Origin of the sequence: Nocardioides turkmenicus (genome assembly GCF_011045035.1) — a bacterium.
Taxonomy (GTDB): Bacteria; Actinomycetota; Actinomycetes; order Propionibacteriales; family Nocardioidaceae; genus Nocardioides; species Nocardioides turkmenicus.
Window position 1 is genome coordinate 284418 of the sequence record NZ_JAALAA010000003.1, and the last position, 57278, is coordinate 341695.

The 57278-nt window shown below is 69.9% G+C and carries 53 protein-coding genes (1 of these 53 only partly in view); 29 read left to right on the top strand and 24 right to left on the bottom strand.

Annotation, left to right across the window (positions count from 1 at the left end; genetic code table 11):
- The 3 genes in view from G5C66_RS05200 to G5C66_RS05210 are tightly spaced (at most 33 nt apart) and all read right to left on the bottom strand, a layout consistent with a single transcriptional unit that may run on beyond the window.
- On the bottom strand, positions 1-105 hold the start of the coding sequence (locus G5C66_RS05200) for an ABC transporter substrate-binding protein (protein WP_165109888.1). 1224 nt of this gene lie to the left of the window's left edge; only the first 105 of its 1329 coding nucleotides appear in the window; it begins with the start codon at positions 103-105; the stop codon falls past the left edge of the window.
- A 33-nt stretch (positions 106-138) separates the two neighbouring features.
- Positions 139-1005 carry a carbohydrate ABC transporter permease gene (locus G5C66_RS05205; protein ID WP_241248239.1) on the bottom strand — a complete coding sequence of 289 codons (867 nt, stop codon included), beginning with the start codon at positions 1003-1005 and terminating at the stop codon, positions 139-141.
- Positions 1002-1910: a carbohydrate ABC transporter permease gene (locus G5C66_RS05210; RefSeq protein ID WP_165109889.1), complete on the bottom strand. Its 909-nt coding sequence runs from the start codon at positions 1908-1910 to the stop codon at positions 1002-1004. The genes G5C66_RS05205 and G5C66_RS05210 overlap by 4 nt, the downstream gene beginning before the upstream one ends.
- Positions 1911-2158: 248 nt before the next feature.
- On the opposite strand from G5C66_RS05210, the gene G5C66_RS05215 reads away from it, so the two are divergent.
- Entirely contained in the window at positions 2159-3247 is a 1089-nt protein-coding gene (locus G5C66_RS05215; RefSeq protein ID WP_165109890.1) for a LacI family DNA-binding transcriptional regulator, read from the top strand.
- On the opposite strand, the gene G5C66_RS05220 is transcribed toward G5C66_RS05215, so the two are convergent.
- Genes G5C66_RS05220 through G5C66_RS05240 form a run of 5 tightly spaced genes read right to left on the bottom strand, consistent with a single transcriptional unit; the run spans position 3237 to position 8138 of the window.
- The gene (locus tag G5C66_RS05220; RefSeq protein WP_165109891.1) at positions 3237-4106 is read right to left on the bottom strand and encodes a fumarylacetoacetate hydrolase family protein; all 870 of its coding nucleotides are present in this window, start codon (positions 4104-4106) and stop codon (positions 3237-3239) included. The two genes, G5C66_RS05215 and G5C66_RS05220, sit on opposite strands and share 11 nt — an antisense overlap.
- Positions 4107-4135: 29 nt before the next feature.
- Positions 4136-5917, bottom strand: coding sequence for an IlvD/Edd family dehydratase (locus G5C66_RS05225; RefSeq protein WP_338144071.1), 1782 nt, complete (start codon positions 5915-5917; stop codon positions 4136-4138).
- Between the two features lie 47 nt (positions 5918-5964).
- On the bottom strand, positions 5965-6603 hold the full coding sequence (locus G5C66_RS05230) for an alpha/beta hydrolase family protein (RefSeq protein WP_165109893.1): 639 nt from the start codon (positions 6601-6603) through the stop codon (positions 5965-5967).
- 1 nt (position 6604) lies between these two features.
- Positions 6605-7363: an SOS response-associated peptidase gene (locus G5C66_RS05235; protein ID WP_165109894.1), complete on the bottom strand. Its 759-nt coding sequence runs from the start codon at positions 7361-7363 to the stop codon at positions 6605-6607.
- Positions 7364-7418: 55 nt separating this feature from the next.
- A complete protein-coding gene (locus tag G5C66_RS05240; protein ID WP_165109895.1) occupies positions 7419-8138 on the bottom strand; it encodes a hypothetical protein in 720 nt (239 codons plus the stop codon).
- Positions 8139-8429: 291 nt separating this feature from the next.
- Here G5C66_RS05240 and G5C66_RS05245 point away from each other — a divergent pair, with 291 nt between their 5' ends.
- From G5C66_RS05245 to G5C66_RS05280, 8 genes are all read left to right on the top strand, one after another.
- Positions 8430-11009, top strand: coding sequence for a sigma-70 family RNA polymerase sigma factor (locus G5C66_RS05245; protein ID WP_165109896.1), 2580 nt, complete (start codon positions 8430-8432; stop codon positions 11007-11009).
- A gap of 30 nt (positions 11010-11039) precedes the next feature.
- Positions 11040-12335: a 3-phosphoshikimate 1-carboxyvinyltransferase gene (gene aroA / locus G5C66_RS05250; protein ID WP_165109897.1), complete on the top strand. Its 1296-nt coding sequence runs from the start codon at positions 11040-11042 to the stop codon at positions 12333-12335.
- A 4-nt stretch (positions 12336-12339) separates the two neighbouring features.
- On the top strand, positions 12340-13353 hold the full coding sequence (gene rsgA / locus G5C66_RS05255; protein ID WP_165109898.1) for a ribosome small subunit-dependent GTPase A: 1014 nt from the start codon (positions 12340-12342) through the stop codon (positions 13351-13353).
- 97 nt (positions 13354-13450) lie between these two features.
- Entirely contained in the window at positions 13451-14323 is an 873-nt protein-coding gene (locus G5C66_RS05260; RefSeq protein ID WP_165109899.1) for an inositol monophosphatase family protein, read from the top strand.
- A 54-nt stretch (positions 14324-14377) separates the two neighbouring features.
- Positions 14378-14809 (top strand): CBS domain-containing protein, encoded by a 432-nt coding sequence (locus tag G5C66_RS05265; RefSeq protein ID WP_165109900.1) that lies wholly within the window; start codon positions 14378-14380, stop codon positions 14807-14809.
- 76 nt (positions 14810-14885) lie between these two features.
- The gene (locus G5C66_RS05270; RefSeq protein ID WP_338144072.1) at positions 14886-15587 is read left to right on the top strand and encodes a response regulator; all 702 of its coding nucleotides are present in this window, start codon (positions 14886-14888) and stop codon (positions 15585-15587) included.
- The gene (locus tag G5C66_RS05275; RefSeq protein ID WP_165109901.1) at positions 15584-18211 is read left to right on the top strand and encodes a DUF4153 domain-containing protein; all 2628 of its coding nucleotides are present in this window, start codon (positions 15584-15586) and stop codon (positions 18209-18211) included. The genes G5C66_RS05270 and G5C66_RS05275 overlap by 4 nt, the downstream gene beginning before the upstream one ends.
- Before the next feature lie 6 nt (positions 18212-18217).
- Positions 18218-18592, top strand: coding sequence for an FKBP-type peptidyl-prolyl cis-trans isomerase (locus G5C66_RS05280; protein WP_165109902.1), 375 nt, complete (start codon positions 18218-18220; stop codon positions 18590-18592).
- Positions 18593-18750: 158 nt separating this feature from the next.
- Here G5C66_RS05280 and G5C66_RS05285 read toward each other — a convergent pair whose 3' ends face one another.
- On the bottom strand, positions 18751-18993 hold the full coding sequence (locus G5C66_RS05285) for an RNA-binding S4 domain-containing protein (RefSeq protein ID WP_165109903.1): 243 nt from the start codon (positions 18991-18993) through the stop codon (positions 18751-18753).
- Positions 18994-19129: 136 nt separating this feature from the next.
- The gene (locus G5C66_RS05290) at positions 19130-20407 is read right to left on the bottom strand and encodes a DUF445 domain-containing protein (protein ID WP_165109904.1); all 1278 of its coding nucleotides are present in this window, start codon (positions 20405-20407) and stop codon (positions 19130-19132) included.
- 249 nt (positions 20408-20656) lie between these two features.
- Here G5C66_RS05290 and G5C66_RS05295 point away from each other — a divergent pair, with 249 nt between their 5' ends.
- From G5C66_RS05295 to G5C66_RS05320, 6 genes are all read left to right on the top strand, one after another.
- The gene (locus G5C66_RS05295) at positions 20657-20956 is read left to right on the top strand and encodes a hypothetical protein (protein WP_165109905.1); all 300 of its coding nucleotides are present in this window, start codon (positions 20657-20659) and stop codon (positions 20954-20956) included.
- A 99-nt stretch (positions 20957-21055) separates the two neighbouring features.
- The gene (locus G5C66_RS05300; protein WP_165109906.1) at positions 21056-21904 is read left to right on the top strand and encodes a nitrilase-related carbon-nitrogen hydrolase; all 849 of its coding nucleotides are present in this window, start codon (positions 21056-21058) and stop codon (positions 21902-21904) included.
- 10 nt (positions 21905-21914) lie between these two features.
- Entirely contained in the window at positions 21915-23348 is a 1434-nt protein-coding gene (gene hydA / locus G5C66_RS05305; RefSeq protein ID WP_165109907.1) for a dihydropyrimidinase, read from the top strand.
- Positions 23349-23352: 4 nt separating this feature from the next.
- Positions 23353-24378 carry a TIGR03842 family LLM class F420-dependent oxidoreductase gene (locus tag G5C66_RS05310; RefSeq protein WP_165109908.1) on the top strand — a complete coding sequence of 342 codons (1026 nt, stop codon included), beginning with the start codon at positions 23353-23355 and terminating at the stop codon, positions 24376-24378.
- Positions 24379-24541: 163 nt separating this feature from the next.
- Positions 24542-25843, top strand: a complete 1302-nt coding sequence (locus G5C66_RS05315) for an aspartate aminotransferase family protein (protein WP_206443732.1) — start codon at positions 24542-24544, stop codon at positions 25841-25843.
- Between the two features lie 12 nt (positions 25844-25855).
- Positions 25856-27355, top strand: a complete 1500-nt coding sequence (locus tag G5C66_RS05320; RefSeq protein ID WP_165109910.1) for a CoA-acylating methylmalonate-semialdehyde dehydrogenase — start codon at positions 25856-25858, stop codon at positions 27353-27355.
- Positions 27356-27366: 11 nt separating this feature from the next.
- Here the strand turns inward: G5C66_RS05320 and G5C66_RS05325 are convergent, their stop codons facing one another.
- Together G5C66_RS05325 and G5C66_RS05330 are read right to left on the bottom strand one after the other, a co-directional pair.
- Complete coding sequence (locus G5C66_RS05325) at positions 27367-27555, bottom strand: hypothetical protein (protein WP_165109911.1); 189 nt, start codon at positions 27553-27555, stop codon at positions 27367-27369.
- 101 nt (positions 27556-27656) lie between these two features.
- Positions 27657-28805 carry an endo-1,4-beta-xylanase gene (locus G5C66_RS05330; protein WP_165109912.1) on the bottom strand — a complete coding sequence of 383 codons (1149 nt, stop codon included), beginning with the start codon at positions 28803-28805 and terminating at the stop codon, positions 27657-27659.
- A gap of 127 nt (positions 28806-28932) precedes the next feature.
- On the opposite strand from G5C66_RS05330, the gene G5C66_RS05335 reads away from it, so the two are divergent.
- Positions 28933-30183 carry an FAD-binding protein gene (locus G5C66_RS05335; RefSeq protein ID WP_165109913.1) on the top strand — a complete coding sequence of 417 codons (1251 nt, stop codon included), beginning with the start codon at positions 28933-28935 and terminating at the stop codon, positions 30181-30183.
- Between the two features lie 4 nt (positions 30184-30187).
- Here the strand turns inward: G5C66_RS05335 and G5C66_RS05340 are convergent, their stop codons facing one another.
- The 7 genes from G5C66_RS05340 to G5C66_RS05370 form a co-directional block, all read right to left on the bottom strand.
- A complete protein-coding gene (locus G5C66_RS05340) occupies positions 30188-30487 on the bottom strand; it encodes a chorismate mutase (protein ID WP_165109914.1) in 300 nt (99 codons plus the stop codon).
- Between the two features lie 43 nt (positions 30488-30530).
- On the bottom strand, positions 30531-30899 hold the full coding sequence (gene trxA, locus G5C66_RS05345; RefSeq protein WP_165109915.1) for a thioredoxin: 369 nt from the start codon (positions 30897-30899) through the stop codon (positions 30531-30533).
- 110 nt (positions 30900-31009) lie between these two features.
- Positions 31010-31150, bottom strand: coding sequence for a hypothetical protein (locus G5C66_RS05350; protein ID WP_165109916.1), 141 nt, complete (start codon positions 31148-31150; stop codon positions 31010-31012).
- A gap of 83 nt (positions 31151-31233) precedes the next feature.
- Complete coding sequence (locus G5C66_RS05355; RefSeq protein ID WP_165109917.1) at positions 31234-33441, bottom strand: DEAD/DEAH box helicase; 2208 nt, start codon at positions 33439-33441, stop codon at positions 31234-31236.
- A 284-nt stretch (positions 33442-33725) separates the two neighbouring features.
- Complete coding sequence (locus G5C66_RS05360) at positions 33726-34415, bottom strand: EcsC family protein (protein WP_165109918.1); 690 nt, start codon at positions 34413-34415, stop codon at positions 33726-33728.
- Positions 34416-34458: 43 nt separating this feature from the next.
- Positions 34459-35217, bottom strand: a complete 759-nt coding sequence (locus tag G5C66_RS05365; RefSeq protein WP_165109919.1) for an alpha/beta fold hydrolase — start codon at positions 35215-35217, stop codon at positions 34459-34461.
- Positions 35218-35260: 43 nt separating this feature from the next.
- Positions 35261-36643, bottom strand: coding sequence for an NAD-dependent succinate-semialdehyde dehydrogenase (locus tag G5C66_RS05370; protein WP_165109920.1), 1383 nt, complete (start codon positions 36641-36643; stop codon positions 35261-35263).
- Between the two features lie 134 nt (positions 36644-36777).
- Here G5C66_RS05370 and G5C66_RS05375 point away from each other — a divergent pair, with 134 nt between their 5' ends.
- Positions 36778-37626: an acyl-CoA thioesterase domain-containing protein gene (locus tag G5C66_RS05375; RefSeq protein ID WP_165109921.1), complete on the top strand. Its 849-nt coding sequence runs from the start codon at positions 36778-36780 to the stop codon at positions 37624-37626.
- A 55-nt stretch (positions 37627-37681) separates the two neighbouring features.
- Here the strand turns inward: G5C66_RS05375 and G5C66_RS05380 are convergent, their stop codons facing one another.
- A complete protein-coding gene (locus tag G5C66_RS05380) occupies positions 37682-39892 on the bottom strand; it encodes an Eco57I restriction-modification methylase domain-containing protein (RefSeq protein ID WP_165109922.1) in 2211 nt (736 codons plus the stop codon).
- A gap of 114 nt (positions 39893-40006) precedes the next feature.
- On the opposite strand from G5C66_RS05380, the gene G5C66_RS05385 reads away from it, so the two are divergent.
- Entirely contained in the window at positions 40007-41122 is a 1116-nt protein-coding gene (locus G5C66_RS05385) for an MGDG synthase family glycosyltransferase (RefSeq protein ID WP_206443734.1), read from the top strand.
- Here the strand turns inward: G5C66_RS05385 and G5C66_RS05390 are convergent.
- Together G5C66_RS05390 and G5C66_RS05395 are read right to left on the bottom strand one after the other, a co-directional pair.
- Complete coding sequence (locus G5C66_RS05390) at positions 41119-42039, bottom strand: amidohydrolase family protein (protein WP_338144073.1); 921 nt, start codon at positions 42037-42039, stop codon at positions 41119-41121. The genes G5C66_RS05385 and G5C66_RS05390 overlap by 4 nt on opposite strands.
- Before the next feature lie 11 nt (positions 42040-42050).
- On the bottom strand, positions 42051-42923 hold the full coding sequence (locus G5C66_RS05395) for an RNase H family protein (protein ID WP_165109924.1): 873 nt from the start codon (positions 42921-42923) through the stop codon (positions 42051-42053).
- A gap of 155 nt (positions 42924-43078) precedes the next feature.
- Between G5C66_RS05395 and G5C66_RS05400 the strand changes: the two genes are divergently transcribed.
- Complete coding sequence (locus G5C66_RS05400) at positions 43079-43552, top strand: DUF4383 domain-containing protein (protein ID WP_165109925.1); 474 nt, start codon at positions 43079-43081, stop codon at positions 43550-43552.
- A gap of 20 nt (positions 43553-43572) precedes the next feature.
- On the opposite strand, the gene G5C66_RS05405 is transcribed toward G5C66_RS05400, so the two are convergent.
- Positions 43573-45426: an AMP-dependent synthetase/ligase gene (locus G5C66_RS05405; RefSeq protein WP_165109926.1), complete on the bottom strand. Its 1854-nt coding sequence runs from the start codon at positions 45424-45426 to the stop codon at positions 43573-43575.
- A 180-nt stretch (positions 45427-45606) separates the two neighbouring features.
- Here G5C66_RS05405 and G5C66_RS05410 point away from each other — a divergent pair, with 180 nt between their 5' ends.
- The 3 genes from G5C66_RS05410 (at position 45607) to G5C66_RS05420 (ending at position 48675) form a co-directional block, all read left to right on the top strand.
- On the top strand, positions 45607-46806 hold the full coding sequence (locus tag G5C66_RS05410; protein ID WP_165109927.1) for a 4-hydroxybenzoate 3-monooxygenase: 1200 nt from the start codon (positions 45607-45609) through the stop codon (positions 46804-46806).
- 62 nt (positions 46807-46868) lie between these two features.
- Positions 46869-47534 (top strand): DUF2470 domain-containing protein, encoded by a 666-nt coding sequence (locus tag G5C66_RS05415; RefSeq protein ID WP_165109928.1) that lies wholly within the window; start codon positions 46869-46871, stop codon positions 47532-47534.
- An 85-nt stretch (positions 47535-47619) separates the two neighbouring features.
- Entirely contained in the window at positions 47620-48675 is a 1056-nt protein-coding gene (locus G5C66_RS05420; RefSeq protein WP_165109929.1) for an AurF N-oxygenase family protein, read from the top strand.
- A gap of 2 nt (positions 48676-48677) precedes the next feature.
- Here the strand turns inward: G5C66_RS05420 and G5C66_RS05425 are convergent, their stop codons facing one another.
- Entirely contained in the window at positions 48678-49832 is a 1155-nt protein-coding gene (locus tag G5C66_RS05425) for an acyl-CoA dehydrogenase family protein (RefSeq protein WP_420901728.1), read from the bottom strand.
- A gap of 113 nt (positions 49833-49945) precedes the next feature.
- Between G5C66_RS05425 and G5C66_RS05430 the strand changes: the two genes are divergently transcribed.
- From G5C66_RS05430 to G5C66_RS05460, 7 genes are all read left to right on the top strand, one after another.
- Positions 49946-50623, top strand: a complete 678-nt coding sequence (locus tag G5C66_RS05430) for a TetR family transcriptional regulator (RefSeq protein ID WP_165109930.1) — start codon at positions 49946-49948, stop codon at positions 50621-50623.
- Positions 50624-50682: 59 nt separating this feature from the next.
- On the top strand, positions 50683-52140 hold the full coding sequence (gene gndA, locus G5C66_RS05435) for an NADP-dependent phosphogluconate dehydrogenase (protein ID WP_165109931.1): 1458 nt from the start codon (positions 50683-50685) through the stop codon (positions 52138-52140).
- Positions 52141-52191: 51 nt separating this feature from the next.
- The gene (locus tag G5C66_RS05440; RefSeq protein WP_165109932.1) at positions 52192-52947 is read left to right on the top strand and encodes a class I SAM-dependent methyltransferase; all 756 of its coding nucleotides are present in this window, start codon (positions 52192-52194) and stop codon (positions 52945-52947) included.
- 99 nt (positions 52948-53046) lie between these two features.
- A complete protein-coding gene (locus G5C66_RS05445; RefSeq protein WP_165109933.1) occupies positions 53047-53499 on the top strand; it encodes a MarR family winged helix-turn-helix transcriptional regulator in 453 nt (150 codons plus the stop codon).
- Between the two features lie 11 nt (positions 53500-53510).
- The gene (locus G5C66_RS05450) at positions 53511-55949 is read left to right on the top strand and encodes an MFS transporter (protein WP_165109934.1); all 2439 of its coding nucleotides are present in this window, start codon (positions 53511-53513) and stop codon (positions 55947-55949) included.
- A gap of 5 nt (positions 55950-55954) precedes the next feature.
- Complete coding sequence (locus G5C66_RS05455; RefSeq protein ID WP_165109935.1) at positions 55955-56773, top strand: YceI family protein; 819 nt, start codon at positions 55955-55957, stop codon at positions 56771-56773.
- A 59-nt stretch (positions 56774-56832) separates the two neighbouring features.
- Positions 56833-57278, top strand: a 446-nt coding sequence (locus tag G5C66_RS05460) for a LysR family transcriptional regulator (RefSeq protein ID WP_165109936.1), incomplete at its 3' end; no start/stop codon positions are given.

The window sequence follows — 57278 nt, forward strand, 5'->3', positions numbered from 1 at the left end:
TGCGTCAGGCCCGCCTTCCTCCTCGGAGCCGCCGCAGGCGCTCAGCATGAGCGTCGCGGCGAGTCCCGCGGCGAGTAAGGAGGTGATTCTCCGCCTTGTTGTCATGGCTCTCTCCATCTGTGAGGTTTGTGCAAGGGGTCACCCCTTGAGCGCCCCGGCCGTCATGCCAGCGACGAAGAACCGCTGGAACAGCAGGAAGAGCACCAGGACGGGAAGGAGCGAGAACATGGACCCGATGATGAGCAGCTCGTAGTTGTTCTCATGCGGGGTGAGCAGGGTGTTGAGCCCGATCGGGAGGGTGAACTTCGACTCCGATCGCAGCACCAGCAGCGGCCAGAGGAAGTTGTTCCAGATGATCATCCCGTTGAGGATGGCCATCGCCGCGAACGCCGGTTTCGCCACCGGCACCACGATCTTGAAGAAGATGCCGAACTCCGTGGCACCGTCCATCCGGCCTGCCTCGAGCAGGTCCTTCGGGATGCCGAGGAAGTACTGCCGGAAGTAGAAGATGGTCACCGCTGCAGCCAGGAACGGCAGCACGATCACCGAGTAGGAATCGTCCAGGCCGACGTCGTTCACCAGCACGTACAGCGGGAGCATCATGATCTCGAACGGCACCGCCATGAGCAGCAGGACGGCGATGAACAGCGCGGTCTTGCCCTTGAACTCGTAGACCGCGAAGCCGTACGCCACGAACGAGCTGACCAGCAGCGTCCCCGCCACCTGCACGACGGTGAGCAGGATCGAGTTGGCGAACCACCGGAAGTACGGCCCGGAGTCGGTGAAGAGCATCACGTAGTTGTCCAGCGACAGCGAGCTGCGATCGACGTCGAGGGAGAGTCCCCGCCGGATGACGTCGTTGCCGTCCTGGAACGTCGCCACGAACATGATCAGCAGCGGCGCGAGCACGACCAGGGTCAGCACCAGCAGCAGCGCGGTCTGGACCGACCCGTGGAGCCAGTACGGCAGCTGGATCCTGGTGCGGGTGGCTGGCTCGGCGCTCATCGCGCGCTCTCCTTCTTGAAGGTCCCGCTGAGCGTGAGGAACGTGAGGTTGATGGCCATGATGACCACGACGAGCACGACCCCGACCGCGGAGGCGAAACCGAGGTCGTTCTGCTCGATCCCGCGCCGGTAGAGGTAGCCGATCACGGTGAGGCCCTGGTCGTTGGGCGAGGAGTTGCCGCGGTAGAGCATGAAGCTCTCCAGGAACATCGCCAGACCGCCGTAGATGCTGATGGTGGTGACGTAGACGATGGTCGGCTTCAGGTTGGGCAGGGTGATGTGGAAGAACTGCTGCAGCCTGCTGGCGCCGTCGATGGTCGCGGCCTCGTAGTACTCCTCCGGGATGGACTGCATGCCGGCGAGGAAGTAGAGGATGTTGACGCCGGTCCAGCGCCACATCGCGAGCGCGAGCAGGGCGATCAGCCCGCCGGTGTCGATACGCAGCCAGCGGACCGGGTCGAGGCCGAAGACCCCGACGATCTGGTTCATCAGCCCCGTGCCGGTCTCGGCGAACATCAGCCGGAAGATGATGCCCGCGACGACGACGGAGGTCAGCGCCGGCACGAACATCGAGGCCTTGAAGACCGCCTTGACGCGGTCGCTGCCGATCTTGGAGTTGATGAGCGCGGCCAGCACCAGCGGGATCGGGATCAGGAGCGCGATGGTCAGCACCATGTAGCGGGCGCTGTTGAACATCGCTTTCCAGAAGAGGCGGTCCTCCCAGAGCCGCTGGTAGTTGTCCAGCCCGATGAAGGCGGCCTGCCCGAACACCACCTCCTGGGTGCTCAGCAGGAAGGTGCGCGCGAGCGGGAGGAGCCAGAAGGCGAGCAGCGTGATCACGAACGGCGCGATGAAGAGGTAGGGCGCCGCCTTCTGCGAGTACAGCAGCCGCCGGACAACGACCATCAAGGACTCCTCTTCGCTGAGGCATCACACACGGGCGGGGGAACCACCGGTTTACGACGATGTACGTCTCTCACCAGCGGATTTACTACGTGGTAATCAGCGCTTATCCTTGTCCTGCACTCAGATCCCTGTCAAGACCCGAACGTGACATTCGCCACACGGAGTGTCCGAAAGGGCAAGCGGGGCAGACGAAAAACACCGATGTAGGCTGCCTCCGAACCGGGGGCACGAGGGAACACGAGGCGACGATGGCTGTGACGATGCGCGACGTCGCGATCCTTGCCCGCGTCTCGCCCAAGACGGTGTCCAACGTGGTGAACGACCACCCGAACGTGCACCCGGACACCCGCGCCCGCGTTCAGCAGGCGATCGCCGAGCTGGGCTACCGGCCGAACCACTCCGCGCGCGGACTGCGCTCCGGGCGCACCGGCGTCATCGGTCTGGCGGTGCCGGAGCTGAAGCAGGCCTACTTCGCCGAGCTCGCCGACGCGGTCATCGCGGCGGCCGCCAAGCGCGGACTGAGCGTGATCGTCGGACAGCTGGGAGGCGACCGCGAGCACGAGATCGAGCTCCTCACGCACGGCCTCCCCCAGACCGACGGCCTGCTCTTCAGCCCGGAGCGACTCGGCACCGAGGACCGCGACCTGCTGGCGTACGTCGACTTCCCGCTGGTCATGCTCGGCGAGTGGATCTTCGGCGGACCCACCGACCACGTGACGATGCACAACGTCAGCGCGGCCCGCGCGGCCGTCGAGCACCTGATCTCGCTGGGGCGCCGGCGGATCGCCGTCATCGGCGCCCATCCCGACGACGAGACCCGGCAGCTCGGGCCGTCGAACCTGAGGATCCAGGGCTACCGGGAGGCACTGGCCGCTGCTGGCATCGAGCACGATCCCCGGCTCGAGCGGGTCGTCGCGCCCTGGCATCCGGAGGACGGCGCCGACGCGGCCCGGCGGCTGATCGACTCCGGGTTGGAGTTCGACGCCATCTTCACGCTGACCGACGCGCTCGCGCTGGGAGCGCTCCGGGCTCTCGGAGAAGCCGGGCGCGTCGTGCCCGACGACGTGGCCGTGATCGGCTTCGACAACATCGCCATCAGCCACCTCACCGTGCCCTCGCTCTCCAGCGTCGACCCCGGTCGAGCGGAGATCGCGGAGACGGCGGTCGGCATGCTGGCCGAGCGCATCGAGTGGGGCGCAGGATCGTCTCGACCGGCCCGGCTGCACAAGGCCGCCTTCGACGTCATCGTGCGGGAGTCCTCCGGCGGCACCGGCTCCGGGACGCTCGGGAGCTCTGGGCGCCAGTCCGGCGCGGCGGCTCAGACGCTCAACGGCTGAGCCACCGGAAGGGCTCCTTGCCCGTCTCCACCCGGTTCACGAGCCGTCCGACACCGGCGATCTCGATCTCCACCACGTCGTCGGGCTGAAGGCTGAAGTCGAGGTCGGGGACGATCCCGGTGCCGGTGGCGAGCGCCGCTCCGTCAGGGAAGTCGTTGCCGGCGAACAGGTAGTCGACGAGCTGCTGGATCGGTCGTACGAGCTGGCTGGACGACGTCTCCGCGGCGACCACCTCGTGCTCGCCCCGGCGGATCACCAGGGCGATGGCCAGACCGGTGGCGTCCGGAACCTCCCAGGCGGGCCTGATCCCCGCCGCGAGCGCTGCGGCGCCTGCGTACACCTTGGCCTGGGAGAGGTAGAGCGGGTTCTCGCCCTCGATCGAGCGGGAGCTCATGTCGTTGCAGACGGTGTAGCCGACGATCTCGCCGTGGGCGTTGACCACGACGGCGAGCTCCGGCTCGGGCACGTCATGACCGGAGTCGGCCCGGATGCCGACCGGCTCGCCGTCGGTGACCAGGCGCCAGGCCGGAGCCTTCAGGAACAGCTCGGGCCGCTGCGCGGAGTAGACCTTGTCGTAGACCGACCGCTCGGCGCTCTCCTCCATCCGGGCGCTGCGCGAACGGGCGTAGGTGACGCCCGCACACCACAGCTCGGCTCGCCCGTCCAGCGGGGCGAGGAGACGGACGGACGCGACCGGGACCGGTGGTGCGGTGGCGGACTCGACGGCGGCCCGGATCTCGTCATACGGCATGGCGAGGAGGTCAGCCATGGCATCGACTCCGCTCAGCGGGATGATCGAGTCGTCCCTGCGTACGCCGACCCGGGGGCCGTTCCCGGGGTCGTGTCGGACAAGGTGCATCGGCTGCTCCTACCTCAGTGGTTGTCGCCTCAGTGGTTGTCGCGCGGGGTGCCCTTGGTCTGAGCCACGCGCTGATACGTCACGGCGGGCTCGAGGACCATCCCGTCGGCGAGCTGGCCCACCATGGAACGCTGGATCTCCTGCCACGGCGTCTGCGACTCCGGCACCGGGAACTCCCCGAGCTCGTCACGCCGCTCGGCGAGCTCCTCGTCGGAGACCAGCATGTCCGCCCGTCCCGCGTTGAGATCGACCCGCACACGATCGCCCGTACGCAGCAGCGCGAGGCCCCCTCCGGCGGCCGCTTCGGGCGAGGCGTTGAGGATCGAGGGTGACCCGGACGTACCGGACTGGCGCCCGTCGCCCACGCAGGGCAGCGAGTGCACACCACGCTCGATGAGCGCGGCGGGCGGCTGCATGTTCACGACCTCGGCAGAGCCGGGATAGCCGATCGGGCCGACGCCCCGGATGAACAGGATGCACCCCTCGTCGACCTCGAGCGCGGGGTCGTCGATGTGGGCGTGGTAGTCCTCGGGCCCGTCGAAGACGATCGCACGGCCCTCGAACACGTTCGGGTGCTCGGGATCGGAGAGGTAGCGTTCACGGAACTCCGCCGAGATCACGCTGGTCTTCATGATCGCGCTGTCGAACAGGTTCCCGGTCAGCACGATGAAGCCGGCAGCCTCCACGAGCGGGTTGTCGAAGCCGCGGATCACCTCGGCGTCCTCGCTCACGGTGTCGCGGCAGTTCTCACCGATGGTCCGTCCGTTCACGGTGAGCGCGTCCTCGTGGATCAGCCCGTGACGCATCAGCTCGTGGACGACGGCCGGCACCCCGCCCGCGCGATGGAACTCCTCGCCGAGGAACCTGCCGGCGGGCTGCATGTCGACCAGAAGCGGGATCCGGTGGCCGATCGTCTCCCACTCCTCGATGCCGAGGTCGACGCCGACGTGCCGGGCGATCGCGTTGATGTGGACCGGAGCGTTGGTGGAGCCGCCGATCGCCGAGTTGACGACGATCGCGTTCTCGAACGCTTCCCGGGTCAGGATGTCGGAGGGCTTCAGGTCCTCGTGCACCATCTCGACGATGCGCCTGCCCGTCAGGTAGGCCACCCGGCCGCGATCACGGTGCGGTGCCGGGATCGCGGCCGAGCCGGGCAGGCTCATCCCGAGGGTCTCGGCAAGGCTGTTCATCGTGGCGGCGGTGCCCATGGTGTTGCAGTGGCCGGGCGACGGCGCTGAGGACGCGATCAGCTCGGTGAACTCCGCGACGTCGATATCGCCCGCCGCGAGCATCTCGCGCGCCTTCCAGATGATCGTGCCCGAGCCGATGCGCTCTCCCTTGAGCCAGCCGTTGAGCATCGGCCCGCCCGAGAGCACGATCGCCGGGATGTTCACCGTGGCCGCCGCCATCACGCACGCCGGCGTGGTCTTGTCGCACCCCGTCGTCAGCACGACCCCGTCGAGGGGATAGCCGTAGAGGATCTCCACCAGACCGAGGTAGGCGAGGTTGCGGTCCAGCGCCGCCGTCGGCCGCTTCCCCATCTCATGGATCGGGTGCACCGGGAACTCGAACGCGATCCCGCCCATCTCCCGGATCCCGTCGCGTACGCGCTGGGCCAGCCCGAGGTGGTGCCGGTTGCAGGGCGCCAGGTCCGAGCCGGTCTGCGCGATGCCGATCACGGGCTTGCCCGACTGGAGTTCCTCGCGGGTCACACCCCAGTTCATGTAGCGCTCGATGTAGAGCGCCGTCATCGCGGGATTGGCCGGGTTGTCGAACCAGTCCTGGCTGCGCAGGCGAGGGGCGTTTACCACGTGGTAAACACTAGCGCCGCTGATCATGTCCCCGCTCGGGAACCTGACTAGGCGATGACCTCGCGGACCAGCCACTCCAGCGTGGACTCGACCAGGATGGCGTCGGCGTCGGCCTGGGTGACCGGGCCGCGCTTGCCGACGACGAGGGAGTGGTCCGCCCCCGGGATCGGGGTGACCTCGACGCTCTCGGGGAACTCCTCGGGCCTGCCGAACCGGTCGCGGGTGCCCTGCAGCACCAGCGTCGGCACCCTCGCCTCCAGCAGCTCGTGGGCACGCGAGACCTGCGGCTTGCCGACCGGGTGCAGCGGGAACGCCAGGCAGAGCGCCCCCGCAGCGCCGAACCCGCGCGCCGTGCGGACCGCCGAGCGGGCGCCGGCGGAGCGGCCTCCGACCACCAGCGGCGTACGCACCCGCATCCAGTTGGCGGCCAGCGTGAGCGCCGCGTCGAGGGACTTGGGCGGCGTGGCCACCGGCTTCCCCTTGACCCGCCACGGCTGCTCGAAGCGGACCACGGTGATCCCCTGGGCAGGGAGCGCGTCGTTGAGCGCCATCAGGTCATGGGTGTCGATGCCGTTGCCGGCGCCGTGGGAGAGCAGCAGGGTCGCCTGTGGTCGCCGCGCCCGGCGGGTGTAGAGCCGCCCTTCCCCATAGGGCGTGTCGATCATCTGCGTCGTGGTTCCACCCATGTCATCCCCAGGCTTCCTCGAGCGGCAGCGGCTCGATCAGCTCACGGCCGTTGTTGCGTACGTTGCTCACCAGCGTCGAGACCGGGTAGGCCTCCAGCTGTCCGGGCGCCGCCGGGGTCAGCAGGGTCACGTCGCCCGGACGGGTCGGGTCGAGCCACTCGTCCCAGCGTCCCCGCTCCACCATGAGCGGCATCCGGTCGTGGATCCGCCCGAGGGAGTCCTCCGCCTCGGTGGTGATCACCGTGCAGCTCCACAGCCACCGGGTCGGGTCGTCCTCGGCCTTGGCGGGGTCGGGCCAGAGCTCGTAGAGACCGGCCATCGCCAGCACTCCCCCGTCCTTCGGGGTGATGAAGTAGGGCTGCTTGCGGGCCCGTCCTTTTCCACTCAGCCCCTTGGCGTCCTTCGCGTCGGTGGCGTACCACTCGAAGTAGCCGTCGGCCGGGAGCAGGCAGCGGCGCTTGGCGAAGGCCCGGCGGTAGGCAGGCTTCTCCCCCACCGTCTCCATCCGGGCGTTGATCATCCGGTTGCCGATCTTGACGTCCTTGGCCCAGGACGGGACCAAGCCCCAACGTACGGACCGGAGCTGGCGCTCGGTCGACTCGTTCTCCTCGTGCGGCGGACGCTCGAGAACGGCGTAGACCTCGTCGGTCGGCGCGACGTTGTAGCTCTCGGTGAGCGGCTCCTGGAGGCGCAGCTCATCGATCTCGAACTCCTCGGCCAGCTCATCCGGTTGGCGGCTGGACGCGTAACGACCGCACATACGTTCACCTTAGCGCCGCGTGCGAGTCGTGTTTCCCAGTATTTCCAGGCTCTTCCTAGGCCCCGCGGGCGAGCTCGTCGAGCAGGAAGCCGGCCGATCTGTCGTTCTCCGGGAGCCCCTCGATCCAGATCCGGTCGGCGCTGTGCTCGACCATCTGCTTGAGCAGGCCGAGTCGTTTGACCAGCGTCTCGTCGCGCGGTGCGACCACGACCATCCGGTGGTGGGCGACCTGTCCGACGGCTGCGGCGCCGGCGAACACGGTGCGGGCCGTCTGGCCCAGCAGCGACATCCGGCGGGCGGTGGCGATGCTGTCGTCGCTGCCCGGGCTGCCGGGGATGTGGGCGTCGGTGACGACCAGCGCGTGGCTGCACGCCTTGGCCTCGCGGTAGAGATCCGAGATGCGCTCACGCACGTGGGCGAGGGTGGACAGTCCGGTGAGCGGGTCGGCGCAGGAGATGGTGTGCAGGTAGCCGAGCGTCGCCTCGCTCCAGGCGACGGAGAGCGCATGCACCTCGGCGAAGGCAGGGTCGCGGCTCTCGACCGTCTGCGTCGTCGTACGGAGGTCCTCGAGGCTCTCTCCGAGCGACACCCCGGTCTCGGCGAGGTCGTGCCCGACCACCCAGCAGGCCTCGGCGACGTAGCTGCTCCGCTCCGCCAGCGCCTCGGCGACTGCCTCGAACCGCGGCGGGAGCGCCGCTCGCTGCCTCTCGGAGAGCTCTGTGGTCTCAGGCGGGGTGGGTGCAGGCGTACGCCGGCCACGCAAGAACAGCCGCACGACTCACCCCTTTCTCGATGTTTCCTGGCGTTGGTGTCGTTCCTCGTCCGAAGTCGTCCGGTCACAGATACAGTGGTGCGCGCGCTGATCTACTGCGTGCTCACATGGACTTGACGCGCGAAATCAGCAAGCATGACGCGATAGGGACCCGCGATTTTCGGGTTTCTCGGAACTTGTTGTCAGATCCCGGAGGGGGCGTGACGTGCGGGCCACCGCTGTCGTTAGCACAACGCATGTCTCCTCGTGGCGCAACCTGCGTCATACCTCCGTCCTTCTAACGTCTCTGGTGCTGTGAGCGAAACGACCCCCACCTCTCTACCTACCCTCGACGCCCCCGGCGACGCCGAGCTGATCACCGCCGTCCGTGGCGGTGACCTGGATGCGTACGGGACGCTGTTCGAGCGCCATGTCGAGTCCGCCCGCCGGCTCGCTCGTCAGCTGGTGTCCTCGGGCGACGTCGACGACCTCGTCTCCGAGGCGTTCGCGAAGGTGCTCAACGTGCTGCAGAAGGGCGGCGGCCCGGACCTGGCGTTCCGCGCCTACCTGCTGACGTCGCTGCGCCGGCTCCACGTGGACAAGATCCGCGCCGCCTCGAAGCTGACCACCACCGACGACCTGACGCCGTTCGACCCGGGCGTGCCCTTCGAGGACACCGCGGTGTCCGGCTTCGACAACCAGGCCGCCGCCAAGGCGTTCCAGCAGCTCCCCGAGCGCTGGCAGCAGGTGCTGTGGCACACCGAGGTCGAGGGCCAGAAGCCGGCCGAGATCGCGCCGATGCTCGGCATGTCCGCGAACTCGGTCTCCGCGCTCGCCTACCGGGCTCGCGAGGGCCTCAAGCAGGCCTTCATCTCGATGCACGCGCAGGACGCCGGCGAGGAGGCCTGCGCCACCACGCGCGCCAACCTGGGCGCCTACATCCGCAACGGTCTCTCCAAGCGCGACTCGAAGAAGGTCGACGACCACCTGCAGGACTGCCGGCCGTGCACCGCGATCTACCTCGAGCTCACCGAGGTCAACTCCGGGATGGGCGCTTGGCTCGCCCCGGCCCTGCTCGGCGCCGCAGGCGCGGGTTACCTCGCCGTCGGTGGCGGTGTCGCCGCCAAGGGTGGCGTGGTGCTCTTCTTCGGACGGGTCAAGGACTGGGTGCTGGGCGACCCCGTGGGACGTACCGTCGCGGGTGGTGCGGGCGTCGCGGCCGCCGCGGCCGTGGTCGCCGGGTTCGCGCTCACCGGCGGCGACCCGGCCCCGAAGACTCCGGCCGCGAACGAGCCCGCCGCGGAGGCGCCTGCCGACCCGGCTCCGGCCGCTCCGCCTGCGGCACCTCCCGCTGCCCCGCCCGCCGACCAGCCCGCTGCTCCGCCTGCGGCACCTCCGGCTGCCCCGCCGGCGGACCAGCCCGCAGACCAGCCCGCCGACCAGCCTGCTGACACCGCCCCGGCACAGACGCAGCAGGCGCCGGTCATCACCAAGCCTCTGCCTGCCGTCGAGGCCACCCCCGGCGGCAAGACCGTCATCGACCTGACCCGAGGTGCCAGCGACGCCAACGGCGACCCGCTCTCGGTCAAGGAGGCCACCGTCGCCTCCCCCGCCCACGGCACCGTCACCAAGGGCGGCTCCACGACCTCCGGCGGCAAGGGCGGCGGCGTCAGCGGCGCGATCTTCGGCGGCCTGCGGATGGCCGACAAGCGGGTCACGACCGTGACGTACGTCCCCGAGAAGGGGTGGCGCGGCACCGACACGATCGAGTACGTCCTCACCGACGGCAACGGCGGCGAGGTCGCCGGCACGGTCGACGTCACCACGCCCAACGCCGACCCGAAAGCCGTCCGCGACACTGCGACCCTGACCAAGACCCCCGGGTCGAACGGCAACGGCCAGGGCAACAACGGCAACGGGAACGGCAACCAGCCCTCGACCGCGCAGGGGACCATCGACGTCCTGGCCAACGACACCGACGACAACGGCGACGCGCTGAGGCTGGTCGAGATCGTCGACCAGCCCGCGCACGGCAAGGCCGAGATCGTCGACGGCAAGGTCGTCTACACGATGACCCCCGGCTACGAGGGCGCCAGCGACACCTTCACCTACCGAATCTCGGATGGCCACGGCGGCAAGGACGTCGGTGCTGTGGTGGTGACCTTCGAGCAAGCTCCGAAGCACGACCCAAAAGTCGAGGTTGACGCCACCCCGCAGGACGGTGGCTTCGGTGCCGCGTTCTTCGGTTTTCCTGGCTCGCGGGGCTACGTCGACGCGACCGCGGACGTCACCGGCCTGCCCGAGGCCGCGGACGGTCGGTCGACCAAGCTGGTGATCACCGTGACCGGCCTGGAGCCCGCCTACCTCGGCTGGCAGGCGTGCGGCACCGTCGCTCCTCCGCCGACCGGCAACACCTACTCCTACGAGTGCGAGCTGACCGGTGACGGTCGAGCAGCGCAGATCAGTTTCGTCCCGAAGGCGGGCGAGACGTGGACCTTCGAGGCCCGCATCGTCCCGAGCGGCTACGAGGACGCCGACGCGGACAACAACCGCGACAGCGTCTCGGGTTCCGCGGCCCCGGAGCCCACGCCGACACCGACGCCAACACCCACACCCACGCCGACCCCAACTCCGGAGCCCACGCCCACCGAGCCGCCGGACGTGCCCCAGGTGCCCACGCCGCCCACCACCCCGGACGTGCCGCAGCTGCCCACGCCGCCGACGGACTCTCCCAGCGACACCGAGAGCCCGAGCCCCTCGACCTCGGCTAGCCCGGAAGAGCCCGACCCCGGGACCGGCAAGGGCCCTGACGACCAGCCCAGCCAGGCGGCGAGCAGCGCAGACTCCAGCGCCCTGACCTGGAAGGGCTTTCTCAAGGCGATCGGCCTCGCCTGACCCAGCTCGCGAAACGTCTAAGGTTGGGGTGTGACTACGACGACGGACCGCGCTGCTGACCCTGCGAACGGACCGGCCGACCCCTGGCCGGCACCACGAGCGCGCGGTCCGGTGACCGCGACGGTGTCGCTGCCCGGGAGCAAGTCGCTGACCAACCGGGCGCTGCTGCTGGCCTCGATCGCCGACGGGCCCGGCGTCGTACGTCGGGCGCTGCGGTCCCGCGACACGCTGCTGATGGCGGCGGCGCTGACGTCGCTGGGGTCGCGGGTGGACACCGACGGCGACGACTGGGTCGTGACGCCCGGGACGTTCGGCGCCGACGCCGAGGTCGACTGCGGGCTGGCGGGGACGGTGATGCGGTTCGTACCTCCGGTGGCCGCGCTCTCCACCGGCACGATCGCCTTCGACGGCGACCCGCACATGCGCAAGCGGCCGGTCGGCGAGGTGCTGCGTGCGCTGCGCGACCTCGGCGTGGACATCGAGGGCGACGGGCTGCCGTTCACCATCCGGGGCGCCGGAGCGGTGCCCGGCGGGACCGTGGTGGTCGACGCCTCCGCGTCGAGCCAGTTCATCAGCGCGCTGCTGCTGGCCGGGGCACGCTACGAGAAGGGCGTGGACGTACGCCACGACGGCAAGCCGGTGCCCTCGCTCCCCCACATCGACATGACGGTCGCGATGCTGCGCGAGCACGGCGTCGCGGTCGACGACTCAGATGCCAACCGCTGGACCGTGGCACCGGGGCCGATCAAGGCCCTGGACCGCACCATCGAGCCCGACCTGTCCAACGCGGCCCCCTTCCTGGCGCTGGCGGCGGTCTCCGGCGGCACCGTGACCGTGCGCGACTGGCCGCAGGCCACCGACCAGCCCGGCGACCAGCTGCGCGAGGTGCTCTCCCTGATGGGCTGCGAGGTGCGGGTGGGCGACGACGGGCTCACCGTGACCGGACCGGAACGGCTCACCGGGATCGACCTGGACATGCACGACATCGGCGAGCTCACCCCCGCCGTCGCGGCACTCTGCGCCCTCGCCGAGACGCCCTCCCACCTGACCGGTATCGGCCACATCCGCGGTCACGAGACCGACCGGCTCGCCGCGCTCGCCCGGGAGCTGGGCGCGCTCGGCGCCGACGTCACCGAGCACCCCGACGGTCTGACGATCCGGCCCGCGACCCTGCACGGCGGGGTCTTCCACACCTACGCCGACCACCGGATGGCCCACGCCGGTGTGATCATCGGCGCAGTGGTCGAGGACGTCCTGGTCGAGAACATCACCACCACGTCCAAGACCTTCACCGACTTCGCGCCCTTCTGGGCCGGCTTGTTCTGACGACATGGCGAAGGCACAGCGGCGCTACGGGACCGAGGACGTCGAGCACTACGACCGCCCGCGGCGCCGCACCCGACCACGTACGAAGGACCGGCCCAGCTACGACGACGCCGACCTCGGCCGGGTGATCACGGTCGACCGGGGCCGGTTCACGCTGGTCATGGACGACGCCCCCGAGGTCGAGGTGTGGGCGGTCAAGGCCCGCCCGCTCGGCCGCAAGGGTGTGGTCGTGGGCGACCGGGTGAAGGTCGTCGGCGACACCTCGGGTGCGGAGGGCGCACTGGCCAGGATCGTCGAGGTCGAGCCGCGGGAGACGGTGCTGCGGCGTACGGCCGATGACGACGACCCCGTCGAGCGGGTCGTGGTCGCCAACGCCGACCAGCTGGTCATCGTCACCGCGATCGCCGATCCGGAGCCGCGCACGGGGTTCATCGACCGCGCGCTGGTGGCCGCCTACGAGGCGGGCATCGACCCGCTGCTGTGCATCACCAAGGCCGACCTGGCCGACCCGGAGTCGCTGGTCTCGATCTACCGGTCGCTGGGCGTACCGTGGGTCGTGACGCAGCGCGGCGGCGACATGAGCGCACTGCGCGCGGAGCTCGACGGGCGTACGTCGGTGCTGCTCGGCCACAGCGGCGTGGGCAAGTCGACGCTGGTCAACGCCATCGTCCCCGACGCCGGGCGGGAGGTCGGTCACGTCAACGCGGTCACCGGGCGAGGTCGGCACACCTCCACCTCGGCGCTGATGCTGCGGCTTCCCGAGGAGGCCGGGTGGATCGTGGACACCCCGGGGATCCGCACGTTCGGCCTGGCCCATGTCGAGCCCGAACGGCTCATCGTCTCCTTCCCGGATCTGGAGGAGGCGACGGCCGAGTGCCCGCGCGGGTGCACGCACTCCGCGGACGAGCCCGAGTGCGGCCTGGACGCCGCGATCGAGGCCGGCGGGCTCGATCCCGAGCGGGTCGCGTCGTTCCGTCGGCTGCTCGAGGCGCGGTCGGTGCCGGCGTACGCGCTCTGACCTGGGTGATCTTGGATGCCCCGGGCGGTGTTTTCGTGGCGAACCGGTTACCAGGGGAGGCTTCGCTCCGCGGTCCTAGCCACTAGAGTGAACCCTCGTGGCGAGCACTCCTGACTACAACGACGACCTGCGGCTGGCGCACCTGCTGGCCGACGACGCCGACTCCCTGTCGACGTCGCGGTTCAAGGCGCTCGACCTGCACGTCATGACCAAGCCCGACCTCACTCCCGTCTCGGACGCGGACAAGGCCGTGGAGGAGTCGATCCGGCGTACGCTCTCCCGTGCCCGCACCCGCGATGCGATCACCGGCGAGGAGTCGGGGTCCTCGGGCTCATCCAGCCGACGCTGGATCGTCGACCCGATCGACGGGACGAAGAACTTCGTGCGCGGCGTGCCCGTCTGGGCGACGCTGATCGCGCTCGCGGTCGACGACGAGGTCGTGATGTCGGTCGTCTCCGCGCCCCAGCTCGGGCGGCGCTGGTGGGCGGCGAAGGGCCAGGGTGCCCACACCGGCAAGTCGCTGATGAAGTCGACGCAGTGCCAGGTCTCCGACGTTCGCCGCCTCGAGGACGCCTCGATGTCCTACTCCTCGCTCCACGGCTGGGAGGAGCGCGACCGGCTCGAGGACTTCCTCGCGCTGATGCGCAGCTGCTGGCGCACACGTGCCTACTCCGACTTCTGGTCCTACATGCTGGTCGCCGAGGGTGCCGTCGACATCGCCGTCGAGCCGGAGCTCGAGGTCTACGACATGGCCGCGCTGGACATCATCGTGCGCGAGGCCGGCGGGACCTTCTCGTCCCTCGCCGGCGACCCCGGGCCATGGGGCGGCAACGCCTTGGCCACCAACGGCCACCTGCACGACGCGGTGCTCTCCTTCCTCGGCGGCCTGCCCGACGGCAACAACGACGCCGACTGGCCGGCGGCCCAGCCCGGCTCGGTCACCGCGTTCCGCCGTCCGGCAAGCGAGTAGTGCTGTCACACCAGACCCTGGCGTGACGCCTGTCACAGCCGCTACCGTTGATGCATGAAGATCGCGGACGTACTCACTCGCAAGGCGATCGCCGAGGTGGTCACGATCGCTTCAACCGCCACCGTGCGTGATCTGCTCGGGGTGCTCGCCGAGCACAGCATCGGGGCCTGTGTCGTCAGCGGCGACGGCACCGCCGTCGCCGGGATCGTCTCGGAGCGCGACGTGGTGCGGCGGCTCCACGAGAACGACGCGCTGCTCGCCGCCGAGGTCTCCTCGATCATGACCACCGAGGTCGAGACGTGCGACCCCGAGGCCACCATCGACGAGATCCTGGGCATCATGACCACGCGCCGGATCCGGCACATGCCGGTCGTCTCCGACGACCGTCTGGTCGGCATCGTCAGCATCGGCGACCTGGTCAAGCACCGCATCGACCAGCTCGCCTTCGAGCGCGACCAGCTCGAGGCGTACGTCCACCAGACCTAAGGCGTTACAGAGGTCTGCACAGGACCTTCACAACTTCTGCAGCCTTTCCGGCCGCTCCGGCTTCTAGCCTGAGCATGTGCCAGAACATCTGACCGTCACCCGCCGGGTTCTCGTGGTCGAGGACGAGCCGGTCATCAACCAGGCCGTCTCGGACCGCCTCACCGCCGAGGGGTACGACGTCGTCCGGGCGTGGGACGGGCCGGGAGCCGTCTCCTCCTTCGAAGAGACCTCGCCGGACCTCGTCGTCCTCGACGTGATGCTGCCGGGCTACGACGGCCTGGAGGTGTGCCGCCGGATCCAGGCCGTACGTCCCGTGCCGGTGCTCATGCTCACCGCCCGTACCGACGAGGCCGACGTGCTGGTCGGGCTCGGGGTCGGGGCCGACGACTACCTGACGAAGCCGTTCCGCGCCCGTGAGCTCGTGGCCCGGGTGAACGCGCTCCTGCGGCGCGTGGAGCGGGCGGCCGAGCTGGCCGGGTCGCCGCGGCGTACGGCTGAGATCGGGGGGCTGCGGATGGATTCGGCCGCCCGGCGGGTCTGGGTCGACGGGTCCGAGGTCAGGCTGACGCCGACCGAGTTCGACCTGCTGGTCTGCCTGGCCGCCGACCCGGGCGCCGTGGTCACCCGCGAGCGGCTGCTCGCCGAGGTCTGGGGCTGGAACGATGCCTCCGGGACCCGCACCGTCGACAGTCACGTGAAGGGGCTGCGCGCCAAGATCGGGTCGGCGCGGGTACGCACCGTGCACGGGGTCGGCTACGCGCTGGAGGCCGGCGAATGACTCCGCTGGAACGGGTCTCCTCGATCAAGGTCAAGCTCGGCCTCCTGGTCGCGGCAAGCGCGCTGGTGGCGGCGGTGGTCGCCTCCGTCGGGCGGATCACCGGGGTCTCCCCGTGGATCTCGATCCCGGTCACGATCGGGATCGCGCTCGCGGTCACCCAGCTGCTCGCGGCCGGGATGACCTCGCCGCTGCGGCAGATGACGGTCGCGGCCCGCCGGATGGCCCGCGGCGACTACTCGGTCTCGGTGCCGGTCGGCGGGGCCGACGAGGTCGGCCAGCTCGGCCGCGCGTTCAACACGATGGCCAGCGACCTCGGCGCGGTCGACCGCCAGCGCCGGGATCTGGTGGCCAACGTCTCCCACGAGCTGCGTACGCCGCTGGCAGCTCTCACCGTCGTCCTGGAGAACCTGGTCGACGGCGTCGGGTCCGACCCCGCCGCGCTGCAGACCGCGCTCGGCCAGGCCGAGCGCCTGAGCCGGCTCGTCGAGGACCTGCTCGACCTGGCCCGTGTCGACGCCGGCAAGGCGCCGCTGAGCACCTCGTCGGTCGAGCTCCGCCCGCTGCTGGAGGCCTGCGTCGCGGAGGCACGGGTCAACGGACGGCCGGTCACCTACGAGATCGACGTGCCGACCTCTCTGGTCGTCGAGGCCGACGCCGATCGGCTCAGTCAGCTCGTCGTCAACCTGCTCGACAACGCCTCCCGGCACAGTCCGCGTGACGGCGTGGTGGCCGTGCGCGCCGGGCTCGACGGCGAGCGCTACCACCTCGAGGTCCTCGACTCCGGGCCCGGTGTCCCGGTCGCCGACCGAAGCCGCGTCTTCGAGCCCTTCGGCACCCTGAGTGCCTCCGCCGAGGGAGGTGGGACCGGGCTCGGGCTCGCCATCGCCCGGTGGGTCACCGACCTGCACGGCGGCTCCATCGCCTTCCTCGACCCGCTCCCCGGCACTGCCGGTGCCCGGGTGCGCGTCGACCTTCCGCTGCGGCCACCCGCACGCCCTGTCCCCCATCCGCTCACCGCGAGTCAGCTCACCCCCACCCACGAGGAGACCCAGATGCCCACCACTCCCCCGGCGGCCGAGCCCGCTCAGCCCGCCGACCCGGCCGAGCCGGTCGCCACTCCCCCGACGGACCCCAAGGCCGCCTACGCCACCCCGTCGGTCCTCGACGACATCTTCGGCACCTACTGGCCCGACTCCGGGGTCACGGGCCAGTTCGGGCTCTTCATCGGCGCCGTGGTCGCCGGCCTGCTCGGCGGGCTGCTGATCCCCGACCGCAATGCCGGTCTCGGCACCGTCGTCGTGCTGCTGGCCGCCGGGGCGGTCGTGATGCTGGCGAGCGAGCGACGCCGCGGCTGGTTCCCGATCGTCTGCTACGTGCTGTTCGCGCTGCTCTCCTCGGTCGCGGTGTTCCGCGACGCCGAGTGGATCGTCGTGCTGTGCCTGCTGACGGCGATCGCGGTGATCCTCTGCGCCTCGACCGGAGCGAAGACGCTGCTCGGGATCGTGCTGACCGGGATCTCCTGGCCCTTGGCCGGTCTCCGCGGGATCCCGTGGCTGGGCCGCACGCTGACCAGCGTCTCCGGCCACGGTCACGGCGCGGCGGTCGCGCGTACCACCGTGCTCTCGCTGCTCGGGCTGGTGATCTTCGGGCTGCTGTTCACCACCGCCGACGCGGTGCTGGGCAGCTGGGTCGACCAGTTCGTGCCGGACGTACGTCCCGACACCTTCGCGGCTCGGATCTTCATGACCGTCTTCGTCTTCGGCGTGGTGATGGGCGCCGCCTACCTGGCCGTGAACCCGCCCCGGATCGACCGCAGCGAGCGTACGTCCCAGCCCGTCGCCAACCGCTACGAGTGGCTGGCTCCGGTCGGCGTCGTCGTCGCCGTCTTCGCCGCCTTCCTCATCGCCCAGGCGACCGCGGTCTTCGGCGGCGAGGACTACCTCCGCGAGACGACCGGGCTGACGTACGCGGAATACGTCCACCAGGGCTTCGGCCAGCTCACCGTCGCGACCGCCCTGACCCTGCTGGTGATCTGGGCCGCGGCCCGCAAGGCGCCGACGGAGACGGTCGCCGACCGACTGTGGCTGCGGGTCGCGCTCGGGCTGTTGGCCGCCGAGGCGCTGGTCGTCGTCGGCTCGGCGCTGTATCGGATGCACCTCTACCAGGAGGCGTACGGCTTCACCCAGCTCCGGCTCCTCGTCGACGTCTTCGAGGCCTGGCTGGGAGTGCTGGTGATCGCCGGTCTGGTCGCCGCGGTCGCCGGCCGCGCGATCGGCGGCGGCCTCTGGCTCGGCAGGTTCGCGCTGATCAGCGGCGCCGTCGCCCTGCTCGGGATCGCCGCGATCAACCCGGACGCGTGGATCGCCGAACACAACGTCTCGCGCTACGAGGAGACCGGGAAGATCGACACCGACTTCCTCGCCGGGCTCAGCGACGATGCCGTGCCGGCCTTGGAGAAGCTCCCTGAGGACCTGCGCAGCTGTGTCCTGGGCACCAACGACCGCGAGGGCGACTGGCTGGAGTGGAACCTCGGCCGCGAGCGCGCCGACGGCATGACGCCGACCTACCCCGCGACGACCGACTCGACGGCGGTGTGCCCCAGCGAGACTCGATACGTAGACTGATTTCCCATGAGCCAGAAGCCTGAGATCGACTTCGTCGACCCCACCCCTCCGACCGACCTCGTCATCAAGGACATCACCATCGGTGACGGCGAGGAGGCCACCGAGCGCGACCGCGTCTCGGTCCACTACGTCGGCGTAGCGCTGTCCACCGGCGAGGAGTTCGACGCCTCCTACAACCGCGGCGAGCCGCTCGACTTCCGCGTCGGCATCGGCCAGGTCATCCAGGGCTGGGACCAGGGCATCCTGGGCATGAAGGTCGGCGGCCGCCGCCAGCTCGTCATCCCGCCCCACCTGGCCTACGGCGACCGCGGCGCCGGTGCCGTCATCAAGCCCGGCGAGACCCTGATCTTCGTCTGCGACCTGGTCAAGGTCGAGAAGTAACCCCGCCGAGTCCGTAGAAACGGCCGCCGAGTCGGCAGTAATGCCGGCCGAGAAGGTAGTTGTGGGCGACGAAACTCGAGTTTCGTCGCCCACAACTCACTTTTCGGCCTCCGAAACCACCGATTCGGCCCGCACGAACTACCGATTCGGCGGAGGACTCACCAGGGGACGTCGAAGTCGGCCTCGTCGGAGACCCGGGCCGCCTGGCCGGCGTACTCCACGACGTCCCCGACGCGGAGCTGGCGGCCGCGGCGGAGCTCGACCTCACCGTTGACCTTCACCTCGCCGGCGGTGATCGCCGGGCGCGCCTCGGACCCGGTCTCGACCAGGTTGGCCAGCTTCAGGAACTGACCGAGGCGGATGACCTCGTCGGTGATGGGTACGTCGAAGGGCTCGCTCATCCCCTCATCCTCCCCCGCCCGCCGAGGCGTCACAAAAATCGGCCGAGGCGTCGGCCCCGCAGGCCGAGACGTCGCTCGCGTCGGCCGACTCGGCAGGTGGTGACGGTTCGGCCGACGTACGTGACGCCTCGGCGGGTCAGCTCACCAGGACGGCGATGGTGTGGATGATGACGCCGACGAGGCCGCCGACGAGGGTGCCGTTGATGCGGATGAACTGCAGGTCGCGGCCGACGAAGAGCTCGATGCGGCGGGCGGCCTGCTTGCCGTCCCAGCGCTGGATGGTGTGGGTGATGACAGTGGTGGCCTCCCGGCCGTAGCGCTTGACGACGTAGACGGCCACGTCGGAGGCGAGGTCGTCGTAGCGGCGCTGCAGGGTCTCGTCGAGGACGACCTTCTGGGCGTAGCGGACGACCTCGTCCAGGGCGCGGCGGCGGACGACGCCCTCGGGGTCGCGCAGGGAGGTGGTGAGCGCGCGGCGCAGCGCGTCCCAGATGGAGATCGCGGTGTCGATGACGCCGGGGTGGTCGAGCACGCGCTCCTTGAGCCGCTCGGCGCGCTCCATGGTCGCGGGGTCGTGCTGCAGATTGTCCGCCAGGTCGGTCAGCATCGCGTCGAGAGCCTTGCGGGCACGGTGCTCGGGATCGTCGCGGATGTCGGCGATCCAGCGGACCAGCTCGACGTGGATGCGGGCTGTCACCGGCTCGCGCAGCACCTGCGGCGTCCACCATGGGGCCCGCTCGCCGAGCACCTCGGTGACGATCTCCTCGTTCTCCTCGAGCCAGCCGTGGAGCTCGACGAGCGCCAGGTCGACCAGCCCGTGGTGTACGCCGTCGTCCAGCGCCGCCTGCAAGGTGCCACCGATGAGCGGCGCGATCTGCTCCTCGCGCAGACGGGGTACGAACCCGTCCTGGATGATCTCGACGATGTGCCGGTTGCTGATGCGGGACAGTCCGTCGGCGACCACGGTGGAGACCTCGTCGACGACACGCTTGGCGTTGGGCTCCTCGGAGAGCCACAGCGCGAGCCGCAGCGACGGCATCGCGACGCCCAGCCGCTCGCGGATGGTCTCCTCCTGCAGGAAGTTGTCCTGGACGAACTCCTCGAGGCTGGCGCCGAGCTCGTCCTTCCGCTTCGGGATCAGCGCGGTGTGCGGCACCGGCAGCCCGAGCGGGTGGCGGAACAGCGCCGTCACCGCGAACCAGTCGGCCATCGCGCCGACCATGGACGCCTCGGCGCCGGCGTTCACGAACCCCCAGAACCCGTCCATGCCGAGGGTCAGCAGGTAGACGATGGCGGCCACGACCAGGAGCCCGGTGGCGACGATGCGCATGCGACGCAGCGCCTGGCGGCGTACGACATCGGCCTCGGTCTCGACCATCAGGCCGCCGATGCCGGCGCCCCCAGGAGAACTCATGGGCTCAATTGTGCCGGGTCACCCCACGCGGGGCGACTGCAACACGAGGACCGCAGTTTCTATAGGTTACTCACGGGTCGGCCCACAGGTGGGTTACAAAGCGCCCAAGCGCGTCACCGAACCCTTCCCCTGTTCGTTGGAGTCGGCGAGAGTGCCTCGGGGGAGGCACACGTCCCACCGAGGAGATACATGTCGTCGCACAACGCGGACGGTGTGGGGTCGCATCTGTTCGACTCGTCGAGGAGCGCTATGTCGTTGACCACCGCCGCCAAGGTGGAGGTTCTCAGCGTCCTCGTCCGCGCCGGCCGGGAGGCCCGCGCCCCACTCACCCCGCACGACTGCAACACCGTGGTCGAGACCAGCGCCCACCTCGCCGAGATCGCGCCCACCCTTCCCGAGGAGACGCCCGGCGACCGCGCCCGTGCGACCCGCTCCGCGATGGAGCTGTTCCTCTCGGTCGACTGCCCCCAGCTCGCGCTCGAACTCCGTGAGGAGCTCGCCCGGGCCGTCGAGCACGTGGTCGTACGTCATCCGGCCACCGCCGCGTAGAGCGAGAGACTTTTCAGGCACCACCTCCTTCCAGTCAAAAATGCCGTCGCGGCCCCACGGGCCGCGGCGGCATGCTTCTATTGAGGGGGAGGTAGTCGCATGACCATCGTCAGAGCCGCAATCAGCCAGACCACCTGGACCGGGGACAAGGCCTCCATGCTGGACAAGCACGAGGGCTTCGCGCGTGACGCCGCCGCTCAGGGCGCCCAGGTGATCTGCTTCCAGGAGCTCTTCTACGGGCCCTACTTCGGGATCACCCAGGACAAGAAGTACTACCGCTACGCCGAGCCTGCCGACGGCCCGATCGTGCAGCGCTTCGCGAGTCTGGCCAAGGAGCTGGGCATCGTGATGGTGCTGCCGATCTACGAGGAGGCCGACACCGGGATCTACTACAACACGGCCGTGCTCGTCGACGCCGACGGCACGATCCTCGGCAAGTACCGGAAGAACCATCTGCCGCACGTGGAGAAGTTCTGGGAGAAGTTCTACTTCCGCCCCGGCAACCTCGGCTACCCGGTCTTCGAGTCCGCGGTCGGCAAGGTGGGGATGTACATCTGCTACGACCGCCACTTCCCCGAGGGCTGGCGCGAGCTCGGCCTCAACGGGGCCCACATGGTCTTCAACCCCAACGCCACCAAGCCCGGCCTCTCCAACCGGCTGTGGGAGATCGAGCAGCCCGCCGCCGCGGTCGCCAACGGCTACTTCGTGCTCGCGCCCAACCGGGTCGGCCTCGAGGACAACGAGTACGGCCCGGAGGCGGTCAACTTCTACGGGATGTCGCAGATCGTCGACCCCCGCGGCAACTACGTCGGCGAGCTCGGCTCGGGCGACAAGGAGGAGCTGCTCGTACGCGACCTGGACATGAACATGGTCCAGGAGATGCGCGACGACTGGCAGTTCTACCGCGACCGGCGCCCCGACTCGTACGTCGCCATCCCCCGGCCCTGAGGAGGCCCGCATGACCACCACGCTCATCACGGGCGGCACGGTCGTCTCCGCGACCGGGCGCACCCAGGCCGACGTGCTGGTGGACGGCGAGAGGATCGTCGCCCTCATCGCCCCCGGCGCCAGCCCGTTCGGCACGATCGAGGCAGATGTGACGATCGACGCGACCGGGAAGTACGTCATCCCGGGCGGCGTCGACGCCCACACTCACATGCAGCTGCCGTTCGGCGGCACCAACGCCTCCGACACCTTCGAGACCGGCACCCGGGCCGCGGCCTGGGGCGGCACCACGACGATCATCGACTTCGCGGTGCAGCGCTACGGCGAACGCGTCCAGGACGGGCTGGCGCACTGGCACGAGCTGGCCGCCGGCAACTGCGCGATCGACTACGGGTTCCACCAGATCGTCGGCGGCGTCGACGACGACGCGCTCAAGGCGATGGACACGCTCGTGGACGAGGGGATCACCTCCTACAAGCTGTTCATGGCCTACCCGGGCGTCTTCTACTCCGACGATGCCCAGGTGCTGCGGGCGATGCAGAAGGCGACCGACCACGGGCTGCTGACCATGATGCACGCCGAGAACGGCCCCGCGATCGACGTGCTCGCCGCGCAGCTGGCCGAGTCGGGCAAGACGAGCCCCTACTACCACGGCATCGCGCGTGCCTGGCAGATGGAGGAGGAGGCCACCCACCGCGCCATCATGCTCGCCGACGTGACCGGGGCGCCGCTCTACGTGGTGCACGTCAGCGCCAAGCAGGCCGTCGAGCAGCTGGCGGCGGCCCGTGACAAGGGCAAGAACGTGTTCGGCGAGACCTGTCCGCAGTATCTCTACCTCTCCCTCGAGGAGCAGCTCGGCGCGTCCTCGGAGGAGTGGGGCGACTTCGAGGGCGCCAAGTGGGTCTGCTCGACGCCGCTACGCTCGCGCGCCGAGGGGCACCAGGACGCGATGTGGCAGGCGCTGCGCACCAACGACCTGCAGATGGTCTCCACCGACCACTGCCCCTTCTGCATGAAGGAGCAGAAGGAGCTCGGCAAGGACGACTTCCGGGCGATCCCCAACGGCATCGGCTCGATCGAGCACCGCGTCGACCTGCTCTACCAGGGCGTGGTGACCGGGCAGATCACCCTGGAGCGCTGGGTCGAGCTGATCGCGACCACGCCGGCGCGGATGTTCGGTCTCTACGGCCGCAAGGGCGTCATCGCGCCGGGCGCCGACGCCGACATCGTCGTCTACGACCCGGCCGGTCACACCTCGATCGGGGTCGGCGAAGGCCGCACCCACCACATGAACATGGACCACTCCGCGTGGGAGGGCTACGAGATCGACGGCCACGTCGACGTGGTGCTCTCCCGCGGGTCGGTGGTCGTCGCCGACGGCGAGTTCCGGGGCACCAAGGGCCACGGCAGCTATCTGAAGCGCGACCTGTCGCAGTACCTGGTGTGACGCCATGGACTTCGGTGTCGTCCTCCAGACCAACCCGCCCGCCTGGCGGGTCGTCTCGCTGGCGAAGCAGGCCGAGGCGTACGGCTTCGACTACGTGTGGACCTTCGACAGCCACCTGCTGTGGATGGAGCCGTACGTCATCTACAGCCAGATCCTCGCCGAGACCCGCACGATCAAGGTCGGTCCGTTCGTCACCAATCCGGCGACCCGCGACTGGACGGTGACCGCGTCGGTCTTCGCGACGCTCAACGAGATGTACGGCAACCGCACCGTGTGCGGCATGGGCCGCGGCGACTCGGCGGTGCGGGTGCTCAACGGGAAGCCCTCGACGATCCGGGAGATGCGCGAGGCGACGCAGGTCATCCGGGAGCTGGCCAACCGGCGCACGGTCGAGGTCAACGGCACCACGCTGCAGTTCCCGTGGGCCAAGCGCTCCGAGCTGGAGGTGTGGATCGCCGCCTACGGTCCGCTCGCACTGAAGGCGGCCGGCGAGGTCGGCGACGGGTTCATCCTGCAGCTCGCCGACCCCGACATCACCGAGTGGATGATCGGGGCGGTCAAGAAGGCGGCCACCGACGCCGGCCGCGACCCGGAGTCGCTGACGTTCTGCGTGGCCGCCCCGGCGTACGTCACCGACGGGTCGCCCGAGGCACTCGTCCACGCCCGGGAGCAGTGCCGGTGGTTCGGCGGGATGGTGGGCAACCACGTCGCCGACATCGTGGCCAAGTACGGCAGCGGTGCCGTCCCGCAGGCGCTCACCGCCTACATCGCCGGCCGCGAGGGCTACGACTACAACGAGCACGGACGAGCCGAGAACACCCACACCCGGTTCGTGCCCGACGAGATCGTCGACCGGTTCTGCCTCCTCGGCTCGGTCGAGGAGCAGGTCGCCAAGCTCGAGCAGCTCAAGAGCCTCGGGGTCGACCAGTTCGCCGTCTACCTGCAGCACGACGCGATGGACCAGACCCTGGCGGCGTACGGAGATCTGGTGGTCCCGCGAGTGAACCGGCCGGTGACCGCGAAGGCATGAGCGCGCGATTTCGTTGCTTGTGGCATGAGAATGTAACGAAAACGTAGCCGTTGGCCTGATATACCGTCGTAATCAGTATCCCGGATCGGGCGGCGACCATGCCGTTCCCGGCGTAGAGTGAGAAGCCAGAACCATGTCCGACCACGCACCCCAGGGGACAGCCTTGACCAGCGCCAGTGACGCCCGCGCATACGACCTCGACCGATCCCACGTCTTCCACTCCTGGTCCGCCCAGGCGTCGCTGAAGCCGCTCGTCATCGCCGGCGGGCAGGGCTCGCGGGTATGGGACGACTCGGGCCACACCTACCTGGACTTCTCCTCCCAGCTGGTCAACACCAACATCGGCCACCAGCACCCTCGCGTGGTGGAGGCGATCAAGAAGCAGGCCGAGACGCTGACCACGATCGCCCCGACGACGGCCAACCTGGCGCGCGGCGAGGCCGCCGAGCGGATCACCGACATCGCGCCGGTGGGTTTCAACAAGGTCTTCTTCACCAACGCCGGCGCCGACGCGGTCGAGAACGCGATCCGGATGGCCCGCATCCACACCGGCCGCGACAAGGTGCTCTCGACCTACCGCTCCTACCACGGCAACACCGGAGCGGCGATCGTCGCGACGGGCGACTGGCGACGGATCCCGAACGAGTACGCCCGCGGCCACGTGCACTTCTTCGGCCCCTACCTCTACCGCTCGGAGTTCTGGGCGACCACGCCGGAGCAGGAGTCCGAGCGGGCGCTGCACCACCTCAGGAGGGTCATCGAGGCCGAGGGTCCCGCGTCGATCGCGGCGATCCTCCTCGAGACCATCCCAGGCACCGCCGGGATCATGATCCCGCCGCCGGGCTACCTCCCCGGGGTCCGGGCGCTGGCCGACGAGTTCGGGATCATGCTCATCCTCGACGAGGTCATGGCCGGCTTCGGGCGCACCGGCGAGTGGCTCGCGCTGGACGCCTACGACGTCGTCCCCGACCTGATCACCTTCGCGAAGGGGGTCAACTCGGGCTACGTGCCGGCCGGCGGGGTGATCATCTCCGACCCGGTCGCGGCGACCTTCGACGAGCAGGTGTTCCCCGGCGGCCTCACCTACTCCGGACACCCGCTGGCGATGGCGTCGATCGTGGCGACCATCGAGGCGATGAACGAGGAGGGCATCGTCGACAACGCCGCGACCATCGGCACCGACCACATCGCCCCCGGCCTCGCCGCGCTGGCGGAGAAGCACGACGTGATCGGCGAGGTGCGCGGGACCGGGGTGTTCTGGGCCCTCGAGCTCGTCGCCGACCGCGAGACCCGCGAGCCGCTCCCGGCGGAGACGATGGGCCGGATCAAGTCCGACCTGATCGCCCGCAACCTGATCCCCTTCACCATGGAGAACCGCATCCACGTGGTGCCTCCGTGCGTCGTCACCCCCGACGAGGTCGCCGAGGCGATCTCGATCTACGACGACGTGCTCGCCTCGCTCTAAGGACAGATAGAAATGACCGATCTCCCCATCCTCGACCACTGGATCGGCGGGGCCACCAACCCCGGCACCGGCACCCGTCTCGGCGACGTCTACAACCCCGCCCTGGGCACGGTCCAGAAGCACGTACGCTTCGCCGCCGCCGCCGACGTCGACACCGCTGTCTCCGCGGCCAAGAAGGCATTCGCCGAGTGGAGCGAGACCTCGCTGACGCGGCGTACGGCCGTGCTCTTCAAGTTCCGCGAGCTGCTCAACGCACGCAAGGGCGAGCTGGCCGAGATCCTGACCTCCGAGCACGGCAAGGTGCTCTCCGACGCGGCCGGCGAGATCGCCCGCGGGCTGGAGGTCGTCGAGTTCGCCTGCGGCCTCTCCCACCTCCTCAAGGGCACCGTGTCCGAGGAGGTCTCGACGGGCGTGGACGTGACCACGCTCAAGCAGCCGCTGGGCGTGGTGGGCATCATCAGCCCGTTCAACTTCCCGGCGATGGTGCCGATGTGGTTCTTCCCGATCGCGATCGCGGCCGGCAACACGGTCGTCATCAAGCCCTCGGAGAAGGACCCGACCGCGTCGAACTGGATCGCTGAGCTGTGGGCCGAGGCCGGGCTGCCCGACGGCGTCTACAACGTCGTCCACGGTGACAAGGAGGCAGTCGACGCGCTCCTCGACAACCCCGACGTCGCCTCGATCTCCTTCGTCGGCTCCACCCCGATCGCCCGCTACGTCTATGAGCGCGGCACCGCCGCAGGCAAGCGCGTCCAGGCGCTCGGCGGCGCGAAGAACCACATGCTCGTGCTGCCCGACGCCGACCTCGACCTGGTCGCCGACTCGGCCGTCAACGCAGGCTTCGGGTCGGCCGGCGAGCGCTGCATGGCGATCTCGGTGGTCCTCGCCGTCGACTCGGTGGCCGACACCTTGATCCAGAAGGTGACCGAGCGGATGGCGACCCTCAAGACCGGCGACGGCACCCGCGGCACCGACATGGGCCCGCTGATCACCGGCGCTCACCGCGACAAGGTGGCGGCGTACGTCGACGTTGCTGCCGCCGACGGAGCCGAGGTCGTCGTCGACGGACGAGGGATCGAGGTCGACGGGGACCCGAACGGGTTCTGGGTCGGCCCGACACTGGTCGACCGGGTGCCGACCACGTCCACGGTCTACACCGAGGAGATCTTCGGCCCGGTGCTCTCGGTCGTCCGCGTCTCCGGCTACGAGGTGGGCCTGGAGCTGATCAACTCCGGCCAGTTCGGCAACGGCACCGCCATCTTCACCAACGACGGCGGCGCCGCGCGCCGGTTCCAGCGTGAGGTGCAGGTCGGCATGGTCGGTGTGAACGTGCCGATCCCGGTGCCGGTCGCCTACCACTCCTTCGGCGGCTGGAAGGCGTCGCTGTTCGGGGACGCGAAGGCCTACGGTCCCGCGGGCCTGGACTTCTTCACCCGGGAGAAGGCCGTCACGACCCGGTGGCTCGACCCGTCCCACGGCGGGATCAACCTCGGGTTCCCGCAGAACGCCTAGGCCCGCTCGGATCAGTAGTCGTAGTCGTCGTCGGGGCCGACTGCGTCGAGCTTCTGCTCGGCGTAGTCGGCCTCGTTGACGTCGTCCGGCGGCGAGGTCACCGTCTCCTCGGTGTCCAGGGGTGCCTCGTCGTCGACAGTCTCCTGCACGACGTCGGTCGCCTGCTCCTCGAGGTCTGCCTCTGCTGCGTACTCGCTCATCTACCCTCGCTCAGATCGATCGATGTGCTCGGACTCAAGTAGACCACCGGCGGGCGGGAGCCGCCACGACTCGTCTGCCTCGACTGTGCCTCAGGTCTGCCTCAGCGTCGGCGGGATGCCCCCAGGGCGAGCCGGAGATCCTGCTTCAGTGTGGTGTACGCCTCCTTGGGCTGCCGGTTCACGTCCCAGAGCAGCGCGTAGCCCTGTCCTTCGAACCAGCCCGGTACCCAGGAGTGGGCGTCATCGATGCCCCAGACCGTGAACGAGGTGCAGGCGCTCACGGCGAGACAGGCCTGGAGCATCTGCGAGAACTCGTAGGGATGGGCGAAGAGCGCCAGGTCGTCCGTGGGGACCTGGGTCTCGGCGGAGTCGACGAAGGTGCGTACGTCGGCCTCGGTGACCGCGACCTTCAGCCCCAGGTCGGCGTAGCGCTGCAGGTCGGCACGGAACCGCTGCCCGGAGAAGCCGTACTGGGTGTCGAGGTGGCCCTGGTTGCCGATCCCGTGGATCGGCACGCCCTGCGCGAGGAGCTCCTTGACCCAGTTGTAGACCGCGGTCGACTTGGCGCTGTTCCCGTCCTCACCGGCGATGTTGTAGTCGTTGTAGAACAGCTGGGCCTTGGGGTCGGCAGCGTGGGCCCAGCGGAAGGCGTCGGCGACGATCCCGGTGCCGAGGTGCTTGACCCAGAAGTTGTCGCCGTTCATGCCGTTGGGGAGCGGGTTGGGGCTCCAGGAGTCGGCGAAGAACTCGTTGGCGACGTCCCACTGGTAGACCTTGCCGCGGAAGTGCGTGACCTCGTCGGTGATGTGCTTCTCGAGGATCCCGCGGAGCTCGTCCTTGCTGATGGTGCCGTTGTTCACGCCCTCGGTGAGCCAGGCCGGGTTCTGGTTGTGCCAGAGCAGGGTATGACCGCGCACCTTCTGCCCGTGTGCCCGCGCGAAGTCGATGACCTCGTCCGCTCCGGACCAGTCGTAGGTGCCGCGGGTGGGCTCGACGGTCTCCCACTTCATCTCGTTCTCCGGGGTGAGGCTGGAGAACTCGTCGGCGGCGATGCCGGCGAGCTCGTCGTCGGCCAGCACCTCGGGGTTGACCGCGACACCGACCCGCAGGCCGATCTGGGAGGCGTAGGAGCGGAGCGAGTCGGACGGGGGCTGGAAGCCGCGGGACTCGGCGTGAGCCGTGGACGATGCGGTGACGACTGCGATGGTCGACGCCGCGGTGATGACCGCGGCGAGCTGACGAACTTTCACGATGCCTCCAAGGCGCTGGTGTGATCGGCATCACAGATTGACCCGAGGGCGCCATGCTTGTCAATCGTTGTCGATAACGTTTTCCGAAGACGGGCGCAGCGGCACGTTCCGGGCTACCATCCGATCCATGCGCACCGAGACCCCTGCCCTCGACGCTCCCGGATCGACGTGGGCTCGCAGCTATGACTACACCGCTCGAGAGCTCGTGCGGCCACGCTCCGTCGATGACGTACGCGACCTCGTGCTGCGCGAGCCACGGCTGCGCGCGCTCGGGTCCCGGCACTCCTTCACCGACCTCGCGGACACCCCCGGGGTGCTGGTGTCGCTCGACCGCCTGGACGCGTCGCCGAGCCTGTCCGGGGACGTCGTCCGGGTGCCTGGCGGGATGCGCTACGGCGAGCTCGCCGCCTGGCTCGAGGAGCGCGGGCGGGCCCTGCCCAACCTCGCCTCGCTCCCCCACATCTCGGTGGCCGGCGCGGTCGCGACCGGGACGCACGGCTCCGGCGTCGCGAACGGTTCGTTGGCCACCTCCGTGACGGCTCTCGAGATCGTCGACGGCCGGGGCGAGCTGGTGCGCCTGGAGTCCGGCTCACCCGACTTCGCCGGGGCCGTGGTCGGCATCGGCGCCCTCGGGATCGTGACCCACCTCGAGCTGCTGACCTCGCCGACCTACCAGGTCTCGCAGACGGTCCACGAGGGCCTCACCTACGACGACCTGCGAGAACACCTCACCGAGATCCTCGGCGCGGCCTACTCGGTGTCGATCTTCACGCGCTGGGGCGACGAGCCCGACGGCTCGTTCGGCCGCGTCTGGGTGAAGTCACGCTCGACGACCCCGGAGATCCCGGGGACGGTGCTCGCGACCGAGCCCCGCCACGTGATCCCCGGCCTCGACGCCGCGCCGTGCACCGAGCAGCTGGGCGTGCCGGGACCGTGGCACGAGCGCCTGCCCCACTTCCGGCTCGACTTCCAGCCGAGCGTCGGCGCGGAGCTGCAGAGCGAATACCTGGTGCCGCTCGATCGCGCCCAGGAGGCGGTGGACGCCGTCCGGTCGCTCGCCGACCGGGTCCGGCCGCTGCTGCAGGTCGGCGAGATCCGGGCGGTCGCCGCCGACGACCTGTGGCTCTCCCCCGCCTACGGCACCGACGTACTGGCGCTCCACTTCACCTGGCTGGCCGATCCTGCGGGCGTGGCCGACCTCCTGCCCGACCTCGAGCAACGGCTCCCGGCCGGCACCCGGCCGCACTGGGGCAAGCTGTTCGCCACCGCGGACCCCGGCGCCGGCTTCCCGCGCTGGGACGACTTCAGGGCTCTCGCACGCCGCTTCGACCCGGACCGGAGGTTCTGGAACGCCTGGCTGGACCGGGTGCTCGGCTGAGCCGTCAGTCCTCGATGAACTGGCGGTGGTTGCGGATCACCTCGGCGATGATCACGTTGAGGATCTTCTCGGCGAACTCGGGGTCGAGGCCGGCGTCGTCGGAGAGCCGGCGCAGCCGCTCGATCTGGACCGCCTCGCGGTTGGGGTCGGCAGGCGGGAACCCCGCGCGTGCCTTGAGCCGGCCGACCTGCTCGGTGCACTTGAAGCGCTCGGCGAGAAGGTGGACGAGGGCCGCGTCGAGGTTGTCGATGCTGCCGCGAAGGCGCAGGAGCTCGTCGTGGGCGGCGCTGTCGGGTTCGGTCACACGGCTATCCAACCTGATGTAAAGCCAGGAGCGGTGACGAGTCTTACTCGCCGGACTCCTTCTCGGCGTGCTCGGCCAAGGCCTTGTCGATGTCGAGGTCGACGACGGCGTCGATGACCTGCTTCAGCGCGGGCGCGGGCAGCGCGCCAGGCTGCGAGAAGACGAGGTTGCCCTTCTTGAAGGCCATCAGCGTCGGGATCGAGGTGATGTTGGCGGCGCCGGCGAGCGCCTGCTCGGCCTCGGTGTCGACCTTGCCGAAGACGATCTCGGGGTGCTCCTCGGAGGCGGCATCGTAGATGGGGCTGAACTGGCGGCAAGGGCCGCACCAGGACGCCCAGAAGTCGACGAGGACGATCTCGTTGTCGGTGACGGTGCTCTCGAAGTTCTCTGCGCCGAGCTCGACGGTGGGCATGGGGCTCTCACTTCCGGTCTGGAGTCGCGTGCGCGCCGGATCGGCGGGCACGTACGTCCCAACGTACGTGCCCTATCGGTGATTCCCGAGGCCCCCGGTGTCGGGTCAGGTCAGGGAAGGCGCTTGGTCTTCGGCCCGATGTGCCGCTCGATGCGGCTGCGCGGCTGGCCGGTCAGCTTGGCGACGATCGGCACCCGGAACACGTAGCCGCCGACGGCCGCCGCGACGAGGAGGAGAATGATCCAGAACATGTGATCAAGCGTACGCCGCAGCACCCAGGCCCCACCTCAGGATTCTCCCTGAGATGAGGCCTGGATCGGGTCCCGGAACCGGGTCAGGCGGCGCGGCGACCCCGGCGGCCCGACTCGCGCTTGCGGAGCGCGTCGGTGAGGAGCGAGACCAGGGCCTCGAGCTGCACGTCGGCGGAGTCGGTGACCTCCTCGTCGGAGCCGTCCAGGGCGCGAGCGGCGAGCCCGGCCTTGGAGTCGATCAGCTCGGCGATCCGGGTGTCGATCGTCTGGCTGGCGATGATGCGCCAGGCCGTGACCGGCTCGGTCTGGCCGATGCGGTGGACCCGGTCGATCGCCTGGGTCTGCTCGGCGTCGGTCCAGGAGAGCTCGGCCAGGACCAGGTTGGAGGCCGCCTGGAGGTTGACGCCGACGCCGGCCGCGGTCAGCGAGCAGACGATGATCTCGACCGCGGGGTCGTTCATGAACTCGTCGATGGCCTTCTCGCGCGCCTTCGAGGTCTGGTCGCCGCGGATCGTGGAGTAGCGGATGCCGCGCTCCTCGAAGAGCTTCTGGGCGGTGTCCATGACCTCGATGTGCTTGGCGAAGAAGACGACCTTGCCGACGTTGCGCGCCAGCTGGGCGGCGTAGTCGGCGGCCAGGGTCGCCTTCGCCTTGCCGATGCGGCGCATCATGCCGAAGACGTTCTCGCCGGTGGAGGCGTCCTGGTCCTCACGCTCCCAGGTGGCGACGCGGCGGATCAGCTCGAGGTCGAGCTCGCCCGGGGCCGGCTTGGCACCGGTCACGCGGGTCTCGATCGCGGTGTCGTAGCGCTGCATCATCCGCTTGGCCAGCTCGGCCTCGGCGGCCCGGATCGAACGGCCCTCGGCGTCGTCGAGCTCGACCGGGAGGTCGGCCACGCGCCGCGCCGGGATGTCGCTGGCGACGTCGATCTTGCGACGGCGCACGATGCCCTGGTTGACCACGACGCGGCGGGCGGCGCCGTAGAAGCTGTTGTCCTGCGGGGTCAGCCCGGTCTCCTCGAGCCCCTCGAGCAGGCCGTTGAGCGGCTTGACGTCGTCGATCCAGCCGAGGAACTGCCAGATCGCCCGGAAGTCCTCGATGTCGTTGATCAGCGGGGTGCCGGTCAGCGCCATCAGCAGCGGGTTGGCCGTACGCTGCCGGATCTTCTCCGAGAGGGCGAGCACGTGCTGGGAGCGCTGCGAGGACTTGTTCTTGATGAAGTGGGCCTCGTCGACGACCATGCCCTTGAAGCCGAACTCGCCGAGCCAGCCGACGTGACGGTCGAGGATCTCGTAGTTGACCACGATGATGTCGGCGAAGCCGTCGATGTCCTCGCCGTTGCCGTGCACGACGGTCGCCTTCTTGGACGGCGTCCAGAGGCTGACCTCGCGCGCCCAGTTGGCCTTGACCACGTTGGGCACGACCACGAGCAGCGGGTAGGCGTCGGCCGCCTCGGCCGCGAGCAGGGCCTGCGCGGTCTTGCCGAGACCGGGCTCGTCGGCCAGCAGGTAGGTGCGGTGGCCCTGGGCCGCCGAGGCGACCATCTGGGCCTGGTGGTGCATGAGCTCGCGGGTGCCGGGCGCGTCGACGTGGCCGGGGCCGTAGGCGGGCGGGTCGGGCAGCGGCATGCAGGAAGGGCCGGAGTCGGCGTACTCGAAGCTGCGGAAGAGCGGTCCGAGGAGCTCCCAGCCGGACAGGCGGCGGGCGTGCACCGGCGGGCGCGCGTTGGTGAAGTCGGGCACCAGGAACGGGTTGGAGAGCTGGCGCTGGATGACGCTCGTCGGGACGACGCGCTTGTCGGGGACGACGACGGCCGGGGCCTCGTCCTCGTCCTCCTCCTCGTCCTCGGGCACGTCGACGCCACCACGGGCCATCAGCTCGTGCTTGAGGTCGAGGGCGGCCTCGGAGATCTCGGCGTCCTCGGCGAGGAGCTCGAACAGGCGCGAGTCCATGGTCGCGGTCTTGGCGAGGATCGTCGCGATCCCGTCCAGGCGCTTGAGCTGCTCGGCGCGGCGGCCCTCGTTGAGGGTCTCGTCCTCGAGCACGCGATGGCGCTCGTCCCGGGCGAGGAGCGCGACGACCTGGAACTTGGTGCGCACGTCGGGCATCGCCGAGCGGCGCTGCACGGCCGACTCGACCTCGCGGACGACCTGAGCGAGCACCGGGATGATGCCCTCGTTGTCCTTGTGGACGCCCTTGCGGCGACCGTTCTGCCCGGACTTGCCGGCGTTTCCGTTGCTACGCGAACGGCCGGACCGGTTGTTGCGCCGGGTAGCGGCTCCCTGAGCCAACTGAATCCTCCTTGGGGCCACGCACGGGTGAGTGGCATGTCCAAATGCCGACCCTCATCGGCCGGTCGCCCTCCCAGGGCTCACGCAGGTCGATGGCTGACGACTGACGACCGCGTCCAAACAGCGGATACGCGCGATCGGCGCCTCATCGACCGGGCCAGTGACTCGTTCGGTCCCCACGACGAACGTCCACGAGCCGGGCGCTTGCAGCGAGTGTAACCCCACCCACACCGGTTAGTGGAAGTCTCGTCCGGTGTTTTCTGTCAATCGATCAAAGGCTGGTGTCAGGCCGACTGCGGACGCGCCCGGTAGAACTCGCGTGCCCGCCGTCCGAGACGCTTGGTGGCGGTGTCCGAGAGGACCACGCCGAGCGGGATGTTGAGCACCGGGATGCCGCGCAGGACGACACGCCGAGCCACCCGGGCGCCGACGAGCTGCGCCATCGACCGGGTGGCCTGGATGGTCTTCCGCGCTGCCCACTGGGAGGCGGCGCGGACACCGAAGCGGCTGCCCGCGGCACCCGCCGCGCTGCCGCCACCGTCGAACAGCAGATCCACGCCGGCGAGCCTGAGGAACTCGTCGATCCGGGCCGGATCCTCCAGATCGTGCCCGTACGCAGCCGCGATGTGCATCACCAGGCGCTGCTCGATCCACGCCAGCGCGACCAGGTCGCCGAGGATCGCCGTTCCGGCCGCCGCGACGACCGCCGCCGGACCGCCGACGAGGGCCGGGATCTCGGCGGCCGCGATCATCGCGCCGCCGCCGGCACCCTGCGCGCGGGCCAACCAGCGGTGCTTCCTGATCAGCTCGTCGACGTACGCCTCGGGGTCGAAGCCGGGCTCCGCTCGGTCCGCGGCCACCTTCTGGGCGATCTCCGGACCCTGGGTGGCGACCAGGTGCCCGACCAGCACCTGCGGCGCCGCGGGACCTGCCTTGATCAGCTCCTTGATCGGGAACTTCGGCTTCGTGAGCATGTCCCGAACCTAGCCGACGCCGGGCCGGATCAGCGGAAGCGACTCAGTCGATCAGGTACTGGTGCGCCCAGGCCGCGATGATCCGGGCGGCACGCTGGGCCTGTCCCTTCTTCGTGAGGAGGTGGTCGGAGCCCTCCAGCGCGACGAAGGAGCGCGGGTGACGGGCGGTGTTGAAGATGTCGGAGGCGTTCTCGATGCCGACGGTGGTGTCGGTGGGGCTGTGCATGACCAGGAGCGGCTTCTTGAGCTGCATGATCTTGTGGCGCAGGTCGGCGCGGCGTACGTCATGGACGAAGGCCTTGCGCAGGGTCAGCGACTTGCCGCCGGCCATCCACGGCGACTCGCCGTCCTCCATCACCCGAGAGAGCACGGCGTCGTAGTTGTGCTCGACGTGCGCCGGCTGGAACGGGGCGCCCACGGTGGCGACCGCGTCGACCCCGACCGAGTCGTTGGCCGCAGCGAGGACCGCGGCACCACCGAAGGAGTGACCGACGAGCAGCTCGGCGGGAGTGCCGCGCTCGGCCATGAACCGGGTGGCCTCGACGGTGTCGGCGACCTTGTGGGTGAAGGAGCCGTCGCCCCAGTCGCCCTCGGAGTCGCCGAGCCCGAGGTTGTCGAAGCGCAGCATGCCGATGCCCTCGGCGGCCAGCTGCTTGCAGATCCGCGCGGCGGCCGGCGAGTCCTTTCCGAGGGTGAAGCCGTGGCTGAACACACCCCAGCCACGCACCTCACCCTCGGGCAGGTCGATGAGACCGGCCAGCATGGGTCCGGACGTACTCTTGAAGGTCACCTTCTCAGCCACGTCCGGGATTCTCTCAGAATCTTGGACGGCTGATCGGGGCCGCTCAGCGCTCGACGTAGAAGAGACGCTTGTTGAGGAACTCGTCGATCCCGAGCGGCCCGAGCTCGCGGCCGAAGCCGGAGCGCTTGGTGCCGCCGAAGGGGACGTCGGCACCCTCGCCGGCCGGGGTGTTGACGTTGGCCATGCCGACCTCGAGCTGCTGGGCGACGGCGATCGCGCGGGCCTCGTCGGTGGAGAAGACGGCGCCACCGAGGCCGTACTCGACCGCGTTGGCCAGCTCGACGGCCTCCTCATCGGTGCTCACCTTGTAGACCACCGCGACCGGGCCGAAGAGCTCCTCGGCGTAGGCGCGCATCTCCGGGGTGACGCCGGTGAGGACGGCGGGCGAGAAGAATGCGTCGGGACCGTCGGAGATCTCGCCGCCGGCGTGGAGCGTGGCGCCCTTGTCGACGGCGTCCTGGATCTGCTCGCGCAGCGCCTCCGCAGCCTTGCGGGCGACCAGCGGGGAGTAGACGGTGTCGTCGCCGTCCTCGCCCTCGAGCGGGGTCATCGCGGCGGCACGCTTGGTGAGGGCCGCGACGAAGTCGTCGTAGACGCCCTCGTTCACGATCATCCGCTTGTTGCCGTTGCAGACCTGGCCGACGTTCTCCATCCGGGTCGCCCAGGCGGTCTCGGCAGCCTCGTCGATGTCGTCGGAGTCGAGGATGATGTAGGGGTCGGAGCCACCCAGCTCGAGGACGACCTTCTTCAGGTTGCGGCCGGCGGCCTCGGCGACCGCCGTGCCGGCGCGCTCGGAGCCGGTGAGGGAGACCGCGCGCACCCGCGGGTCGCCGATCATCGTGGCGATCTGCTCGTGGGTGGCGTAGAGGTTCTGGTAGACGCCCTCGGGCAGACCGGCGTCCTCGAAGATCTTGGCGATCGCGGCCGAGGAGCGCGGGCAGTTCTCGGCGTGCTTGAGGATGACGGTGTTGCCGGCGACCAGGTTGGGGGCGGCGAACCGGGCGACCTGGTAGTAGGGGTAGTTCCACGGCATCACGCCGAGCACCGGGCCGAGCGGCAGGCGCTGGATGACCGCCTTGCCCTCGTGGCCGGGCAGGTCGGTGTCCTTGAGGAGCTCGGGGCCGTGGTCGGCGTAGTAGGCGGTGATCTCGCCGGAGAACTCCGCCTCGCCCGCACCCGAGGAGGTCTTCTTCCCCATCTCGGTGCGGATGATCGAGCCGAGCTCCGCGGCCCGCTCGGTGAAGAGGTCGGCGGCGCGCTTCACGATCGCGGCACGCTCCTCGATCGGGGTCGAGCGCCAGGCCGCGTACGCCTTCATCGACCGCGCCAGCGCCTCCTCGACCTCGGCGTCGGTGGCGAACGGGAAGGTCTCGATCACTTCACCCGTGGCGGGGTCGGTCACCTGGTACGGAGGCGTGTTGCTCATCGTCGTCCTCTTCGATCGGGGCTGCTTTCGGTGTGATGGTACGTGGTTTTGAGCCACTTGTAACGACGGAACCGTTACTATTTTCCAGTTTTCACAACTGAATCCGAAGTTAGGACACGTTCTAGAATGTGCGCATGGATCTCGCATTCTTCCGGCGCACCGATGACGGCTTCGAGCCCACGCCGATGGCTCGCAGCATGTGGGCCGACGACCACATGCACGGAGTGGCCGCCAGCGGCCTGATCGCCCGCGGCCTCGAGGACCAGATCGAGGTCCTCGGACGTGCCTCCGAGCTGGTGCCGGCGCGCTACCACGTGGACCTGTTCCGGCCGCCGCGGATGGTGCTGACGAGGATCCGGACGAGCGTCGTACGCAACGGCCCCCGCATCGCGCTGCTCGACGCCGAGATGGTCCAGTCGCCTGGGGACGGCTCGGAGGTGGTCGTGGCGCGGGCGACCTGCACCTACCTGCTCGCCGGCGAGAACCCTGCCGGCGAGGTCTGGTCGGCGACCGAGCGCGCCACTCCCCCGCCGCTCTCGGTCGCCCCGCCCACCTCGGAGCCCCACGTACCCTTCTTCGTCTCCGAGAACCCCTGGTCCGACGACTTCGGCAAGCACCAGAACGCCGGCCGCCACATCACCTGGCAGGTCGCGGTGCCGACCGTCGCCGGCGAGCCGATGACCCCGTTCCAGACCGTCGCCTCCATCGCCGACGCGACCTCGATGGTCACCAACTGGGGCAGCAACGGCGTCGAGTGGATCAACACCGACATCTCCCTCGCCCTCGCCCGCCGCCCCGCCGGGATGGAGGTCGGCCTCGCCACCATCGACCACGTCGCCCACGAGGGCATCTCCGTCGGCACCGCCGAGGTCTTCGACCGCGAGGGCACCATCGGCACCGCCACCGTCACCGCCCTCGCCAACGCCAAGCGCACCGTCGACTTCACCGCTCCTGTCGAGGGTGGGCCCGCGACCCCGGTCTAGCCCCGCCGAGAGGTCGGCCCGGTCGGCCGAGCCGTCACTCGCGTCGGTCGAAACGTCACGAGGGTGACGTCTCGACCGACGTACCTGACGCCTCGGCCGACGCTTGTGACGCCTCGGCGAGGGCGAGATTCTGGGCGACGAGCTCGGCCATGAGGGCTCGCTGGCGGACCGGGGTGAGGCCGAAGCCGGTGGGGGTCAGGTCGGGGGTGGCCAGGGACTCGTCGATGCCGTGCAGGCGGGCGGTGGCGTGGTTGACGTCAGCGATGGCTTGGCGGAGGTCGGTGGTCGCGGGGTCGTGGGTGCCGGGGTCGCCGACGAGGTTGAGTACGCCGGTGATGCCGAGGCGGCGCTCGTCGCCGACGCGGTCCAGGGCCGCCAGGAGCGCTTCCCCGACCGGGCGGAGCGGTCCGAGATCCGCAGGGAACGGGTAGGTGGCCCGCAGGCGCGAGGGGTTGTAGCGGTAGGCGGTGTTGAGCATGGTGCCGCCGGCGCGCATCGCCCAGACGCGGTGCAGGTCGGAGGCCAGGAACGCGTACGCAGCCGCATCCTGCGTCGGATAGACCACCAGTCCGTTGGAGAAGACATGGTCGGCTCCGACGAGCACCGGCCACAGGTGCTTGCTGTGCTTGCTGAACGCGATGACGTGCGTGAGCCCGGCGGCGTCGCGGTAGAGCTCGTCGACCGGGCTGAGGAAGCCCCACCAACGCTCCTTGAGCTGGGGGTACTTCACGAACTGGCGGCGGCGCTCGGCGCGTACCTTCGACCGCACCAGGCGCGCGAGCGCACGGTCCTCGGCGAGCTCCTCGAGCCCGAGCTTGCCGACGTCGACCACGAACCGCGAGGCGGTCGAGCCGCACGGGGTGACCAGGTCCTCGCCGCTCAGGTAGGGGCGCACGGTGTGGCCGAGCGGCCCGCGGCAGAGCGCCTCGGCGTCGGACGGGGTCAGCACGAGCGAGCTCCCCAGCACGATCGTGCCCTGGTAGCCGTGCGGCAGCGGGACGTCGAGATCCAGCCGCGCCGGCTCCGGGAGCGCGAAGCCGTCCTCGAGCGTCCCGGTGATGGCAGGGACGGTGCGGCCGTCGAGCCAGGCGCTGTCGAGCGGCCGGATGGTGAGCCAGATCTTCGCGAACCGCACCCCTGCCGTCGGCCACGGCGCCGACCGCTCCGCCCGGGCGACCTGCCAGCCGCGCTCCAGGAGCGTGCTGATCCCGAACCGCGCGGTGTCACCCTCGCTGATCGAGTCGGTCGTGATCAGCCCGATCTCGCCGCGGCTGAGCGCGGCGGCCCGGAGCAGGAAGTAGATGACGTAGTCGGCCCGTCGCGTGGTGCCGGCCGCCAGGGTGTGGGCGAGGTAGTCGCGGAGCTGCTGGCCGATCGCGTCCCGCACCCGCTTCACGCCGAGATAGGGCGGGTTGCCGACCACCGCGTCGAAGCCGCCCCGCGCCATCACCTCGGGCGCGACCAGTGCCCAGTGGATCGGGCGCACGGCGGGAACAGGGAGGCGCCGGGCCCGGCCCAGCGCTGCGTACGCCTCCTCGAGCCGCTTCCCCGGCCGACCGCCCAGCGGGAGCGCGACCGCGACCATCGCATCGGCGTAGGCCTTGGGGTCGCCGAGGCGGTCGGGCAGGTCGGCGGTGTCGACGAGCCCGACCAGCGAGTTTCCGCACAGGATCCGGTCGTCGAGGAAGGTCAGCGGCAGCGAGGAGTCCTCGCAGAGCAGCCACAACGACAGCTTCGCGATGTCGACGGCGACCGGATCGATGTCGGCGCCGTAGAGGCACCGGCTGACGACCTCGGCCAGCGGCATCCGGCACGACGCGGCCAGGTAGCGGGCGGAGGCGAGCAGGAAGACACCGGTGCCGGCGGCGATGTCGACCACGGTCGCGTCGGGGCCGGCGATCGGGGCGAGGGCATGCGCCACCACCTCGTCGGCGAGCTCGGGCGGGGTGTAGTGGGCGCCGTTGTCGCGTCGCGAGGAGTCCTCCAGCAGCGCCTCGTAGACGTAGCCGATCTCCTCCAGGACGAGATCGTCCGCTCGCATCCCGTCCGGGAACAGATAGTTCGACAGCAGACGATCCGACAGTGGACGGTCGCCCACGGCCAGCAATCCGGCGGCATCCAGCGCCGCGTCGGTGAGCACCACCCCGCGCGCCTCCGCGAACGCCACCACGACCCGGCGCGTCACCACCGCCACCGCCGAGGGGCCACCGCCCAGCTCGGCGACCGCCGACCGCGCACGATGACGCAGTTGCCGGGCCGTGATCACAGGATGAACCTTAGAACGCCCGCAGGTTCGTGGAGACGAACCGACGGTGAAGAGTGACACGACGAGGTGCCCCCGTTCACCACAACGTCACGCCATGAGTACAGAATCCGGCGCATGTCCATCGACTCGGAGCGGCTCGGGCCCCTCCTCCACATCCGGCCAGGCGCGACACCCCGCGTGGCGATCATCTCGGCGAGCTACGGCGCGGGGCACAACTCCGCGTCCCGAGAGATCTCACGAGCACTCGGGGAGGCCGGCTGCGACGTCGAGATCTTCGACTTCGTCGACCTGATGCCATGGAGACTCGGGCACAGCCTGAAGGTCGGCTACAAGATGCAGCTCCAGGTCAGCCCGGACTCCTGGGGCACCACGATGAGCCTGGTCATGCCGGGACGGCCGCTCCACAAGCCGTTCAACCGGTTCCTCCGACTCTCCACCCGCAAGATCACCGAAGCGGTGCACGGCGCGGACCTGGTCATCTCCACCCACCCGTTCTGCTCCCAGGTCATCGGCCACCTCCGCACCTCGGGACAGCTCACCGTCCCCGCGGTCACCTACCTCACCGACGCCGCGGTCCCGGCGCTGTGGATCAACCCCGGCATCGACCTCAACCTCGCCATCCACGAGGTCGCCGCGCGGGAGGCGCGCATGCTCGGCGGCAACGCAGCCGTGGTCCAGCCGCTGGTCCCGCCGGGGGCGGCGTACGTCCCGGGGCAGGTCTTCGCCGACCCGCTGGCCGACCTGAACCTGACGGGCCCGCGAGCGCTGGTCACCGGCGGCTCGCTGGGCGCCGGCGCGCTCGAGCAGACCGCCCGCGACATCCTCGAGCACAGCGACATGACCCCGGTCGTGCTCTGCGCGACCGACTCCTGCCTCAAGCGTCGGCTGGAGCGGATCCCGGGCGTCGTGGCGCTCGGCTGGCGCACCGACGTACGCGCCCTGATGGCGACCAGCGACTGCGTCGTCCAGAATGCCGGTGGCTTCACCTCGCTCGAAGCCCTGGCGTCGGGCACCCCGGTGATCACCTACCGCTCGATCTCCGGGCACGGCGCCGCCAACTCCGCCAACCTGGACCGCGCCGGGCTGATCCCGTGGGCCCGTGACGAGATCGAGCTCGCCAAGCACCTGGTCGTCGCCGCCGAGTCGCCCCGGTTCAACCGGCTCGCGCTCGGCGTCCCCGACATCGTGCAGATCCTCACCGACACCTACGACGAGACCGCCGTCGCCTAGGCCGAGGACATCCCGAAGAGCCGCGCGGCGTTCCCGTAGAGCACCCCGCGCGCCCAGTCGTCCCCGAGCCCGAGACCGATGCTCAGTCCAAGGATGGCGTCGACAGCCTCGAGGTACGGATACGGGATGTTCGGGAAGTCGCTACCGAACAGCACCCGCTCCCCCAGCGCCTCCAGCCGCGGCAGCTCCGAGACCGGGAACGGCGTGGCCGCCTCGGTGAAGGCGGTGAAGGCCATCGTGGTGTCCAGGTGGACGCCGTCGTACTTCTCCGCCAGGTCGAGGAACCGCGCGTAGTCGGGCAGGCCCATGTGGGCCACGATCAGCACCAGGTCGGGGTAGCGCCCGAGCAGCGTCTCCATCCCGGCCGGCCCGGTGAACCGACCCGGGGCCGGTCCGTGGCCGGAGTGGATCACCAGCGGCGTACGCGACTCGGACAGCACCTCCCAGACCGGGTCCAGCAGCGGCGAGTTGGGGTCGTAGTCACCGACCTGGACGTGCGCCTTGAAGATCCGCGCACCCGCCTCGATCGCCTCCCGGACATAGTCGCCGGCACCCGGCTCCGGGTAGAATGTCGCCGACTGCAGGCAGTCCGGCTTGTCCGCCGCGAACTCCGCACCCCACTGGTTCAGCCACGCTGCCATCCCGGGCTTGTGCGGGTAGGTGAGCGCGGTGAAATGACGTACGCCGAGAGCCCGCAGCACCCGGAGCCGCTCCTCCTCGGAGTGCCGATAGGCGATCGGCCAGGCCCGGCCGGTCAGCGGGCCGGCCGAGTCGAAGTAGGCCCACACCTTGTCGAGCATCCGCTCGGGAAGGAAATGGGTGTGTACGTCGAAGATGCCGTCCAGCCCCAGCGCATCGAGTCGCGCGCGGATCTGCGCGGGCTCGTCGGGGGCGATGTCGACCGCAGGAGGGTTCACGACGCCCGAACCTATCCGGCCGGCGCGGGCCCCGAAGCCATCGGTGCGGCGAAGGTCTCCGCGATCGCCCGCGCCCGGGCCGGCACCTCGTCGGCGGTCAGCCCCCAGGTGCCTTCGGCGAAGCGCCGGGCCAGCTTGGCCAGCGAGTCGGCACCCTCGTTGAGCGCCTCGCCGACATGGCCGCGTACCCACTCGAACGAGAGCCGCCCGGACTCGCGGCACAGGTCGTCGTGCATCCGGGTCAGGCCGGCGAGCTCGGCGCGGTGCTCGGTCTCGTAGCCCTTCGGCATCGACTCCTCGCCGCGGAGCCAGTCCTCGATCAGCGCGAGCGCGACCCGCGAGTCGGTCCGGATGGTCAGCGTGCGCCGCGGCAGTGCCCGCACCGCCTCCGCGATCGCCTGCAACTCGGCGAGGACCACCAGCGACTGCGGGTCCCGGATCCGGGCGTTGGGCACCTCTCGGCCGAAGCCGTGCTGCCCGTCGCCGGCGAGCCAGCCCCATCCGATGAACCCACGGTGCGCCGAGCCGTCCGTCGCCACCACCAGTGGCGGCAACGGGCCCGTCCGGTAGACCGCCAACGCCTCCACGGCCGCCGCACGGATGTCGGTGTCCTCGTCGACGAACGGCACCACGGCCACCCCGGGGTAGGCGTCCGCGATCTCGTCGGTCAGCATCCAGAACCGCGAGTTGGACGGCAGCGCGACCACGATCTGCACCGGTGCGAACCGCACGAGAGACTCGTACGCAGCCCCGACCGCCGCGATGATCGCGTCCTCGATCCCGCGAGCCCCCAGCGATCCCGCCGCGTGCAGCCCCGGGCCGGCCAGAACCCAGTCCCACTTCTCGGCGTCGCTGCGCTCCTTGACGACGACGAAGCAACGCATTGCAGACCTCCTGACCCGCCCGAACAAGTCGATCTCGACGTTACCGGGCCGATCCTGAGGACGAGAGGGCGGCGTCAGGATCCGGACACGCATGTGGGCCACCGGCTGATCTATTGCGGTGGCGCCTGGACGGACCAAAGATCTATCGTCCACAGATGACTCGAACGGTCTATCAAGACACGCGGTCAGGCACGCGATGGACGTTCACCCAGTGGGCGGTCCTGGTGATCTGCGCTGCCAACGTCCTATGGGCGATCGCCGGGTTCGTCGCAGAGCCGAGCTTCGAGATCGGCCACCACGCACCGACGGCGAAGGTGCTGGGCATGGACTTCAACGGCTGGCACGCGCTCGCCGGCATCGCCATGTTCGCGCCCGGTCTGCTCCTGTGCCGCCGCAACTCGTGGTCGGTCCTCTACCTGCTGGCAGCATCCTTCGGCGGCATCGTCCCCGGCGTCTGGGCGCTCGCATCGCCCCAGGTCATGTGGGTCCTGCACATGCCCGACCATGTGACCGACGCAGCGATCCACTTCGCCATCGCGGCGATCATGCTGGCGATCGCGGTCGTGCAGATCCGCCGCGACGGCGGCTGGGCCAACACGATGTCGGACCTGCGGCAGCCTCCCGAGTAGGCCGCCCGCTCACTCCTGGGTCACTCCCCGGCCGTGTAGAGCCCGTCGATGATGTCGGCGTACTTCTTGCTCACCACGCGCCGCTTCAGCTTCAACGTGGGGGTGAGCTCCTCGGACTCGGCCGTCCACTCCTCACCGAGCAGCTCGAAGGCCTTGACCTGCTCGGGGCGGGAGAGCCGGGCGTTGGCAGCCTCGACCGCCTGGGCGACCGCGCCGCGGATCACCGGGTGCTGGGCCAGCTCGGCGAGCGACCCGGCCTCGACGCCGAGCTTCTGAGCGACCACGGGGGCGATCTCGCCGTCGAGGGTCATCACGGCGACGACGTACGAACGGCCGTCACCGACCACCATCGCGTGACCGACCAGCGGGCTCTCCTTGAGGAGGTTCTCGATGTTGGACGGCGCGATGTTCTTGCCCGCGGAGTTGATGATCATCTCCTTCTTGCGGTCGACGACGCTGAGGAAGCCGTCCTCGTCGAGCGAGCCGATGTCGCCGGTGTGGAGCCAGCCGTCCTCGTCGAGGAGCGCGGCGGTCGCCTCCGGCCGGCGTACGTAGCCAGGGGTCGTGATCGGACCGCGGAACAGGATCTCGCCGTCCTCGGCGATGCGCACCTCGATCCCGGGATGGGCCCTGCCGACCGTGCCGAGCCGGAAGCCGTCGGGTCCGTTGGCCGTCGCGGCACCGGTGGTCTCGGTCATCCCGTAGACGTCGTAGATCTTGATCCCCAGCCCCGCGAAGAACTTCGCGACCTCGAGCGGCATCGGTGCCGCCGCGCTGGCCGCCCACTCGACCTTGTCGAGCCCGAGCAGCGCACGCATGGTGGAGAGGACCGCGGCGTCGGCCTGCTCGAACTGCGCCTGCAGCTCGGGCGAGGTGGTCTGTCCGGTCTGCTGCGACTCGACGTACGCGAGCCCGACCGCCATCGCCTTCTCGACCGCCTCCTTCTTCGCGGAGTCGGTCTCGGCGGCGAGCAGCGCGGTGACGCCGGTGCGGATCTTCTCCCACACCCGCGGCACCCCGAAGAAGCTGGTCGGGTGCACCTCCTGGAGCGTGCTGAGCAGCAGCGCGGGGTCCTGGATCAGGTAGACGTGACCGCCGTTGAACTGCGGGATGTAGAGGCTGAGCACCCGCTCGGCGATGTGCGCGAACGGCAGGTAGGAGACCAGCACGCCCGGCTCCTCGATCCCCGAGGTCGACAGCGAGGTGGTGGTCTCGAAGACGATGTTGCGATGGGTGAGCACCACACCCTTGGGCTGCCCGGTGGTGCCCGAGGTGTAGAGCATCGTGACGGTGTCGTCCGGGGTCACCGCCGCGCTGCGCGCGTCCAGCTCCTCGCCGACCTCGGTCAGCGCCGCCGCACCGGACGACACGAAGTCGTCCCAGCCGACCGCCCGCGGGTCGCCCTCCGCCGAGGTGTCGATCGTGACGACCCGCAAGATCTCCTCCCGCTTCAGCCCGAGCGCCCAGCGGGCGACGTGGTCGTCGGTCTCCAGCACCACGATCCGCGGGTCCGCGTGCTCGGCGACGTAGCCCACCTGGTCGGGAGCGAGAGTGTTGTAGATGCTGATCGGCACACCACCGGCGAGCACCGCGGCCAGGTCGGCGAGGATGTGCTCGATGCGGTTGGCGGCCATGATCGCGACCGACTCCCCGGGCTGCAGCCCGGCGGCGATGTAGGCGGCGGCGAGCTCACGGGCCTGCTGGTGCAGCTCACCCCAGGTCAGCGTGCGCCAGCCCGTCCCGCCGGCGGTGTGCCGGTCGGAGAAGGCTGGCTCGGCGCCGCGTTCGGCGACCACCTTGGCGAGGACGTCGACCATGGTCTGGTCGCCGATCTGGGACTCGAGGGCGGCGCGTTCGGCGAGGACGTCGGGCATCAGGGCGCTCCTTCGTTGGTTGTGACTCGGATCACAATTGAGTTGCCTCGACCGTAGGGATGCACGGGCGCGGACACAAGAGCCCGTCCGCACCATTTGAGGATCGACACCCGGACCCAGTTTCCACTCACCGGAAATCCACGCTGGCGACGAGCGCCCGAACAGGAGTTGACTCGCCCCATGGCAGATGAACGTACGCAGGTTGTGATCGTCGGCGCCGGCCCCGCAGGGATGCTGCTGAGCCATCTCCTCGCCGCCGACGGGGTCGACTCGGTCGTGGTGGAGACCCGGTCGGAGGAGTACGTCGCAGCCCGGATCCGCGCCGGCATCCTGGAGCAGTCGAGCGTCGACCTGCTCACCGAGGTCGGCCTCGGCGACCGGCTGGCCCGCGAGGCCGACAAGCACCGCGGGATCTACCTGCAGTGGCCCGAGGAGCGTCACCACCTCGACTTCGTCGACCTGGTCGGCCGGGCGGTCTACGTCTACGGCCAGACCGAGGTGCAGAAGGACCTGATCGACGCCCGCAGAGCCGCCGGGCAGGTCGTCCACTACGAGGTCAGCGACACCGCGCTGCACGACATCGAGTCCGACCAGCCCTCGGTCACGTTCACCGACGCCGACGGGGTCGCCCGGCGGATCCGGGCCGACGTGATCGTCGGCTGCGACGGCTCCTTCGGCCCCAGCCGCGCCGCGATCCCGGCCCGGGAGAGCTGGGACCGCACCTACCCCTACAGCTGGTTCGGCATCCTCGCCGACGTCGCCCCCTCGACCGACGAGCTCATCTACGCCTGGCACCCCGACGGCTTCGCGCTGCACTCGATGCGCTCGGAGAGCGTCTCCCGGTTCTACCTCCAGGTGCCCAACGGCACCGACCCGGCGACCTGGTCCGACGACCAGATCTGGGACGCGCTCGCCGCTCGGCTCGGTCACGGCCAGAACGGCTGGACGCTGCAGCCGGGTCAGATCACCGACCGCAGCGTCCTCCCGATGCGCTCCCACGTCTCCACGCCGATGCGCCACGGCCGCCTCTTCCTGGCCGGCGACGCCGCCCACATCGTGCCGCCGACCGGCGCCAAGGGGCTCAACCTCGCGGTCGCCGACGTCGCACTGCTGGCGCCTGCGCTCACCTCGCTGCTCAAGGGCGACCCGCGACTGGCCGACGACTACTCCGAGACCGCGCTGCGCCGGGTCTGGCGCTGCACCCACTTCTCCTGGTGGATGACCACGATGCTGCACACCGCCGAGGACCCCCTTCGACAGGCTCAGGACACCGCGTTCGACACCCAGCTCCAACTCTCCCAGCTGCGCTGGGTGACCTCCAGCGAGCACGCCGCCGCCGGGCTCGCGGAGAACTACGCAGGCCTGCCGATCGGATTCTGAGGACCACTTGTCCCGCCCCTCGATCCATGTTTAGGTAAGCCTTACCTAAATATGGAGGTGTCATGGAGTCGACTCCCCGCATTGCCCGCAGCATCCTGTCCTGCCCCCGCGGGGGCAACGTGGTGATCGACGGCGTCCCCTACTCGATGGAGGAGCTCGAGATGCAGGGGTTCGCCGACGACGGCGGGCGGCCGACCTTCCTGTGCCCGCCCGAGCAGCGGATGGCGTACGCAGGCCGTCGCGGCAGCCATGTCGTGCTGGTCCTCCAGGGCGCGCTCGGTGACCGCGAGGCGGTCCGCCTCACCGGCACGCTGCGGTGGCTGCGTACGGATGCCTGTACGTGCTGCGAGACGGAGTGGGAGGAGATCGTCATGGACGTCGCCAACGTGATGCTGGTCCGTCCCACCGGCGAGGCGGTGCCGATCCCGCTGGACGCCTTCACCGACCGCGACCTCGACCTCAACGACGGCGTGCTCCACCGCAACCAGGACCACCTCAACAACCACCACGGCAACGAGCTCCGCGAGGCGGTCGCGACCCGTTCCTACATCCCGGTCGACACCGTCCTCGCCGCCCAGATCTCCGGCCTCAGCGCCGATGGGTTCGAGTTCCAGTGGGTCGACGAGCGCGGCGCGCACAGCGCGCGCACCACCTTCGAGCGACCTGCCCGCACGCCGGAAGACCTCGTCGCCGGAGTGCGGAAGGCGCTGGCCGCCGAGATCTGCTGAGCGGAACACACGGGCCGAAGCCGTTTCCCGGTACACAAATCCCATGTACCTTGGTGACGTATCAACGTCGTGCAAGGAGGCTCGGATGGTTGTGCAGACACTTCGCTCGATCGGCGGCTACGTGGGCGCCGTCGCCGGCACCCCGGTCCGGATGATCACGCCGACCCGGTCCCAGCCGATCGGAGCCCAGCCCCGCCGGGAGTACGACGAGACGCTGCGTACGTTGTCGGAGGCTTCCGTCGAGAAGTACTTCAACGCGTTCAAGGACGTCGACTGGGACGCGCCCGAGATGGCAGTGCCCGACGACGACGAGCGCTGGATCCTGCCCACGCTCGACCTGCTCGGCGCCCACCCGTGGTACCAGTCGCTGCCGAAGGCGCGCCAGATCGAGGTCGGCCGGCACCGCCTCACCGCGATGGTCAAGACCGGCTCCCAGTTCGAGCAGCTGCTGCTCCTGGGCGGCACCCAGTTCCTGATGGGCGTCGACAACGGCGACCCCGAGTTCCGCTACTTCATGCACGAGCTCACCGAGGAGACCCACCACATCCAGATGTTCCAGGAGTTCACGAACCGGGTCTGCCCGGACGTCTCCGGCGCGCCTGAGTGGTTGATGCGGATCATCCCGCTCGTGGGACATCTCGGCGGGCTCTACCCCGCCCTCTTCTTCGCGATCATCCTGGCCGGCGAGGAGCCGATCGACCACGTGCAGAAGGAGGCCATGCGCGGCGGCGGCACCCACCCGCTCCTCGACCAGATCATGTCCATCCACATCGCCGAGGAGGCCCGCCACATCGGCTTCGCGCACGCCTGGCTCGAGGAGCACGCCCCCTCGCTCAACCCGGTCTCGCGCCTCGTCCTCGGCCTGCTGACGCCGCTCGCGATGCGCCTGGGCTCCGACGCGATCATCATCCCGTCCCGCGCCGACCGCGAGCTCATGGGCCTCCCCGACGAGGTCGTGCGCGAGGTCTGGGGCACCGGGCCCGAGGCCGCCGCGTTCCGACGCCATCTCTTCGCCGACGTCCGGATGCTCTTCGACAACCTCGGGCTGCGTACGCCGCTGACCCGGTGGTCCTGGCGGGTGCTGGGCGTCGACGGACGGCCGGCGCGGTTCCGCGCCGAGCCGCCCACCGCAGCAGCCTAGTCTCAGGCCGGGACCGGCAGCGACCGGCTGATGATCTCCTTCATGATCTCGGTCGTGCCGGCGTAGATCTGCTGGACCCGCAGGTCGGTGAAGGCGCGGGCGATGGGGTACTCCTCCATGTAGCCGTAGCCGCCGTGCATCTGCACGCACTTGTCGACGACCTTCATGGCGCGCTCGGAGCACCAGTACTTCGCCATCGCCACCGTCGGGATGTCGAGCTCGCCCTTGATGTGCAGCTCGATGCACTCGTCGATGAACGAGCGGGCCACCCGGGCCTCGGTGGCGACCTCGGCCATCGTGAACTTGGTGTTCTGGAAGCCGAAGACCGGGCGCCCGAAGGCGGTGCGGGTGTGGACGTACGAGATCGTCTCCTCGTAGGCGAACTCCATCGCCGCGACGCAGCCGAGCGCGACGATCAGGCGCTCCTGCGGCAGCTGCAGCATGAGCTGGACGAATCCCTCCCCCTCGGTGGTGCCGAGCAGGTTGGTCGCCGGGATGCGTACGTCGTCGAAGAAGAGCTCGCAGGTGTCCTGACCCTTCATCCCGATCTTGTTCAGCACCCGGCCGCGCCGGAAGCCCGGCGTGTCGGTCGGGACGATGACCAGGGAGATCCCGGCGCCCTTCTCCTCCGGGTCGGTCTTGACCGCGACCAGCACCATGTCGGCCTGGTTGCCGTTGGTGATGAAGGTCTTCGCGCCGTTGACGACGTAGTCGTCGCCGTCACGGATCGCCTTGGTGGTGATCGACTGGAGGTCCGAGCCGGTGCCGGGCTCGGTCATCGCGACGGCCGCGACCACCTCACCGCTGGCCATCTTCGGCAGCCACTCCTGCTTCTGCTCCTCGGTCCCGTACGCCACCAGGTAGTGCGCCACGATCCCGCTGTGCAGCGGGGCGCCCCACGAGGAGTCACCCACGCGGGCCTGCTCCTCGATCAGCACGGCCTCGTGGGCGAAGGTACCGCCACCGCCGCCGTACTCCTCCGGCACGGAGAGACAGAGCAGGCCGAGCTCGCCGGCCTTGGTCCACAGGTCGCGGTCGACCTGCTTGTTGGCGATGTAGGACTCGATGTTGGGCTTGATCTCCTTCTCGCAGAAGGTGCGGGCGAGGTCGCGCAGGTCCTCGAGATCCTGGTCCATCCAGGGAGAGCGGCGGGTCACGGGCATTCCTTCCGGTCGCGCACCCCACGGTATGTGGGACACGATGTGCTGGATACAGGTTGTATCACCGTACCGGACCTGGGTACAAGGTGTATCAGCGCTACGGTGAACGCGTGGTGGACGTTGCGAAGTGGGTCGACTCGACAGTGCGGCGCCGGTCGGCGAAGGAGGCGCTCGAGGACGACTCGCGGCGCTCCCGGGTGGTGATCGCGGCAGTCGAGGCGATCGAGGAGAGCGGCCCGACCGTCGGGATGGCCCAGATCGCCGAGCGGGCCGGGCTGCCGCGGCCCAACGTCTACCGGCACTTCGCGAGCAAGGACCAGCTCGACGCCGAGGTGACCCGGTTCGCCGCGAACGAGCTGCTGCGCCGCGTACGGCCCAACCTGGCGCGCACCGGAACGCCTCACGAGGTGATCGGCGGGGTCATCGCGCCGTGCGTCGACTGGGCCGCCGAGCACCCGAACCTCTATCGCTTCGTCGCCGCTCAGCAGCAGACCAAGGCATTGCACCGCGCGCGGATGGGACGCACCCGGTTCCTCAACGAGCTCGTCGAGGCGATGCGCGGCTACCTGAGCGAGTCCGAGCTCAACGGCGAGCCGCCCGACGGCGTCCTCGCCGGGATGATGGGGATGGTCGACGCCAGCATCATCTGGTGGCTCGATCACGAGGACGAGACCCGTGACGAGGTGGTCGCACGGCTCACCCGGCAGGTCGCCGGCGTGCTCTTCGACCTGCTCGCCCAGCTCGGGCTCGAGATACCCGAAGACATGGTCTTCACCCCGCGGGCATGATGGGTGCGACTCCGCCCGACACCAGACGCAGCGATCAGACGCAGCAACGAGGAGAAGCGATGCCGAACACCGACAACAGGTCCGCGAACATCGGCGTGGTGGGCCTGGCCGTGATGGGGTCCAACCTGGCCCGCAACCTCGCCTCGCGCGAGGGCAACACGGTGGCGGTCTACAACCGCACCTACGCCCGCACCGAGGAGCTCCTCACCGAGCACCCCGAGGCCGGGTTCATCGCCTCCGAGACGATCGACGACTTCGTGGCGACGCTGGCCAAGCCGCGTACGGCGATCATCATGGTGCAGGCCGGCAAGGGCACCGACGCGGTGATCGAGCAGCTGGCCGAGCGGTTCGAGCCCGGCGACATCATCGTCGACGGCGGCAACGCCAACTTCAACGACACCATCCGCCGCGAGCGCGAGCTGCGCGAGCGGGGCCTGAACTTCGTCGGCACCGGCATCTCCGGCGGCGAGGAGGGCGCTCTCAACGGCCCCTCGATCATGCCCGGCGGCTCGGCCGAGGCCTGGGAGACCCTGGGCCCGATCCTGAAGTCGATCGCCGCGGTGGCGGAGGGCGAGCCGTGCGTGACCCATGTCGGCACCGACGGCGCCGGCCACTTCGTGAAGATGGTCCACAACGGCATCGAGTACGCCGACATGCAGCTGATCGCGGAGGCCTACGACCTCCTCCGGCGGGTGGGCGGGCTCTCGGTGGAGCAGCTGGTCGACGTCTTCAAGGACTGGAACTCCGGCGACCTGGAGTCCTACCTGATCGAGATCACCGCCGAGGTGCTCGCCAAGAAGGACGCGGAGACCGGCTCTCCCCTGGTCGACGTCATCCTCGATGAGGCCGGCTCCAAGGGCACTGGCGTCTGGACGGTGCAGAACGCGCTCGGCCTCGGCATCCCGGTCTCCGGCATCGGCGAGGCGGTCTTCGCCCGGGCCGTCTCCTCCAAGCCGGCGCAGCGCGGGGCGGTGCGCTCGACGGTGACCTCGCGCCCGAAGGCGCCCGAGGTGCCCGACACGTTCGTCGACGACGTACGCGCGGCGCTCTATGCCTCGAAGGTGGTCGCCTACGCGCAGGGGTTCGACCTGATCGTGGCCGGAGCGAAGGAGTACGGCTGGGACATCGACCTGGGCGCGCTGGCCAAGATCTGGCGGGCCGGCTGCATCATCCGGGCGCGCTTCCTCAACCGGATCGTGGACGCGTACGCCACCAAGCCCGACCTGGAGACGCTGCTCGTCGACCCCTACTTCGCCGACGCCGTCTCCTCCGGTGAGGACGCGTGGCGGCGCGTCGTCGGGATCGCGGCGGCCTCCGGCGTACCGGCTCCCGGATTCTCCTCGGCGCTCGCCTACTTCGACTCGCTCGCCGCCGACCGGCTCCCGGCCGCGCTCATCCAGGGCCAGCGGGACTTCTTCGGTGCGCACACCTACAAGCGCGTCGACAAGGACGGCACCTTCCACACGCTGTGGTCCGACGACCGCTCGGAGATCGCCACGACGCCGTCGACGCACTAGATACCGAACTTGGGTCTGTCGGCGTGGCGAGCGGCGGTCCTAGCCTGAAGCATGGGCTTCGACGTCGCCGCTGAGAGGTACGCCCGCTTCATGGGGCGCTACGCCGAACCCCTCGCTCCCCACTTCGCCGACTTCGCCCGGGTCAGCATGGGTCAGCGGGTGCTCGACGTCGGCTGCGGGCCGGGTACGCTCACCCGCCACCTGGTGACCCTCACCGAGGCCCACCTGGTGGCCGCGATCGACCCCTCGCCGCCGTTCATCGAGGCGGTCGCGCGGCAGCTGGCCAGAGTGGACGTGCACACCGGCGTCGCCGAGGCGCTGCCGTTCGCCGACAACTGGTTCGACGCCTCGCTCGCGCAGCTGGTCGTGCACTTCATGACCGACCCGGAGGCGGGCGTCAAGGAGATGGTCCGGGTCACCCGGCCCGGCGGCACCGTCGCCGCCTGCGTCTGGGACGCCGACACCGGAGCCGTCGCGCCGTTCTGGGCGTGCGTGCACGAGATCGACCCGGAGGCCGAGGACGAGGCCCTCCTCGCCGGCTCCCGGCTGGGCGACCTCGAGAAGCTGTTCAAGAAGGTGGGTCTTCGCAAGGTCGAGCCCAGCGGACTGGTCATCCGCATCACCCACCCGACCTTCGAGGACTGGTGGGACCCCTACACCCTCGGCGTCGGACCGGCCGGCGACTACGTGGCGTCCCTGGACGGCGCCGGCCGCACCGCGCTCGAGGAGGTCGCCCGGCGGCGGCTCGGGAACGGCCCGATCACGGTGACCGCGACGGCCTGGGCAGCCCGCGGGACCGTCGCCTAGACCCTCCCTCTCCATCGGCCGGCCTTCCGCGCGGCAAATTTGCATCGCTCCCCTATTGTTCATAAGGTTGTAAAAGTCAACCAATCAGAGAGGGTGGCGATGGAGCAGGCGACGTACCGCGACCTGATGCATCGACTCAGCGAGGTCTGGGCCGTCAAGAAGGGCCTCGCCCGCAACCTCCCGCCCGACCTGCCGGCCGGGTCCGCGAGCGTGCTGGGCCTGCTGAGCCGGCACGGCGAGATGACCATCAGCGAGCTCACCGATCTGCTCGCGATCGACATCTCGGTGACCAGCCGCCACGTGTCGTACCTCGCCGACCGGGGGTGGCTCGAGCGCTCCCCGAACCCGGCCGACGGGCGCTCGCGGCTGCTGCGCCTCACCGACTCCGGACGGGACCTGCTCACCGGGTTCTCCGACGACATCGCCGACCTGCTCGCCGAGCGGCTCGGCGACTGGAGCGACGAGGAGGTGCACGAGTTGATCCGGCTCATGCACAAGCTGCACGACAGCCTCGTCTGCCCGGCACAGCCCCTCACCCACGTACGCAGCTAGGAAGGAAGTCCATGGCAACCACGACCGCCGAACGGACTCACGCCGGTCCACCGGGAGGCTCGTCCGACGAGTCCTTCCACATGTCTCACCGCGAGATCATGGAGGCGCTCTCGGGCCTGCTGCTCGGCATGTTCGTGGCGATGATCTCCTCCACGATCGTATCCAACGCCCTGCCCGAGATCATCGCCGACATCGGCGGTGGGCAGTCGGCCTACACCTGGGTGGTCACGGCCTCCCTGCTCACCATGACGGCCACCACCCCGCTGTGGGGCAAGATGGCCGACCTGTTCAGCAAGAAGCTGCTCATGCAGGTCTCGCTGGTCCTCTTCGTGGCCGCCTCGGCCGTCGCCGGCCTGGCCCAGAACCCGGGCGAGCTGATCGCTGCGCGAGCGGTCCAGGGCATCGGCATGGGGGGCCTGACCGCTCTCGCGCAGGTCATCATGGCGGCGATGATCTCGCCACGTGAACGTGGCCGCTACTCGGGCTACCTCGGCGCCGTCTTCGCGATCGCGACCGTCGGCGGCCCGCTGCTCGGCGGGGTCATCACCGACGCCGAGTCGCTCGGCTGGCGCTGGTGCTTCTACGTCGGCATCCCGTTCGCGGTGATCGCCTTCATCGTGCTGCAGAAGACGCTGCACCTGCCCGTCGTCAGGCGCGACGACGTCAAGGTCGACTGGGCCGGCGCGTTCTTCATGGCAGCCGGCGTCTCGCTGCTGCTCATCTGGGTCACCTTCGCGGGCGACAAGTACGACTGGGCCTCCTGGGAGACCGCAGCCATGGTGGGCGGCTCGGTGCTGCTCATGCTGATCTTCGTGCTCGTCGAGTCCCGGGCCAAGGAGCCGATCGTCCCGCTGCGGCTCTTCGCCAACCGCACGATCACCCTCTCCTCGCTCGCCTCGCTGTTCGTGGGTGTGGCGATGTTCGCGGGCACGATCTTCTTCAGCCAGTACTTCCAGCTGGCCCGGGGCGAGTCGCCGACGATGGCCGGCGTGATGACGATCCCGATGATCGCGGGCCTGTTCCTCTCCTCGACGGTCTCCGGTCAGGTCATCACCCGCACCGGTCGCTGGAAGGCCTGGCTCGTGGCCGGCGCCGTCCTCATCGTCGGCGGTCTGGGCCTGCTCGGCACGATCCGCTACGACACCGAGTACTGGCACGTCGCCGTCTTCATGGCCGTTCTCGGCCTGGGTGTCGGGATGACGATGCAGAACCTGGTCCTCTCCACGCAGAACCAGGTCGCGCCCGCCGACCTCGGTGCGGCCAGCTCGATGGTGACGTTCTTCCGCAGCCTCGGTGGCGCGATGGGTGTCTCCGCGCTCGGCGCGCTGATGGCCCACCGGGTCACCGACTACGTCTCCGACGGTCTGGCGGACCTCGGCCCGCGCTATGCCACGCTCGCCCAGGGCACCTCGGGCGAGATCCCGGACATGGACAAGGTGCCCGAGCCGCTGCGGACGGTCCTGGAGAGTGCGTACGGCCACGGCATCGCCGACATCTTCCTGGTCGCCGCGGCGGTGGCGGTCGTCGCGCTGGTGTTGGTGGTGTTCATCAAGGAGGTGCCGCTGAAGACCAAGGGCGGGCTCGCCCAGGCGGCCGAGGAGGCAGCCTCGGTCGACGGGCCGGCCGCGGTCGCCGAGGGTGTCGCCGGGGTGCCCGAGCAGCACCCTGCCCCCGCCGCTCCCGTCTCCCCCGGCATCCCGCTGCACGGGTTCGTCCGTGGCTCCGGGAGCGTCCCGGTCCCGCACGCCGCGGTCACGCTGATCTCGCTCTCCGGCCGTCAGCTCGGCCGCTCGGTGGCGCACGCCGACGGCTCCTACGCGGTGGACGCGCCGGGGTCGGGGACGTACGTCCTGATCGCCTCGGCCGACGGCTTCCAGCCGCAGGCCTCCACGGTGGTCGTGGGCGGTGAGCCGGTGGCGTACGACCTCCTGCTCAGCGGCACCACGGGCTTGAAGGGCATCGTGCGCGGCGGCGAGGACGGCGCGCCGGTCGCCGGCGCGATGGTGATCGTGACCGACGTACGCGGCGACCTGCTGTCCACCGGCACCACCGTCGCGGACGGCACCTTCTTCATCGACGAGCTGGTCCCGGGACCGGCCACGGTCGCGGTCAATGCGGAGGGCTTCCGCCCGCACGCGGTGCCGATCGAGATCGGCGCCACCGGGGTGACCCGGATCGAGGTGGAGATGGTCACCGGCGCCCGGCTGACCGGTGTCGTCCGCTCCGCCTTCGGTCCGCTCGCCGACGCCCGGGTGACGCTGGTCGACGCAGCCGGCAACGCGGCAGGCACCGCGACGACCGGTCCGGACGGGGCGTACGCCTTCGCCGATCTCGACAGCGGGGACTACACCGTCCTGGCGACCAGCTACCCGCCGGCGGCCGGCGCCGTGAGCCTCACCGGCCACGGTGTCGACGGCCACGAGATCGTCCTCTCCCACCCCGAGGACTGATCGCGATGGCACTGACCGCACAGATCCGCTCCCGCGACGGCTGGGCCGTGGCACACGCGGTCGTCACGCTCACCGACACGGCCGGCGGTCAGGTGCTGCGCGCCGAGGCCGACGAGGACGGTGTCGTCACCGACGACACCGTCCTCGCCCCCGGGCCGTACGTCGCGATCGTCACTGCGATCGGCTGGTCACCCGCCGCGGCGACCGCGCTGGTGACTGCGTCCGGTCGCGCTTCCCTCGGGACCGTCACGCTGACCCGCCAGGGCGACACGTCTCTGCCGCCGCCTGGCCCGTGGACCATCGACCCTGCGCACTCGACCGTCGGCGCGGCCGCGCAGCACCTCGGCATCTCCAGCGTGCGCGGCCGGTTCACCGAGTTCTCCGGACTCGTCGAGATCGCGCCCGACCATCTGGAGAAGTCGCGCGTCGAGGCGGTCATCCGGGCCGCCTCGATCGACACCGGCAACCGGATGCGCGACGACCACCTGCGCAGCGGCGACTTCCTCGACGCCGAGGCGTTCCCCGAGATCCTCTACCGCTCCACAGGGCTCACCCCTGCCGGCGCGGACCGCTGGACGGTCCACGGGGACCTCTCGATGCACGGCCAGACCCGCGCCGTCGATCTCGACGTCGCCTACCTCGGCACCGGCCCGGACGCCTGGGGCGGCACCCGTGCCGCCTTCCGCGCGACCGCCCATCTGCGCCGCGACGACTTCGCGATGAGCTACAACCAGGCCGTCGCCGCCGGCATCGCCGCCATCGGCACCACCCTCAAGGTCGAGCTCGACATCCAGGCCGTCCAGGGTGAGTCCCTGCCGACCTGAGCCGAGGCGCCGGCAGGCGGATCACTGACCGCCGACTGAGACTCTGCGAGTATGAGTGCATGGAGCTGCGTCATCTTCGCTACTTCGTCGCGGTCGCCGAGGAACGCCACTTCGGCCGGGCGGCGGAGCGGCTCCACATGGCTCAGCCACCGCTCTCGCAGCAGATCCGCCAACTGGAGGCCGAGCTCGGGCTGACCCTGCTCACCAGGACGACGCGACGGGTCGACCTGACCCCTGCGGGGGCGGCGTACCTGGAGCGGGCGCGGGAGATCCTCGGTGCCGTGGATGCCGCCGCCCACGAGGCCGCCAGCATCGCCTCGGGGCGGCGGGGACGACTGCTGATCGGGTGCGTCGGGTCGGCCACGTACTCGCTGCTGCCGGCCCTCGCACGGACGCTGCGCGCCGAGCTGCCCGAGGTGGAGTTCGGGTTCCGGGGCGAGATGCTGTCGCCCGACCAGGCCGCGGCCCTGATCGACGGCACCCTCGACCTCGGCCTGCTCCGCCC

Excerpts from the sequence above, each read along its gene's own strand:
- G5C66_RS05220 (WP_165109891.1), bottom strand. The coding sequence starts at position 4,106 with ATGCACCTTGTCCGACACGACCCCGGGAACGGCCCCCGGGTCGGCGTA.
- G5C66_RS05350 (WP_165109916.1), bottom strand. The coding sequence starts at position 31,150 with ATGTTCTGGATCATTCTCCTCCTCGTCGCGGCGGCCGTCGGCGGCTAC.
- G5C66_RS05445 (WP_165109933.1), top strand. The coding sequence starts at position 53,047 with ATGGAGCAGGCGACGTACCGCGACCTGATGCATCGACTCAGCGAGGTC.
- G5C66_RS05310 (WP_165109908.1), top strand. The coding sequence starts at position 23,353 with ATGGACTTCGGTGTCGTCCTCCAGACCAACCCGCCCGCCTGGCGGGTC.
- G5C66_RS05400 (WP_165109925.1), top strand. The coding sequence starts at position 43,079 with ATGACTCGAACGGTCTATCAAGACACGCGGTCAGGCACGCGATGGACG.
- rsgA (WP_165109898.1), top strand. The coding sequence starts at position 12,340 with ATGGCGAAGGCACAGCGGCGCTACGGGACCGAGGACGTCGAGCACTAC.
- G5C66_RS05410 (WP_165109927.1), top strand. The coding sequence starts at position 45,607 with ATGGCAGATGAACGTACGCAGGTTGTGATCGTCGGCGCCGGCCCCGCA.
- G5C66_RS05205 (WP_241248239.1), bottom strand. The coding sequence starts at position 1,005 with ATGAGCGCCGAGCCAGCCACCCGCACCAGGATCCAGCTGCCGTACTGG.
- trxA (WP_165109915.1), bottom strand. The coding sequence starts at position 30,899 with ATGCCCACCGTCGAGCTCGGCGCAGAGAACTTCGAGAGCACCGTCACC.
- G5C66_RS05335 (WP_165109913.1), top strand. The coding sequence starts at position 28,933 with ATGCGCACCGAGACCCCTGCCCTCGACGCTCCCGGATCGACGTGGGCT.
- G5C66_RS05420 (WP_165109929.1), top strand. The coding sequence starts at position 47,620 with ATGGTTGTGCAGACACTTCGCTCGATCGGCGGCTACGTGGGCGCCGTC.
- G5C66_RS05235 (WP_165109894.1), bottom strand. The coding sequence starts at position 7,363 with ATGTGCGGTCGTTACGCGTCCAGCCGCCAACCGGATGAGCTGGCCGAG.
- G5C66_RS05395 (WP_165109924.1), bottom strand. The coding sequence starts at position 42,923 with ATGCGTTGCTTCGTCGTCGTCAAGGAGCGCAGCGACGCCGAGAAGTGG.
- G5C66_RS05360 (WP_165109918.1), bottom strand. The coding sequence starts at position 34,415 with ATGCTCACGAAGCCGAAGTTCCCGATCAAGGAGCTGATCAAGGCAGGT.
- G5C66_RS05275 (WP_165109901.1), top strand. The coding sequence starts at position 15,584 with ATGACTCCGCTGGAACGGGTCTCCTCGATCAAGGTCAAGCTCGGCCTC.
- G5C66_RS05300 (WP_165109906.1), top strand. The coding sequence starts at position 21,056 with ATGACCATCGTCAGAGCCGCAATCAGCCAGACCACCTGGACCGGGGAC.
- G5C66_RS05290 (WP_165109904.1), bottom strand. The coding sequence starts at position 20,407 with ATGAGTTCTCCTGGGGGCGCCGGCATCGGCGGCCTGATGGTCGAGACC.
- G5C66_RS05370 (WP_165109920.1), bottom strand. The coding sequence starts at position 36,643 with ATGAGCAACACGCCTCCGTACCAGGTGACCGACCCCGCCACGGGTGAA.
- G5C66_RS05375 (WP_165109921.1), top strand. The coding sequence starts at position 36,778 with ATGGATCTCGCATTCTTCCGGCGCACCGATGACGGCTTCGAGCCCACG.
- G5C66_RS05385 (WP_206443734.1), top strand. The coding sequence starts at position 40,007 with ATGTCCATCGACTCGGAGCGGCTCGGGCCCCTCCTCCACATCCGGCCA.
- gndA (WP_165109931.1), top strand. The coding sequence starts at position 50,683 with ATGCCGAACACCGACAACAGGTCCGCGAACATCGGCGTGGTGGGCCTG.
- G5C66_RS05285 (WP_165109903.1), bottom strand. The coding sequence starts at position 18,993 with ATGAGCGAGCCCTTCGACGTACCCATCACCGACGAGGTCATCCGCCTC.
- G5C66_RS05210 (WP_165109889.1), bottom strand. The coding sequence starts at position 1,910 with ATGGTCGTTGTCCGGCGGCTGCTGTACTCGCAGAAGGCGGCGCCCTAC.
- G5C66_RS05215 (WP_165109890.1), top strand. The coding sequence starts at position 2,159 with ATGGCTGTGACGATGCGCGACGTCGCGATCCTTGCCCGCGTCTCGCCC.
- G5C66_RS05230 (WP_165109893.1), bottom strand. The coding sequence starts at position 6,603 with ATGGGTGGAACCACGACGCAGATGATCGACACGCCCTATGGGGAAGGG.
- hydA (WP_165109907.1), top strand. The coding sequence starts at position 21,915 with ATGACCACCACGCTCATCACGGGCGGCACGGTCGTCTCCGCGACCGGG.
- G5C66_RS05450 (WP_165109934.1), top strand. The coding sequence starts at position 53,511 with ATGGCAACCACGACCGCCGAACGGACTCACGCCGGTCCACCGGGAGGC.
- G5C66_RS05265 (WP_165109900.1), top strand. The coding sequence starts at position 14,378 with ATGAAGATCGCGGACGTACTCACTCGCAAGGCGATCGCCGAGGTGGTC.
- G5C66_RS05455 (WP_165109935.1), top strand. The coding sequence starts at position 55,955 with ATGGCACTGACCGCACAGATCCGCTCCCGCGACGGCTGGGCCGTGGCA.
- G5C66_RS05320 (WP_165109910.1), top strand. The coding sequence starts at position 25,856 with ATGACCGATCTCCCCATCCTCGACCACTGGATCGGCGGGGCCACCAAC.
- G5C66_RS05415 (WP_165109928.1), top strand. The coding sequence starts at position 46,869 with ATGGAGTCGACTCCCCGCATTGCCCGCAGCATCCTGTCCTGCCCCCGC.
- G5C66_RS05440 (WP_165109932.1), top strand. The coding sequence starts at position 52,192 with ATGGGCTTCGACGTCGCCGCTGAGAGGTACGCCCGCTTCATGGGGCGC.
- G5C66_RS05280 (WP_165109902.1), top strand. The coding sequence starts at position 18,218 with ATGAGCCAGAAGCCTGAGATCGACTTCGTCGACCCCACCCCTCCGACC.
- G5C66_RS05325 (WP_165109911.1), bottom strand. The coding sequence starts at position 27,555 with ATGAGCGAGTACGCAGCAGAGGCAGACCTCGAGGAGCAGGCGACCGAC.
- G5C66_RS05405 (WP_165109926.1), bottom strand. The coding sequence starts at position 45,426 with ATGCCCGACGTCCTCGCCGAACGCGCCGCCCTCGAGTCCCAGATCGGC.
- G5C66_RS05295 (WP_165109905.1), top strand. The coding sequence starts at position 20,657 with ATGTCGTTGACCACCGCCGCCAAGGTGGAGGTTCTCAGCGTCCTCGTC.